46 protein-coding genes (1 of these 46 only partly in view) are annotated in these 57,671 nt (G+C 50.4%); 14 read left to right on the top strand and 32 right to left on the bottom strand.

All coding sequences use genetic code 11. From position 1 onward, the window contains the following. Positions 1-51 precede the first annotated feature (51 nt). Positions 52-1,524: a methyl-accepting chemotaxis protein gene (locus ACE41H_RS06900; protein ID WP_375354258.1), complete on the top strand. Its 1,473-nt coding sequence runs from the start codon at positions 52-54 to the stop codon at positions 1,522-1,524. A gap of 92 nt (positions 1,525-1,616) precedes the next feature. On the opposite strand, the gene ACE41H_RS06895 is transcribed toward ACE41H_RS06900, so the two are convergent. Then, entirely contained in the window at positions 1,617-2,330 is a 714-nt protein-coding gene (locus ACE41H_RS06895) for a TraX family protein (protein ID WP_375354257.1), read from the bottom strand. A gap of 162 nt (positions 2,331-2,492) precedes the next feature. On the opposite strand from ACE41H_RS06895, the gene fsa reads away from it, so the two are divergent. Then, positions 2,493-3,143 (top strand): fructose-6-phosphate aldolase, encoded by a 651-nt coding sequence (gene fsa, locus ACE41H_RS06890; protein ID WP_375354255.1) that lies wholly within the window; start codon positions 2,493-2,495, stop codon positions 3,141-3,143. A gap of 122 nt (positions 3,144-3,265) precedes the next feature. On the opposite strand, the gene ACE41H_RS06885 is transcribed toward fsa, so the two are convergent. Next, complete coding sequence (locus ACE41H_RS06885) at positions 3,266-4,111, bottom strand: helix-turn-helix transcriptional regulator (protein ID WP_375354253.1); 846 nt, start codon at positions 4,109-4,111, stop codon at positions 3,266-3,268. Positions 4,112-4,309: 198 nt separating this feature from the next. Between ACE41H_RS06885 and ACE41H_RS06880 the strand changes: the two genes are divergently transcribed. After that, on the top strand, positions 4,310-5,053 hold the full coding sequence (locus ACE41H_RS06880) for an SDR family oxidoreductase (RefSeq protein ID WP_375354251.1): 744 nt from the start codon (positions 4,310-4,312) through the stop codon (positions 5,051-5,053). 206 nt (positions 5,054-5,259) lie between these two features. Continuing rightward, positions 5,260-5,787 carry a TetR/AcrR family transcriptional regulator gene (locus tag ACE41H_RS06875; RefSeq protein ID WP_375354249.1) on the top strand — a complete coding sequence of 176 codons (528 nt, stop codon included), beginning with the start codon at positions 5,260-5,262 and terminating at the stop codon, positions 5,785-5,787. A 75-nt stretch (positions 5,788-5,862) separates the two neighbouring features. Here ACE41H_RS06875 and yicI read toward each other — a convergent pair whose 3' ends face one another. Then, positions 5,863-8,181 (bottom strand): alpha-xylosidase, encoded by a 2,319-nt coding sequence (gene yicI, locus ACE41H_RS06870; RefSeq protein WP_375354247.1) that lies wholly within the window; start codon positions 8,179-8,181, stop codon positions 5,863-5,865. Positions 8,182-8,369: 188 nt separating this feature from the next. Between yicI and ACE41H_RS06865 the strand changes: the two genes are divergently transcribed. Continuing rightward, a complete protein-coding gene (locus ACE41H_RS06865) occupies positions 8,370-9,287 on the top strand; it encodes a helix-turn-helix transcriptional regulator (protein WP_375354245.1) in 918 nt (305 codons plus the stop codon). A gap of 81 nt (positions 9,288-9,368) precedes the next feature. On the opposite strand, the gene ade is transcribed toward ACE41H_RS06865, so the two are convergent. The 3 genes from ade to ACE41H_RS06850 all read right to left on the bottom strand — a co-directional run bounded on the left by ade (position 9,369) and on the right by ACE41H_RS06850 (position 15,168). Further along, positions 9,369-11,201 (bottom strand): adenine deaminase, encoded by a 1,833-nt coding sequence (ade, locus tag ACE41H_RS06860; RefSeq protein WP_375354243.1) that lies wholly within the window; start codon positions 11,199-11,201, stop codon positions 9,369-9,371. 376 nt (positions 11,202-11,577) lie between these two features. Further along, a complete protein-coding gene (helD, locus tag ACE41H_RS06855) occupies positions 11,578-13,935 on the bottom strand; it encodes an RNA polymerase recycling motor HelD (RefSeq protein WP_375354241.1) in 2,358 nt (785 codons plus the stop codon). Positions 13,936-14,103: 168 nt separating this feature from the next. Continuing rightward, on the bottom strand, positions 14,104-15,168 hold the full coding sequence (locus ACE41H_RS06850; RefSeq protein ID WP_375354239.1) for an FUSC family protein: 1,065 nt from the start codon (positions 15,166-15,168) through the stop codon (positions 14,104-14,106). A gap of 206 nt (positions 15,169-15,374) precedes the next feature. On the opposite strand from ACE41H_RS06850, the gene ACE41H_RS06845 reads away from it, so the two are divergent. Together ACE41H_RS06845 and ACE41H_RS06840 are read left to right on the top strand one after the other, a co-directional pair. Continuing rightward, complete coding sequence (locus tag ACE41H_RS06845; RefSeq protein WP_375354237.1) at positions 15,375-16,628, top strand: MFS transporter; 1,254 nt, start codon at positions 15,375-15,377, stop codon at positions 16,626-16,628. A 161-nt stretch (positions 16,629-16,789) separates the two neighbouring features. Continuing rightward, on the top strand, positions 16,790-17,956 hold the full coding sequence (locus ACE41H_RS06840) for a glycosyltransferase family 4 protein (RefSeq protein WP_375354235.1): 1,167 nt from the start codon (positions 16,790-16,792) through the stop codon (positions 17,954-17,956). Positions 17,957-17,976: 20 nt separating this feature from the next. Here the strand turns inward: ACE41H_RS06840 and ACE41H_RS06835 are convergent, their stop codons facing one another. Both ACE41H_RS06835 and ACE41H_RS06830 read right to left on the bottom strand, forming a co-directional pair. Further along, positions 17,977-18,177, bottom strand: coding sequence for a YwbE family protein (locus ACE41H_RS06835; RefSeq protein WP_375354233.1), 201 nt, complete (start codon positions 18,175-18,177; stop codon positions 17,977-17,979). Positions 18,178-18,238: 61 nt separating this feature from the next. Beyond that, a complete protein-coding gene (locus ACE41H_RS06830; RefSeq protein ID WP_375354231.1) occupies positions 18,239-18,967 on the bottom strand; it encodes a DUF1361 domain-containing protein in 729 nt (242 codons plus the stop codon). A 204-nt stretch (positions 18,968-19,171) separates the two neighbouring features. Between ACE41H_RS06830 and ACE41H_RS06825 the strand changes: the two genes are divergently transcribed. Further along, complete coding sequence (locus ACE41H_RS06825) at positions 19,172-20,212, top strand: chymotrypsin family serine protease (protein ID WP_375354229.1); 1,041 nt, start codon at positions 19,172-19,174, stop codon at positions 20,210-20,212. Between the two features lie 127 nt (positions 20,213-20,339). Here the strand turns inward: ACE41H_RS06825 and ACE41H_RS06820 are convergent, their stop codons facing one another. From ACE41H_RS06820 to ACE41H_RS06810, 3 genes are all read right to left on the bottom strand, one after another. Continuing rightward, on the bottom strand, positions 20,340-21,371 hold the full coding sequence (locus tag ACE41H_RS06820) for an ROK family transcriptional regulator (protein WP_375354227.1): 1,032 nt from the start codon (positions 21,369-21,371) through the stop codon (positions 20,340-20,342). A gap of 264 nt (positions 21,372-21,635) precedes the next feature. Next, positions 21,636-24,197: a beta-mannosidase gene (locus tag ACE41H_RS06815; protein WP_375354226.1), complete on the bottom strand. Its 2,562-nt coding sequence runs from the start codon at positions 24,195-24,197 to the stop codon at positions 21,636-21,638. A 168-nt stretch (positions 24,198-24,365) separates the two neighbouring features. Then, positions 24,366-25,400: a LacI family DNA-binding transcriptional regulator gene (locus ACE41H_RS06810; RefSeq protein WP_375354225.1), complete on the bottom strand. Its 1,035-nt coding sequence runs from the start codon at positions 25,398-25,400 to the stop codon at positions 24,366-24,368. A 179-nt stretch (positions 25,401-25,579) separates the two neighbouring features. Here ACE41H_RS06810 and ACE41H_RS06805 point away from each other — a divergent pair, with 179 nt between their 5' ends. Continuing rightward, positions 25,580-27,274 carry an ABC transporter substrate-binding protein gene (locus ACE41H_RS06805; RefSeq protein ID WP_375354224.1) on the top strand — a complete coding sequence of 565 codons (1,695 nt, stop codon included), beginning with the start codon at positions 25,580-25,582 and terminating at the stop codon, positions 27,272-27,274. A 73-nt stretch (positions 27,275-27,347) separates the two neighbouring features. Here the strand turns inward: ACE41H_RS06805 and ACE41H_RS06800 are convergent, their stop codons facing one another. From ACE41H_RS06800 to ACE41H_RS06790, 3 genes are all read right to left on the bottom strand, one after another. Next, positions 27,348-28,229, bottom strand: a complete 882-nt coding sequence (locus ACE41H_RS06800) for a nucleoside 2-deoxyribosyltransferase (protein WP_375354222.1) — start codon at positions 28,227-28,229, stop codon at positions 27,348-27,350. Positions 28,230-28,425: 196 nt separating this feature from the next. Continuing rightward, complete coding sequence (locus tag ACE41H_RS06795; RefSeq protein WP_375354221.1) at positions 28,426-28,908, bottom strand: NUDIX hydrolase; 483 nt, start codon at positions 28,906-28,908, stop codon at positions 28,426-28,428. An 85-nt stretch (positions 28,909-28,993) separates the two neighbouring features. Beyond that, positions 28,994-29,362 (bottom strand): YunG family protein, encoded by a 369-nt coding sequence (locus ACE41H_RS06790; RefSeq protein ID WP_375354220.1) that lies wholly within the window; start codon positions 29,360-29,362, stop codon positions 28,994-28,996. Between the two features lie 217 nt (positions 29,363-29,579). Between ACE41H_RS06790 and ACE41H_RS06785 the strand changes: the two genes are divergently transcribed. Then, on the top strand, positions 29,580-32,036 hold the full coding sequence (locus ACE41H_RS06785) for a glycoside hydrolase family 94 protein (protein WP_375354219.1): 2,457 nt from the start codon (positions 29,580-29,582) through the stop codon (positions 32,034-32,036). Positions 32,037-32,139: 103 nt separating this feature from the next. On the opposite strand, the gene ACE41H_RS06780 is transcribed toward ACE41H_RS06785, so the two are convergent. Both ACE41H_RS06780 and ACE41H_RS06775 read right to left on the bottom strand, forming a co-directional pair. Beyond that, positions 32,140-32,673, bottom strand: coding sequence for a DUF3600 domain-containing protein (locus ACE41H_RS06780; RefSeq protein ID WP_375354218.1), 534 nt, complete (start codon positions 32,671-32,673; stop codon positions 32,140-32,142). Next, positions 32,663-33,247 carry a sigma-70 family RNA polymerase sigma factor gene (locus tag ACE41H_RS06775; RefSeq protein WP_375354217.1) on the bottom strand — a complete coding sequence of 195 codons (585 nt, stop codon included), beginning with the start codon at positions 33,245-33,247 and terminating at the stop codon, positions 32,663-32,665. Before ACE41H_RS06775 ends, ACE41H_RS06780 begins: the two co-directional genes overlap by 11 nt. Positions 33,248-33,398: 151 nt before the next feature. On the opposite strand from ACE41H_RS06775, the gene ACE41H_RS06770 reads away from it, so the two are divergent. Continuing rightward, positions 33,399-34,121, top strand: coding sequence for a class I SAM-dependent methyltransferase (locus ACE41H_RS06770; RefSeq protein WP_375354215.1), 723 nt, complete (start codon positions 33,399-33,401; stop codon positions 34,119-34,121). Positions 34,122-34,190: 69 nt separating this feature from the next. Here the strand turns inward: ACE41H_RS06770 and ACE41H_RS06765 are convergent, their stop codons facing one another. The 7 genes from ACE41H_RS06765 to uxaC form a co-directional block, all read right to left on the bottom strand. After that, positions 34,191-35,297 carry a Gfo/Idh/MocA family protein gene (locus tag ACE41H_RS06765; protein ID WP_375354214.1) on the bottom strand — a complete coding sequence of 369 codons (1,107 nt, stop codon included), beginning with the start codon at positions 35,295-35,297 and terminating at the stop codon, positions 34,191-34,193. A 22-nt stretch (positions 35,298-35,319) separates the two neighbouring features. Then, the gene (locus ACE41H_RS06760) at positions 35,320-36,042 is read right to left on the bottom strand and encodes a ThuA domain-containing protein (RefSeq protein ID WP_375354212.1); all 723 of its coding nucleotides are present in this window, start codon (positions 36,040-36,042) and stop codon (positions 35,320-35,322) included. 39 nt (positions 36,043-36,081) lie between these two features. Beyond that, positions 36,082-37,248: a Gfo/Idh/MocA family protein gene (locus tag ACE41H_RS06755; protein WP_375354211.1), complete on the bottom strand. Its 1,167-nt coding sequence runs from the start codon at positions 37,246-37,248 to the stop codon at positions 36,082-36,084. A 22-nt stretch (positions 37,249-37,270) separates the two neighbouring features. Next, positions 37,271-38,320, bottom strand: a complete 1,050-nt coding sequence (locus tag ACE41H_RS06750; protein ID WP_375354500.1) for a LacI family DNA-binding transcriptional regulator — start codon at positions 38,318-38,320, stop codon at positions 37,271-37,273. Positions 38,321-38,665: 345 nt separating this feature from the next. Beyond that, positions 38,666-40,075: an MFS transporter gene (locus ACE41H_RS06745; RefSeq protein WP_375354210.1), complete on the bottom strand. Its 1,410-nt coding sequence runs from the start codon at positions 40,073-40,075 to the stop codon at positions 38,666-38,668. Between the two features lie 69 nt (positions 40,076-40,144). Next, complete coding sequence (uidA, locus tag ACE41H_RS06740) at positions 40,145-41,947, bottom strand: beta-glucuronidase (RefSeq protein WP_375354209.1); 1,803 nt, start codon at positions 41,945-41,947, stop codon at positions 40,145-40,147. A gap of 28 nt (positions 41,948-41,975) precedes the next feature. Beyond that, positions 41,976-43,382: a glucuronate isomerase gene (gene uxaC / locus ACE41H_RS06735; protein ID WP_375354208.1), complete on the bottom strand. Its 1,407-nt coding sequence runs from the start codon at positions 43,380-43,382 to the stop codon at positions 41,976-41,978. A 206-nt stretch (positions 43,383-43,588) separates the two neighbouring features. Here uxaC and ACE41H_RS06730 point away from each other — a divergent pair, with 206 nt between their 5' ends. Then, positions 43,589-44,764, top strand: a complete 1,176-nt coding sequence (locus ACE41H_RS06730; RefSeq protein ID WP_375354207.1) for an ROK family protein — start codon at positions 43,589-43,591, stop codon at positions 44,762-44,764. A 56-nt stretch (positions 44,765-44,820) separates the two neighbouring features. On the opposite strand, the gene dctA is transcribed toward ACE41H_RS06730, so the two are convergent. Both dctA and ACE41H_RS06720 read right to left on the bottom strand, forming a co-directional pair. Further along, positions 44,821-46,113, bottom strand: a complete 1,293-nt coding sequence (dctA, locus tag ACE41H_RS06725; RefSeq protein ID WP_375354206.1) for a C4-dicarboxylate transporter DctA — start codon at positions 46,111-46,113, stop codon at positions 44,821-44,823. A gap of 291 nt (positions 46,114-46,404) precedes the next feature. After that, a complete protein-coding gene (locus tag ACE41H_RS06720) occupies positions 46,405-47,307 on the bottom strand; it encodes a LysR family transcriptional regulator (protein WP_375354205.1) in 903 nt (300 codons plus the stop codon). 136 nt (positions 47,308-47,443) lie between these two features. Between ACE41H_RS06720 and ACE41H_RS06715 the strand changes: the two genes are divergently transcribed. Beyond that, a complete protein-coding gene (locus ACE41H_RS06715) occupies positions 47,444-47,650 on the top strand; it encodes a hypothetical protein (RefSeq protein WP_375354204.1) in 207 nt (68 codons plus the stop codon). 82 nt (positions 47,651-47,732) lie between these two features. Here ACE41H_RS06715 and ACE41H_RS06710 read toward each other — a convergent pair whose 3' ends face one another. Together ACE41H_RS06710 and ACE41H_RS06705 are read right to left on the bottom strand one after the other, a co-directional pair. After that, positions 47,733-48,449: a response regulator gene (locus ACE41H_RS06710; protein WP_375354499.1), complete on the bottom strand. Its 717-nt coding sequence runs from the start codon at positions 48,447-48,449 to the stop codon at positions 47,733-47,735. Next, the gene (locus ACE41H_RS06705) at positions 48,412-50,040 is read right to left on the bottom strand and encodes an ATP-binding protein (protein WP_375354203.1); all 1,629 of its coding nucleotides are present in this window, start codon (positions 50,038-50,040) and stop codon (positions 48,412-48,414) included. The genes ACE41H_RS06710 and ACE41H_RS06705 overlap by 38 nt, the downstream gene beginning before the upstream one ends. 112 nt (positions 50,041-50,152) lie before the next feature. Here ACE41H_RS06705 and ACE41H_RS06700 point away from each other — a divergent pair, with 112 nt between their 5' ends. Then, positions 50,153-51,301 carry a DctP family TRAP transporter solute-binding subunit gene (locus ACE41H_RS06700; protein WP_375354201.1) on the top strand — a complete coding sequence of 383 codons (1,149 nt, stop codon included), beginning with the start codon at positions 50,153-50,155 and terminating at the stop codon, positions 51,299-51,301. Here the strand turns inward: ACE41H_RS06700 and ACE41H_RS06695 are convergent. From ACE41H_RS06695 to ACE41H_RS06675, 5 genes are all read right to left on the bottom strand, one after another. After that, positions 51,251-51,658, bottom strand: a complete 408-nt coding sequence (locus ACE41H_RS06695; protein WP_375354200.1) for a GNAT family N-acetyltransferase — start codon at positions 51,656-51,658, stop codon at positions 51,251-51,253. The genes ACE41H_RS06700 and ACE41H_RS06695 overlap by 51 nt on opposite strands. 132 nt (positions 51,659-51,790) lie before the next feature. Next, positions 51,791-54,928, bottom strand: a complete 3,138-nt coding sequence (locus ACE41H_RS06690) for a hybrid sensor histidine kinase/response regulator (RefSeq protein ID WP_375354198.1) — start codon at positions 54,926-54,928, stop codon at positions 51,791-51,793. A gap of 101 nt (positions 54,929-55,029) precedes the next feature. After that, complete coding sequence (locus tag ACE41H_RS06685) at positions 55,030-55,182, bottom strand: hypothetical protein (RefSeq protein ID WP_375354197.1); 153 nt, start codon at positions 55,180-55,182, stop codon at positions 55,030-55,032. 159 nt (positions 55,183-55,341) lie between these two features. Continuing rightward, a complete protein-coding gene (locus ACE41H_RS06680; protein WP_375354196.1) occupies positions 55,342-56,496 on the bottom strand; it encodes a response regulator in 1,155 nt (384 codons plus the stop codon). Between the two features lie 398 nt (positions 56,497-56,894). After that, positions 56,895-57,671: the final stretch of a response regulator gene (locus ACE41H_RS06675; RefSeq protein ID WP_375354195.1), read on the bottom strand. The gene runs 828 nt beyond the window's last position; 777 of the gene's 1,605 nt are visible here — the last part of the coding sequence; the start codon falls outside the window, past its right edge — the gene reads right to left on this strand; its stop codon occupies positions 56,895-56,897.

Here is a 57,671-nt window from a genome sequence, read left to right as displayed (position 1 = left end):
TGATGAATTTGTCGGCCATTGTCGAATTATCGCAATATAGGAGTGGATGTTTTGTTGAATTGGCGCACACTATCTTTTTTTCATAAAAATCTGTTATTGTCGTTCATGAATATTACCCTGATTGGCACGGCACTCATTTGTTCAAGCTATTTTAACCAGCGAAGCATCCTCACAGATCAGTTGCGCAATCAGATTGAAAGGACCACGGCGGAGTGGTATGCAGGACTGGATTCCGGTCTTGTCCGCATAGCCATGAAGGAACAGAGCTACAATGGGCCGGCCCAGACAAAGCTGCGGACCTATCTGGATGCCGTGTCCGGACACAATCCCAATATCGAGTATGCTTATATTTTCGGTACAGAGCTTGGTGGGAAAAACCGTCTCGGTACGTCCATCGTAGCCATGCCGACCCCTCTGAAACAAGAAATGAAGCAGAAATGGAAGCTGGATGTAGGTGATATGTACCAGCAACCGACCGAAGTGGCGCAAGCCTTGGGCAAAATGCTGGATACAGGCAAGCCGGTTTTTACCGACATTTATCAGGACAGCTTCGGCGAATTCACCACCATTATCTATCCCATCATGGACGAAACCAACAAAAAATTCGCCTATTTTGCCGTAGATGCCGATGCCAGCGTGATACGTGACGGTCTGGAGAGGCTGGTTGTTCATAATCTCCTCATTCTTGCCGGCTTTCTTATCATTTGTCTGCTGCTGCAGTATCTTGTCGTCAAAGGAACCCTTGCTCCCGTCAAGGCTCTGATCAACGGTATTGAGGAAGTCAGCCGGGGCAGACTGGACATCCGCATCCAGACCGGAAAGGACGACCTTGGTCAGGTGAATGAAAGATTCAACCATATGATCAGCAGAATGAACGACATTATGGCCAAAGTGAAGCAAACGACGGACGAAGTGAGTGAATCCTCCAAGGAGCTGCTTGCCATCTGTGAGCAAAACGGCAGCAATGCCAATGTCATCAATCGGAATGTTAATGAAATTGCCGGGAATATAGGCGTTCAGGCCAAAGCCACCGCTGACAGCGCGCTAGCCATGTCCGACATGGCGAACGTACTGCAGAACGTAACCGAATATTCCACCAAATTGGTAAGAGAAACGGAGCTGCTGCGGCAGCGCTCTGATGAAGGAATGGAAATCGTTCATCGTTTGACGGAGAGTAGCCATTCGGCTGGCGATACATCACAAATGGTTAAAATGGCCTCAGACGTATTTATGAACATGCAGCAAGCCATCGCCCAGGTGACAGAGCAGGTACAATACATGTGTGCAGCAACTGTCGAAATTTCGGCCGGTATTCAGGAAATGAAGGCTGCTTCCGATCACCTGTCTGCCATGATCAGCAAAACAGCGGCCAGCAGCGGCGAAATTTCCCGGACCGTAAAGGATCAGTGGGCATCGATAGAGACCATCACCGCTTCGTCCAATAAGCTAAGCATTATGGCTGAAGAGCTGCAGGAGCTTACCTCTTATTTCATGGTTGCCGAGGAGCAGCCGCCAAAAACATAGACCACTTGCAGGAAATAACGAAGCATTCCTCCAAAGTTGAACGCTGACGCTTTTCCGGAATAGCTTCGTTCTCTGCTGCTCCGTGCAGCTTTTTACCTGTGCTTGCTATAGAAATCGTCAACAATTTTATCCAAAACCGCTTCAAAGCCGACCTGATGGATAATAATGAGCGCGATGACTGCCAGATGAACCGGGTAAAAGCTGATCCACAACCAACGCGGAGCCGTCCTGCGGAACACCCCTGGACTTGACTGAAACAGACTGATCACAACAGTGGAGATCAAGCTGTAATGCTGAACCATCGTAAATGGTTGATAATATATGTAACCGATATAACGATAATTCCATAGCTCATACAGAAGATTCAGTACAAAATGGGCGAGGACCATCCACATCCCCCGCGTATAGCGAAAGATCAGTACAAGTCCAAGACCATATGCGCCGTAATCCATATGGGACCATTCCATAAATGCCCCGATAATAATATAAAAGGGAATCATCAGACCCGGCCTTCTCAGCCTGTCTGCGCCCGCCAGCGCCAGCAGAGACGACAGCAGCGTAAAAATAACGTTCAGGCCGGTTGTGCCAAATGCAAACATAAAGGGCAGCTGTGACAGCAAAGCCAGCACAAATAAACGTATCATGTAGCGTTTCATATTCCTGGTGTGCAGATACCCCAGATACAGGGCAAAGGTGTAAAGCGGGAAGGCAATCCTTCCTATAATCCGCCATGGAGCGAGTTCATTCGGATGAAACACCGCTCCAATATGGTCGATCAGCATCGTGATCATCGCAATCCAGTGCAATAGTCATTGCCTCCCGCATTCTTATTCGGCCGAATTCACATACTAATTATACTTTTTAAGCCAGTATAATGCTATCATCAACAATTTTTTGCAGATTGAGGGTTGTTTTCCGTTCATTTTGCAGAATCTAAAATGAGCACAAAAACTAAGGAGGAGTTCTTTATGAAGTTTTTCTTGGATACCGGCAATATTGAGGAAATCAAACGGATTGAACGTCTCGGCCTTGTTGACGGTGTAACCACCAACCCTTCCCTGATCGCCAAGGAAGGAAGAGTGTTCAAGGAAGTCATTCAGGAAATCTGCGGCATCGTCAAAGGCCCTGTAAGTGCTGAAGTGATCGGCCTTAAGGCAGAAGAAATGCTGAAGGAAGCTTACGAAATCGCAAAATGGGCTTCCAATGTTGTCATCAAGCTGCCGATGACCGAGGACGGTCTGTATGCCTGCCATGAGTTGTCCAAGAACGGCATCAAGACCAATGTCACACTTATCTTTTCCGCCGCTCAGGGCCTGATGGCCGCCAAAGCCGGCGCTACCTTCATCAGCCCGTTTGTCGGTCGTCTGGATGACATTGCCGTGGACGGTTTGCAGCTGATTCGTGACTTGCGGCAAATTCTCGACTTCCATGATCTCAAGTCGGAAATTATTGCCGCCTCCATCCGCAATATTAAGCATGTGGAGGACGCTGCCCTGGCGGGATCTCATATTGCGACCATCCCTGGCTCCCTTCTTCCCGCCTTGTGGAAGCACCCGCTTACAGACATCGGTATTGAGCGCTTCCTGAAGGATTGGGAGAAAGTACCCCAAACAAAATAAAAGTTAATCAACAGGCTGCATTCCGGTGCAGCCTGTTTTGCATTTGTAATCCTTTTTTTCTTTGACAAAATCATAAACACGGCGTATTTGTTGGCCATGCTTCCGTCTATTTTACCGGAGTTTCAGGCAAAATTCCCTGTTGCCAAAAGTCGCCGCACCTTCTCTGTCGTATCTGTTCCCTCAAAGGGCATATTAATGACAACCTGCAATTCGGGTGATTCATTCGCTGTAAACGATAAATTATGAAAAGTCAGTTCACCTGCAACCGGATGATACAACTGCTTTAGTCCTTCTGATGCATAGATCACTTCCTGACGCTGCCACATTGCTTTGAATTCTTCACTGATGGCGGACAATTCCGCAATTTGCTGGGACCACCACGGATCCTCTACAAACCGACCGTACCCGGCACGAAATTGGGCCAGACAGCGCAGTGCAGCTTCCTCCCAATGCTCTCCCTTGATCTGGCGGAAATAATCAGAGGTAAACGTAATCCATACCAAGTTCCGTTCCCGCTCAGAGAGTTCATCGTAATTGCCGTAAACGGAGCGGAAGGCATTATTCCATCCGACAATATTTAATCTGGCATCAATTACGCTGGCCGGATGGACCTCCATTTGGTCGAGAAAATGCTGGAGTGTGGCGCTTATTCGTACTTCAGAAGATTTTTCTTCTACCGGAAAATGTCTATGGGCAAGCAAAAACAAGTGCTTTCGCTCGTTGGCATTTAATTGAAGAACACGGGCCAAGCTTTCCAAAACTTCGGAGGATACTTGAATATCCCTGCCCTGCTCCAGATAGGTATACCAATCCTGGCTCATTCCGGCCAGCATCGCGACTTCCGAACGCCGCAGACCCGGGGTACGCCGCCTCCCTCCCTCCATAATTCCCGCATGCTGTGGTGAAATACGTTCCCGGCGGCTCCGCAGAAACTGCGCCAATTCTTGACGGCGGTCTACTTTTAACAAATCCTTCAGCCCTCTCTATAGCTTATCTAAAAGATTATGGGAGTTTTTCTCCTAGGATAAACGTGCCCCTCGTTAACAATTACTAACTATTATACCTTATAGATGTGCCTATAACAGCAAATCAAAAATTTCAATGCGCTGGGGCCTCTGCCTTAGCTATATGTAAGCACAACTCACATCAATTTATTGGGAGGAATCATGATGTCAGTACAAGAACAGAAAGTTATCCTGATTACAGGAGCAAATAAGGGGATTGGATTCGAAACGGCACGTCAGCTCGGTTTACAAGGCCATACGATATTCGTCGGAGCAAGAAATATGGAAAGAGGCACTGAGGCGGAAGCAAAACTGCGCGCCGAAGGAATTAACGCCTCTTTTATTGAAGTGGATGTTACGGATCAGGCAACCATAGATGCAGCAGCCCAAAAAATTGACGAGTTGTATGGCAAACTTGACGTTCTGATCAACAATGCTGGTGGTGTCGGGAAGCTTGAAGGGATATCACTTCCTTCCACAACCCCAATGGAGGCGCTAAAAGGGACATTTGAACTCAACGTCTTCGGGGTATTTGCCATGATGAAAACGATGCTGCCTCTGCTGCGCAAATCTGAAGCCGGACGGATTGTGAACCTGTCCAGCGGACTGGGGTCGCTTACCTTGCAGAGTGATCCAGCCTTCGAATATAAAGATTACAAAACATTGGTGTACAATGCTTCGAAAACAGCAGTTAATGCGCTTACTGTCCATTTCGCTTTTGAATTGAAGGACAGCAAAATAAAAGTAAACTCTGCCGACCCGGGCTTTACAGCTACTGATCTGAACGGTTTTACAGGTATTCGCACGGTTGAGCAAGCAACCAATGTCGTGGTGAAGCTGGCAACACTTCCTGAAGATGGTCCAACAGGCGGATTCTTTGACGAAAACGGAACACTCCCTTGGTGAAAAATGAATGTGAACCACATACAGCAATATAGCTGAACATTGAAAATGCAACAGCCCTGAATCTCTCAGGCCTGCTGCATTTTTTGTTTATTACCGTTATGGTAATGATTTCAGCATCGCTATTGCATTCTGTCTTAAAGGCATGTATAGTTTGTTTAGTGATTGATTAATCACAAATGCTCAAAAAGAGAAGGATGATGCTACCTATGGCAAAAAATTCATCGGTTTCCGCCAGTCGGCAGAGCGATATTATTTCCGCCGCTATTGAAGTTTTTGCGGAATTGGGATTTTACAGGGCAACCACGGCCAAAGTAGCAGAGCGGGCGAATATTTCGCAGCCGTATATTTTCAAGTTTTTTTCCACAAAAGAGGAACTGCTGCTGGAAGCGCTGAAGGTTTCCTGGGCACGCATTGCGGATTCCTTCAGCCATGTCGTAAGCACGGTTCCGCCAGAGCGTCTGGAGGAAGAATTGATATCCGCCTACGTGCGGATCATGTATGAACACCGCAATGAAGTGCTGCTGCAAATGCAGGCCCAGACCATTATGGATGCCCCAATCGTCGAAGTGATGCGGGAAGGCTTCAGCAACATCAGACAGATGGTGCTTGATGCTTTTGTTGCAGCCGGCATTGCCAATCCTGCTGAAAGAACCTTGCTTTTTCTCGCCAGAGGTATGCTGTGCAACATTTCCATGTCATTGAACTTGCCGGAATTAATGAAGCTGGACGAATGAGTATAATGAAGAAATGGCCGTCCCAGTTATCGATGATAACGGAACGGCCATTGTACTATTTCAATGCCATGCGTATTACAGAGTTACAGTTACAGCTCCCGCTGAAGCGGTCGGTGTGATGACGATACCTTGACTGCCCTGCTCACTGCTTCCTCCGTCAATGCCTGACACCTCGCTGATTCCACGCAGCACAAGACTCCAAGGCTTGCCAGCTCCTTCAGACAAGATCGACAGCTTCCCGCCTTCACGCTTGACGGATACAGTCAGCTCAACTTCTCCGGTTGTATTGCTCACGATACTCTTCGCGTCAGCGCCGTCTTCCAGCTCGAACAAGTGAAGCTGCACGCCATCGGCATAATCGTAATCCGGACGGCTGTCCTCACTTCCAAATGCGATCAGGCTGTTCGGCTTCACCAGCACCGGCAAGGTCATGAAGCTGTGGTTTTCCTTGCGCCAGCGGCCACCTTCCACTACATCGCCCGTAAGCAGATTCGTCCAGCGTCCTTCCGGCACATAATACTGCACGCTGCCTTCTTCGTTGAAGATCGGAGCGACCAGCAGCGATTCACCAAACATGTACTGGCGGTCAAGCGCATGTGTTGTCGGATCGTCCGGGAACTCCAGCAGCATCGCCCGCATCATCGGCAATCCGCGCACGGATGATTCCACGGCCGAGTTGTACAAATATGGCATCAGGGAGCATTTCAGCTTCGTAAATACGCGCACCACATCCACCGCTTCCTCGTCAAACAGCCATGGCACACGATAAGATGAGCTGCCGTGCAGTCTGCTGTGGGAGGACAGTAAGCCAAATTGTACCCACCGTTTGTATACATCCGGTGTTGCCGTATTTTCAAAACCACTGATATCATGGCTCCAGAAGCCAAATCCGCTCAAGCCGAGCGACAGTCCTCCACGCAAGGACTCTGCCATCGATTCATAAGTGGAGGAGCAATCGCCGCCCCAGTGAATCGGGAATTGCTGGCCGCCAGCCGTAGCGGAACGGGCAAACAGGGCTGCTTCATTTTTACCAAGTCTCTGCTCCAGCAATTCAAAAACAGCTTTATTGTATAAATGAGTATAATAGTTATGCATTTTATAAGGATCGGAGCCGTCATAATATACAACATCGGTCGGTATGCGCTCGCCAAAATCGGTTTTGAAGCAATCCACGCCCTGATCGATTAGTGTCGCCAGCTTGCTTTGGTACCATGCCACCGCATCCGGATTGGTGAAGTCAACAAGGGCCATGCCAGCCTGCCACATATCCCACTGCCATACACTGCCGTCCGCTCTTTTCACCAGATACCCGTTTTCCATGCCTTCATCGAACAGGATTGATTTCTCTGCGATATACGGGTTGATCCAGGCACAGATTTTAAGGCCCTTTTCTTTCAGACGGCGCAGCATGCCCTCCGGATCAGGGAACATATCTTTATCCCATTCAAAATCGCACCATTGGTATTCCTTCATCCAGAAGCAGTCAAAATGGAAGACAGACAGCGGAAGATCACGCTCAGCCATGCCGTCCACAAAATGGTTAACCGTCGCTTCATCGTAATCGGTTGTAAAGGAGGTCGTCAGCCACAGGCCAAACGTCCATGCCGGAGGAAGCGCAGGCTTGCCGGTTAGCTTGGTGTAGTTATCCAGCACCTCTTTCGGATCTTTGCCGCCGATAATGAAGTATTCCAGAGTTTCGCCTTCCACGCTGAACTGTACCTTGGATACGTTCTCGGATGCGATCTCATAGGAGACACGCTCCGGATGGTTGACGAACACGCCGTAACCTTTGCTTGACAGGTAAAAAGGAACATTTTTATATGCCTGCTCGCTGCTTGTCCCCCCGTCTTCATTCCAGATATCCACAATCTGCCCGTTTTTGACAAACGGTGTAAAGCGTTCACCCAAGCCATAGACGTATTCGCCAACGCCAAGCTCAAGCTGTTCCCTGAAATAAGGTTTCTCCACAGGGTCCTTGATATATCCTGGGCCGCGGTGGCCGCTGCCGGTCAGCCGGGTGCCGTCATAGTGAAAACCAACATCCCAGCCCTTGCCCCGTCCAACACGGACACTGAGCTTGCCGCTCTGCAGCACAACCGCTTCCTCCTGCTCGGAAATCTGCACTTCCGTCGGCTGTGTCCCAATTTCAAATTCAGGACCTTTTTTTACCTGTCCTTTGTGATGATTAAGCGTAACACGGATGACATCCGGCATCGGCGAGCTGTATGTCGCTTTCAGGAGCGTACCGTTCAGCGTGTCCCCTTTTCTCTCGATTCTTTTGGTGGCGGCAAATACCGTCATGGAAGAACCATCTGTCACAATATCCCGAACATCCGCCGGATTCTGAACTTCATAACCCTTGCGGATCATCCAATAGCCGTCTGTAAATTTCATTGCTTGCTTCCTCCCTGCATCTTCTGCATCGGTATGCACTACTATAGTATTGGAATTTGCTGAATTCTTAATTATAATAATATTGATTTAAGAAAGGGTTTTCTTTTGATATTTTGATGAATAGTAACACAATATTGATGGATTTGAGATTAGATGTGGCTTTTCAGCCTCAGATAGGAGTGTGCCAGATGAGACGCGAAACGCTCCGCGAAAACCGGGTGCATGGCCTTCCGTCCTTTCCTGTAAGCGTATATCCCGATGTCGAGCAGTTGAACGGCAACTGTATACTGGACTGCCACTGGCATGACGAAATGGAGCTGATCCTGGTACGCAGCGGAAGCGCCCTTTTTCAGACGGATATGCAGCATACGGAGGTCAGGGCGGGTGAAGCGCTGTTTGTGAACAGCGGAGTGCTGCATGCCGGCTATTTGCATCACGATGACCACTGTGTTTTCTCTGCCGTTGTCTTTGACCCGAAAATGCTGCTCAGCCATGGCCCCGATGTAATCCAGCAGCGCTTTATCGAACCGGTTCTTCACAAAACATTACTGCCGCCGGTCCATATGAAAGGAACGGAAACCTGGGGCCGGGAAATACTGGATTCATTGAATAAAATTTTGCGGGATCACAATACGCGGCATCCGGCGAAGGAAATTTCCACCAAAGCACAATTGTATGCCATCTTCGCCAGCATGTATCCGCAGATGATACCGGCCGCAGGAGAACCGCTGGAAGCGAACACCGGTCTTTCCAAGGTGGAACGTATCAAAGTTGCGCTCGGTTACATCCATGAGCACTATCAGGAGCCTGTCCGGCTGAAAGACATTGCCGACAAGGTGGGTATGAGCGAGGGCCATTTTTGCCGGTTCTTCAAGCAGATGGTGCAGAAAAGCCCGATTGAATATATTAACCATTACCGAATCCAGAAGGCCAGTCTGCTGCTGGAGCAGAGCGACCGTAAAGTGGTGGATATCGCGCTGGAGGTGGGCTTCGATAACTTAAGCTATTTTATTGCCACGTTCAAAAAATGGAATGGCATGACTCCCTCCTGCTACCGCAAGGAGCATGGCTCGCAGCAGATTGCGTTCATGCCGCTTCCGCTTTGACCCATCGCAGGCGTAAAGCACAATAAAGCGGCTCCCGACCGGAAGCCGCTTACTGCTTGTTCTCCCAAACAAATGTCTTTGCTATACTCTCTCTGTCTCATCAGCTGTAAACAGCGAAACCATGTGAATGCCGTCCGCCCCGATGGCTACGAGTCCCTTGTCGGACAGCCGGATTTCCGGAATGACAACGAGCGCCAGCAGCGACAGCGTCATAAACGCGTTATTGAGCGTGCAGCCCGCATGCTGCAGAGCTGTGCTGATGCCTTCGGACTGCTTCGCAACCTCGGCAAACGGAGCGGGAGACATCAGACCTGCGATCGGAAGCGGCATTAAAGCCTCCCTTGAAGCCGAAATCACCGCAGACCCGCCCTTCATGGAAATGACCTGATTGGCAGCGCGGGCCATCATTTCGTCATCGTTGCCGATCACGAGCAGGTTATGGCTATCATGCGCCACGGTCATGGCTATGGCAGCAGGCTCCGTAAATCCGATGCCGGTAACCAGAGCGACAGCGCTGTTGCCTGTTCCTTTATGGCGCTCAAAGACGGCGATTTTGCACAAATCCTTGCCGGGATCTGTAACAGCCTTCCCCTCTTCTACCGGAATCATCATTTTAACTTCTTTCGTTTCCACATGGTTTTCCGTTACCTTAATAACCCGTGCCTCCGTCTCGCCTGCGCGAACCGGTGCCGGAAGAGCGAAATCGGTGACACGGATCGTCCGGTCAATGCGCATCGTATTCAAAACCTCCCCGGGATACGTAAAGCTGTCCCAGTCTGCAACCATTTTCCCGTTCTTGGCCACAATACGCCCGGCGGCAATGGTTGCTGACACTTGTACATCCGCAAGCCTGCCTTCCAGCAAAATGATATCCGCAATGGAGCCAGGGATAATCGAGCCGATATCTCTCGCAACCCCAAAACGCTCCGCCGTATTAATCGTCGCCATCTGGAAGGCGGTGACCGGCTTCACCCCTTGGGCGATAGCATGCCGCACAACAAAGTTCATATGCCCTTCCTTGAGCAGCGACTCCGAGCTGCGGTCATCCGTCACCAGCATCATGCGGCGGGTATCCAGCCCCATCTCCGTGCAGGCTTTGATCGTTTCAGCCACATCATGCCAGGCAGAGCCCTGCCGCATCTTGGCGTACATGCCCAGCCGAATCCGCTCGGCGACATCCTCGGGGGTCACGCACTCATGGTCTCCCGTAATTCCGCTGGCCGCATACACAGGCAGCCTCCAGTCGTCCGACGCCCACGTAAAATGTCCATCCGCGACCTTGCCTGCACGCAGCGTTGCTTGTATTTCGCCAATCATCGTTTCCTCGCCATACACAACACCGGGAAAATTCATTACTTCCCCGAGGCCGATCATATCCGGCCCCCAGCTTAACGCCTCAGCCACCTCCTCCGGGCCGAAGGAAGCGCCGGTTGTCTCCAGTTCCGCATTCGTGGAGGGCACACAGGAAGCGACCTGCATATAAGCGGCCATCGGTGTTGTCCGCGCTTCATCAAGCATGAGGCGAAGGCCTTTCAGGCCGAGCACGTTGGAAATTTCATGGGCATCGAAAAATCCCCCGGTAGTGCCCAGCGGAAGCACCGCCTTCGCGAATTCGGTCACGGTCAGTTGGGTGCTCTCGATATGACAGTGTCCATCCAGCAGGCCAGGCGCGATATAACGTCCTTCTGCTTCAATAATAACCGTGTCCGGTCCGATCGTATGGCTGACATCCTTGCCGACATAGGCGATCCGGGAGCCCTGTACGGCCACGGACATTCCCGGAATGATCTCCCCCGAAACGACATTAACGAGCCTGCCGCCGAGAATGACAAGCGAAGCCGGACGGTCCCCTCTTGCAGTGGCCACAAGCTCAGGAACACAATCCGCAAGCGCAGGACGTTTAAATAGACTCATATGGACTTCCTCCATTTTCTCAAAATTGCTAATCCGGTGAAAAATATATGACTCGTATTATAATCCCGCAGGTAAGGATTTGTAAAATCAGATGACATATTGCTGTTGCAATAACTAAAAATCAGCGCGTCCCTTTGTGCATCTATACGATAGTCTTCCCAGCGATGGAATAAATTGTGACAGCGATTGCTTGAGACGCTCCGAGAACGAACCATTCCTACAATCACTGTTGCCCCCCAATTTTTGATCATATTTTTTAGAGGTCCTACACCAAGTATGTAAGAGAAAACGAGTATCGGTGGAAGGCCAGGCCATCGTTAACCGATACTCGCTCTTTTAAATCCAAAATGGTCTTTTCGAGATATCCCATGAAGGGTTATTTATTAGTTAGCACGCTATAAATGAACGTATCAGGGGATTGCTCTGTCACAAATGGTGTTGTTTCGCCAAGGGAATAGATATGAAGCAAGTGCATCGCCCGGGTGCATGCCGTGTAGAACAGCTTGCGCTCGCTTTCCCGTGCGTACTGCCCGCTTGAACCGTCATAAATCAGGACGGCGTCGAACTCAACGCCTTTTGCCAGGTAAGCGGGGATGATGTGAATCCCTTTTTCAAAGGCAGGCGTCGTTTTTTTGATCAGCCGCGGCTTGACAGACAGCAGCTTCTTCAGCGCTTCATGAGCTGCGGAGCTTTCTCCGGCCGTTTTACAAATGACGGCTATGGATTCATAACCCTCTTCCAGCAAAGCTTCGACATCCCTTGCTAACCTTTGATGCAGCTCTTCGCGCGTGCCAATCTCGGTCACCTCCGGCATGCCGCCACTGCGGTTGAACGGAATGATATGCTCTCCGCCGGCGACCATTCCTCTTGTAAACTCCACAATTTCCTTGGTGGAACGGTAGCTCCTGGTCAGGGAAATCAGTTCCGTCTGATCGGGGCCGTACAATTCCGCCAGAGGGCCTGCGTTCTGAAGCACCGAAGCATGGGCGTAGATAGCCTGGTTGAAATCGCCGAGAGCCGTCATTTTCGCTCTTGGGAAGAGGCGCTTCAGGAAAGACAGCTGGAACGGCGAATAGTCCTGGGCCTCATCGATAAACACATGATGAATTCCGCTGTTGGAGCGAAATCCGAGCGTGATCTCGCGCAGATACAAATACGGTGTCGCATCCTCATAGGCCAGCCCGCCTTCGCTGATCCGCTCCAGCGTCAGCCTGCTCATCTCCTCCCAGCTAGCGGGAAGCTCCGTACCGCCGGACAGATGCTCTGCAAGCCCCCTGTTGCGGAACAGTTCACTGTATAATCGCGTGATGTCAACAAAGCGCAGCGCTTTAATCCATTTGCGCAAGGGCTTGAGGCGGTCGCTGACCACCATTTTGGCCAGAATGCTCCGCTCACGGTCATAATCGTCGAATGTCTCGCCGAGTCCCTTGTTCTTGCGGCGGAGCCGATTGTAGGCGCGCTGATAGTCTTCACTGGACAGCATCTCGATCTGCTGGTCGACCCATGGGGCCGAAATCTCCGCTTTCCCGAATGCTGCCAATTCCTTCAGCAGCCATTCGCGCAGCAGCTCCAGACGGTTGGCCAATCGGATGGAAGGATCCAAACCATAAAATTTCCGGACCATTTCAGCGGCGGATACGACCTCGCGGCCTTGAAAGCGGACCGGCTTGAACATCATGCCTTCCCGCTCCAGCCGCTGCTTGTAGCCCTCAATCATGCCCTGAAAGATTTGGGACGACTTGAAGCGGATGCCTTCCATCCGCGCCTCATATTCCGGCTGGCCGGACGCGGACAGCACGTATTCAAGCTGCTCGAACGGATCCTCAAGCTGAAACTCCCTGCCAAGACGGCGCTCCAGGTATTCCTGGAACGTGGTCTGGTTCATGTTCTCTTCGCCAAGCTCGGGCAGAACGGTGGACACATAGCTGTTAAACATCGGGTTTGGCGAGAAGAGCACGACCTGATCCGCACTCAGGCGGTCGCGGTACTTATAGAGCAGATACGCTACACGCTGGAGAGCGGCAGACGTTTTACCGCTTCCGGCCGCACCCTGTACAATAAGCATCCGGCTGCGGTCATCGCGGATGATCCGGTTTTGCTCCTTCTGGATGGTGGCCACAATGCTTTTCATCTGGGCATCGGAGCTGCGGCTCAGAACCGCCTGCAGCAGTTCATCCCCGATCGTTACCCCTGTATCGAACATGAAACGGATGCGCCCGTCGCGGATCACAAACTGCCGTTTCAGGGTGAGCTCTCCTTCTATGGCACCTGACGGGGTCTCATAGGAAGCAGGCCCTGGTGTGCTGTCATAATACAAATTGGATATCGGAGCGCGCCAGTCATAGACAAGAAAGTCCACCTCATCATCATCCATCAGGGATGCAATGCCAAGATAAATTTTCTCCTCTGTGCCTTCTGCCTCCGCAAAATCAATTCTTCCGAAGTAGGGCGACTGCAGCAGACGGTTTAACCGGTTCAACATAGCCGCCGACTGCTTGTGCCGCTGTTCACGGTCCGACAACACCTGGGACTGCTGACGAAGGCTTGTGGACGTTTCGCCCACATCATCGGATTCGCTGAAGTTCATCGTCACTTCATCCCAGAAATCCTTTCTCATGGAGACGACATCCTCCCGGACACGGCCGACCTCGGCCTCCAGTTTGCGGATGCGGCCGCGGATATCGGAAGTAACTTCGTCTACCCTTTGTTGCTCCTTTGTCCATTCCTGATCCATTTTTGGCATCTCTCCTCTTTCTCATCCACACCCGGACTACACTTTAGTATAAACTCCCGGCAGCAACTCAAGTCCTGAAGGGAGGGTATTGACATCCTCAATTGCATTTGCTACATAATAACGCAGCTGAAAAAGGACGCCAGTTGGCGTCCTTTTTCAGCTGCGCTGCTAGGATCTGCGCAGCCACGCCTTCAGTCCCTCGGACTGATCCTTGCCGTCATCCCCACGGTGAATATGATCGGCAAGCCTGCTCAAACGGCTGAGCTGATGGCCGTAGTCATACATGGCCGCCGCCACGATGGCCAGCCTCAGCACCCCCTCCTGCGTCTGGTCATAACGGGCAATGGCTGATTCCATAAAAATGCGATTTTCTTCTTCAAAAATATGCGATTCATCGTCGTTAGGTTTCAGCTTATCCTCAAATTTCAAAAGTGCGTGCTCATGGAAGCGGATAAGCTGCTCCAGATGATTATCGAAAAATTTGTCCGTCCCGTCAGGACGCTCAGCCTGAAAATAGTGCCGCTCCACCGCATCCAGCACCTCAAACCCTTTTTCAAGGCTGAGCAGCATTTGCTTGTAAACGACCATCTCGCGGGTCTGGCTGTACCGCGCTCTCCTGAGTTTCTTCTGCTCTTCCTCGAACAGGTTGTACTTGTCAGACAGGCCTTTTACGGCGCCTTCCAGATTGTTTTTTTCTTCACGAAACACCGTTTCTTTGATTTCATCTGATATGGCCGTCCGCAGCAGCAGCGACATTTTTGCGAACACGCTTTGAATATGGCCGACAAACTGCTTCTTCGGTTTGGGCGGGAAGACCAATATATTAATGAGAAAAGCCGAAACGATGCCGATCAGGGTGAGCGCAAAGCGCGAAACCGCAAACTGCCAGTCACCGGCTGTCTCAATAACGGAAACGACGGTGACCAGCGTCAGACCGATGGTATCGGCCATTTTAAGCTGAAGACAAATGATAATGACCAGACTGCAGATAAGTCCGACTGCAATAGGCTGATTGCCAAGCACCATCCCCCCCGCCAGAGCCACAATCGCACCCAATGTGCTGGTCTGAAGCTGATCCAGAAAATAGCGCCAGGAACGGTAAATGGAAGGCTGCATGGCAAAAATGGCTGCGATAGCGGCGCCCACGGGCGATTGGGTATTGAGTAATGAGCTTAAAAAGAGGGCCAGTGTCACGGCAATGCCCGTCTTTAACACCCGTGCTCCAAATGCCAAAAAAATCCCTCCTGCGGTAAAACTGCTTCTCCAAAATAATTCATACCGAAATAATATAAACAAATTAAGGGAAACTGTCCATTGATTATTATTACCCATATTAATTCAATTGGTGCTCTGACGGAAGGCCCCTCTTTCTTCTTCCGCAAATTGCTTAACCCTGCTAGAATAGAAAGATCGCTTTAACAACAGGGTGGGGAGCATTCATGCAATCATTTCAACAGTGGCCGCGGAATATCAGGCTTTTTTTCATCGCTAACATTTTGTACCAGATCGGCACAGGCATGTTCTCCGTGCTGTATAACCTATATATCGAAAGCCTCGGCTATAACGAATCGATGACCGGCAGCGTCGTCAGCCTCCAGTCCTTGGCAACCGCTCTTATGTTCATCCCGGTCGGCCTGCTCGGCGACAGGCTCAGCCGCAAGCGGATGCTGATGGCCGGAGCATGGGTCAGCGGGGCCGTCTTTGCCGGCCGCTCGCTGCTGGAAGCAGAGCCAGGCATGCTGCTGTTCGCCGTGCTTAGCGGCATTTTTGCCGCTTTTTTTCAGGTGCTGGCCATTCCCTTTTTAACTGAAAATGTAAAACCGTCCGATCGGCTGCGCATGTTCAGTTACTACTCGTCGCTCGTGCTTGCCGCACAGGTTATCGGCAGCCTTGGCGGCGGCGTCATTGCAGATCTGCTGCAATCCTGGGGCTTTGGCCGGACGGCCAGCCTGCAGGCCGTGCTGATGGCCGGTGGCATTTCCACATTTGCCTCCTTCCTGCCTCTGATCCGCATATCCGAAACCCCGGAGGCTGCTGTCCCTGTGGACAGCAAACCGGCTGCGGCTGACAGCAGCACGGACGCAGCGCAGCCGAGACGTGAGCGCGTGCTTATCGCGCAATTTGTGATTACACAGCTTCTGATCGGCTTTGGCTCGGGTCTGGTGATTCCTTACCTTAATCTATACTTTACGAACCGTTTCGACGTTTCATGGAGCGGTATGAGCCTGCTGATTGCCCTTGGGCAGATCATGACGATTGTCTCCATGCTGATCGGCCCGTTCCTTGCCGCAAGGCTCGGTTCCGTCAAGGCGGTCGTCTGCTTTCAAATGCTGTCACTTCCGTTTCTGCTGGTCACAGGTTTTACCCATCTGCTGTGGGCCGCATCCGTCAGCTTTCTGTTCCGGCAGGCGCTCATGAATGCGGCAAATCCCATTCAGTCGGCCGTGATGATGGACAAAATATCAGCGAAACGGCGCGGCACAGCCAACTCCCTGATGCAAACCGCCTTCATGCTCGGGTGGGCCACTATGGGACCGGTGCAGTCGTACCTCGTAACGACCTACGGGAACTATTGGGGATATGCCATCACCTTCAGCATCACCGGCCTGTTGTATGTCGTTTCATCCCTTCTATACTACATCATGTTCCGGGAACGCCGGACCATTGTGGCCAAAGTCAACGTACATGGTTGAACTGGTTGTCTGCTTGCATCTGTGACGCTGCCTTTACATTAAGCTGAATTTCAGCATACAAAGCCCTGTCATAATGAAGAAAACGTCTTCGACGTACTTGCAAAGCAGACAGACCGCTTTTAGGTCTTTCATCGGTTTGTTATGATGAGGGAGGAAATTGTATGCTTCGGGTGGCGCTTTTTACGGATACCTTTGCGCCGGATGTTAACGGTGCGGCACTGACTTTGGCGAGATGGACGGAATACTTGCGCGAGCACAGAGTGCCTTGTATCGTGTTCGCGCCGGAGGGCGACAGGGCTCAGCCTGCGGGCCCGGACGTAGAGCGTTTTCGCAGCATCCCCTTTTTTCTGTACAAGGAATGTCAACTGGCGATCCCCAACGCCAAACAGATCAACAACCGGCTTAGCTCCTTCTCCCCCACGCTCATTCATGTCGCCACGCCCTTCAACCTCGGATTGTTCGGCGCTTCGTACGCGACAAAGCATCATATACCTCTTGTCGCATCCTATCATACCCATTTCGATAAATACCTCGACTACTATAGGCTGCGCTGGCTGGAACCCGCGCTCTGGAAGTATATACTGTGGTTTCACAGAAACTGTGAGCGAGTCTATGTGCCTTCGCAATCCACTTTTTCCGAATTGAAAAACAAGGGCTTCCGCAATCTGGAAATATGGAGCAGAGGCATTGATGCAAACCTTTTCTCCCCTGCCGGACAAAGGGAGCAGTTATGGTCAAAATGGAACATCAGACCTCGTAAACACATCATTTTATATGTAGGCCGGCTGGCGCCCGAAAAAGGCATCGATATCCTCTTGGAATCGTTCAGACGTCTCCCGGAGCGGCTGCGCTCCGAGACAGTTCTCGTTGTTGCCGGGGACGGTCCACTTAGCCGCAGCCTGGATGCCGCCGCGCACGGGCTGCCTGCGGACGCGGTGCAACGGCTCGGCTTTGTCACCGGTAAGGATCTGGCCGAGTGGTATGGGGCAGCTGACCTGTTCCTGTTTCCGTCGGCTACCGAGACGTTCGGCAACGTTGTGCTGGAAGCGATGGCAAGCGGAACTGCGGTGATCGGAGCCGGAGAAGGAGGCGTCAAGGACCTGATCAGCCACGGTAACAATGGCTGGCTGTGTCCTGCCCATGATGCCGCTGCTTTCGCGGAGGCGGCAGCCCTGCTGCTGGATAACGGCGCTTTGCGCCGCCGGCTTGCTGACGCCGGACGGGAAAGCAGCAGGGCCCATTCCTGGGACAGTATTTTCAGACGTTTGCTTGCAAGCTACCGGAGCGCAGCAGCTTCTCCGAAAATGAAGCCGGCGGCGCGCATGTAGCAACAAGCTCTCCGCGGCTTCTATTGCTGCCCGATAATATGCTGCACCCGCCCAACCTGCCCGTCCGTCAAGCGCACCTTAATGCCGTGCGGATGGGCGGGTGAGTTGGTCAGAATGTCCTTGACCGTTCCCCGCGTCAGCTTACCTGTACGCTGGTCCTGCTTTAAAACAATATCAACGAGCAGCCCTGGCCGGATATCCGCTCTCTTTTGTCCATTCATGCTGTACACCTCATTTCCTGTTGTCAATCAATCTTCCGAGCTCTTCATCGTGTATGCTTGATCACTTTCCCTTGGCAGGCTTCCCGTTCAAGGACGCGGCCAAGGTCAGCATATAAGCTGCCGCAAGAACGGCAAAAATCATCCCGCAAAAATGCAGCATATGCTCCTGTCCGGAAGGCGCAGACCAAATCTCGGCCAATTGCTTGTACAGTGAGACCGGGTCTTTGACGATATCCCAGGAGTTGCCGCGGATAAAACGTCCGATATAAATGGCGAAGCTGCTGAGCAGCAGCACCATGACAGCGAACAGCACACCCGCCATCCACCCGAATGACCTGCGCACCAATTGCCTCACGGAATCCAACAGCATACTCCCCATCATCAAACCTGTCAAGCTTACAAGCAGCATGGCAAACGTATGGTTCCAAAAGTCAGTATCCGCCCAGAAGCGTTCACCAGGTTGAAATGGATATCTTGCAAACACATGCAGCATGTCCGTAATCAAATAAGGCGTATTCGGATAAAAAACCAGCCACACAATGCCCGCACCCGTCAGCAGCAGATTCCTGATCCCGCGGCGCTTCATGGCATAACAAACATCCAATATGATGGTAAGCACAGCGGGTATCCATGCCAGCAGCATATTCCACCAAATAAAGGTGTAGGAGGCTCTGCCCGACGGCAGCTTTACATTCAAAATCCACAGGGTGCTGACAAGGGACACCAAGGCGAGCAATCCAAATATCATTAACTTGCGAGGATAGTTCAGTGATTTCAATCCTGTATGCATGCAGCCTCCTTTTCATCGATAAACCCGATCAGCGTCTGATAGAAAAGCTCCTTCTCCATGAAGCGGATATCGTGGCGCTCTGTACCCGAAAGTGTACAACAAATTGATTTATTCCACAATGTTCCAAAGAATAAGAAAAACTTAAACAAAAAGCCCTCCTTCCCCATAAACTGCTTGTGTAAATACAAAGGAGGACTGATCAGGTTGGCAACTTTCGCAGCAGCACTGAAAATGAAAAATAAACATGCAAAAAAATGGCTTGCCGCCAAAGGCGTTTTTGGAGTAGGGGTCGGATACAAAGACCCGAAGAATCACAAAAAAGGGGCAGCCGTCATCATTTACACGGAATCATTATCTGCAGCCAGATCCGCTCTTTCTACTGTAGCGGCCCATTCAACCGGGACAAGTGCGCCGGTCCGCATCGTGCGTTCACAGCCCTTCAGGACGAATGCCAGCTACAAGCAGCGAATTCGTCCCGTACGTGCCGGCTACAGCATCGGAACGACAGAGTATTCCGGTACCTTGGGTCTCATCGTTGCCAAGCCGAAGCAGTCGGGCGTAACCTATATGCTCAGTAATAATCATGTCCTGAACCCGGACAATAAAGGTGGACTGATCCCCACGCTTCAGCCTGGCGGAGCAGACGGCGGAACCCTTTCTTCCGACCGAGTAGGAACGCTGTACCGCTACGTGAAGCTGCGCAAATCCGGGCAAAATTTAATGGATGCCGCCATATCCGCCCCGCGCTTCAGTAATCTTGTTACTCCCCGCTACGCCACTGTCGGGGCGGTACCAGGATATGTTACGTCTTACAAGGTTGGAGAAAAGATGAAAAAAGTCGGCCGCACGACAGGGCGGGTGTCCGGAAGGGTAGAATCGATCCATACGGATGTACAGGTAGAATACGGTGAACATTTAGGTACACTAAGCTTCCACAACCAAAGCGTCATACGTGGTGCAAAGCCTGTCTCACTACCGGGAGACTCTGGCTCCGTATGGCTGCGGAGCAGCGACAATTACGCGACGGCCGTCAATTTTGCAGGCTCGCAGGATGGACGCATCTCCCTTGCTTTTCCTGTGGAAAGAGCGATGCGGGCCTTCGGTCTGCAGGTGGCGCAGCCATCAGGCAAAGCCGCAGCAATAAAGCGCCGCGCCGCTTCTTCATGCTCCTGCACCCGTCCGCTTACAGCCAAAGAGCTGACCCGCTGCAAGCCTAAAACCGCAAAGGGAAAGGTACAGAGATGACTTCAATATAGGGGGATATCAATATAAAGAAGATCTTGCCCCGCCGTCATCCTTCGTTTGGCTGATGCTGAAAAAGGCATTCAACTTTTCCGAGGAGAACAACATGGCCGCTAGCCATGTTGTTCTCCTATTCCTCGTTTTTATCCGCCTCGGCAAGCATCAGCTCCAGTCCCAGGCCCTGCAAGCCGTTGAGATAGTCCTTTCTCCAGTTGCTGACCGCCATCTCTGGCAGGTGCTCGGCCGGAATATATGCCGTGCAGCCTGTCGCAATTTGCGCCAGCATAACCGATGTGACTTCATCATGGCAAAAGATAACCCTGTGCGGATTCAGAATCGCGGCCAGCGAAGCAATCAATCTGCTCACCGGATCGAAATCTGCCCCTGCGCTTAACGCTTTCTCCTTCACAAAATGCATGGCCTGCAGGAAGTTGCGGTTATCGTATTGCGGAACGAACGAAATTTCCCCTGAAAAAGAGGTGCTGCCCCGCACCAGCTGGCCATTGACCATCACACCGGCACCGGGGCCGTTCTGGCCAAAGTACAGATATACGAGCGAAGAGGCATCCTTATGCTTGCAATGCAAATGATAGCCGAGCACCGCGGCGTTCATATCATTTTCCACAACCACCGGTATGGAAAAGCGCTGTTCACAAAAGCCCTTTAAATTCAATTCCTGAAATTGCTCATAGCCTGGTATGTAAATGATACGTCCGTTGCTGACGGCTGCGGGAACGCCGATCGAGAGCGCGCTGATCTTCGGATATTTTGCAATCAGGGGCTCGACATGCTCGGCAAAACTCTCGATATCTTTGGTGAGCACATCTGCAACCTCCTTCCGCTCCTTCACTTCGCCGCGGCAGTTGAAGACAACATATCCTGTTGCATTACGTTCTGAAAATACGGCCAAGCCAAGTCGATAATCCGCATTGTATTCGTATCTGGCCGCCCTTCTTCCACCCCCGGAATGATCCAGTCCGCGCGAAAGCACCTCCCCGCTCTTCTCCATCTGATTCATGAACTTGCTTACTGTCGGAAAGCTGATGCCGAGCTTGCGGCTGAGCTCAACCTTCGTTGCACTCCCATGCTTCAACAATTCGGTACGGATGCCGCGCAGAATAATTTTTCTCAAAGACTTTGGACTTGATGTTAATTCGTTCACTTCATCCACCTCAATGCATACTTATTAAATGTGTTTAATAAGCTGCGATTAGCATATCATACCAATTAATAGGCGTAAAGACAATTCAATGGATCACCGTCTACTGTACAGCTTTCGAGCCATTGCACAAAAAAATCCGGTGCATCAGCATCGGATAAACTTGCTCATTCCTCCTCCATGCGATTCACGCTTTCGATCAGCAATACAAAATCAGCTTGGAGGAGGAATACTTTCTGTAGCAATATTAAAATCTAAAGCTCAAGCTCACGGTTGAGCAGCTGTTTGTTTAATATAATCCATAATCGAACGAACCGTGACCTGCCTAGGCGCGTGTGGCCGGAAATAAGGGCTGTCTCCGCCGGCAGTCAGAAAACCGATGGTCTTGGGAATTCCCGGTATAAGATCGAAGTCATTATCTGTAAAAATGCCTTCCTGCTCTGCGGACAGCCATACATGTCTGGCTAAAACATCCGATGTCAATGTAATTGTCCACCGCCCGCCTTCTCCGCTTTCCCGGCATTCGATACGCGGAACTGGCAGCGCCATATCCTTGATGCCCGCAAAATAATGCTCGCGCACAGCCTTCGTTTCACCCTGCTCATCCTCCAGGCTGACCACCAGCATATGCTCTCCCGGATTTTTGCCCGCAAGCAGCTCCTCGACACCAAGAGTTAACACCATTTCGCTTCCATTTGGATCAACCTGTACGTCCTGTTCGACTTGCTTGACCGTACCTCCGAGAATATGCAGTACACTCACATTCAGCTTGCCCTTAACGGTCTGAAGGCTGTCATTCACCACATGAAATGATACAATGCCCTTGGTATGCCCGGCCACCGACAGCAGCACATCACTCATGCTGCGCTTGACTCTGTACTGCAGCGCTTTCCAGCGTCCGAAATAATCTATCCCGGCCCATGATGCAACTGGCCAGCAATCATTCATTTGCCAATACAGGGAGCCCATACAGTAAGGCTTGCTGCGGCGATGGGCTTCGATCGCCATCTCCATCGCATCCGCTTGCAGGATCTGGCTCATATGCAAAAAGGCTTTGAAATCCTTCGGCTCCTGCAAATACATATCCATATACTGCTTGATCAGCTGATTGCCTGCCCCGTTCTTCTGATGAGCCAGCATCGTTTCCGACTCCAGCTCCAGCTCATGCTCCTCAGCATAGGAGCGAACGGACCGGTATTCCGGGAAGGACTGAAAGCCATACTCACTCATAAAACGGCCTACGTATACGTTATAATTTTCAAAAGGTTCAACCGCATGCCATACACCCCAATAGTGGATATCCCCTTCTGCGGATGAAGAATGCGCATGCTGCCCCGCATCGCCGGTCAGGGCAATCAGGGGAGACGATGGCCAGTAGTCGCTGCCGGGCGCAAAACGCTCGACCGCTTCAGGCAGAACACGGTGAAAAATCGCTTCGTAATCCGCCCATATCCGTTCACGCTGCTCAGGTGTATAATCCTTCTTCCAGCCCCAGCCCCCCTGCTCATTATACTGCGCCCATGCCGCGTCAATCTCATTGTTGCCGCACCAGAGGGCAATGCTGGGATGATTCCGCAGACGCCGCACATTGTCCTCCGCCTCCAGACGCACGCTGTTCAGAAACGCCTCATCCCCCGGATACATGCTGCAGGCAAACATGAAATCCTGCCATACCAGAATCCCGTATTCGTCGCACAGCTCGTAAAACACATCCTCCTCATAAATACCGCCTCCCCATACGCGCAGCATATTCATGCCGGATTCAGCCGCGCTGGCCACCTCGTGCCGATACCGCTCTGCCGTAACCTCCGTAATAAAGCTGTCGTTAGGGATGTGATTGGCTCCCTTGGCGAATACCGGAACACCGTTGAGCTCAAAATAAAAGCTTGCGCCTTTGTCATCCTTCTCACGCACAAGCCGAATTGAGCGCAGCCCGGTCCGCACGGAGCGCTCTGCAATCGCTTGCCCTTCAAGAAGCAGCTCGGCACGGAAGTCATATAGATGCTGCTCCCCGAGCCCCCGGCTCCACCACAGCTTCGGATCAGCTATCGTCAGCGGAATTTCAACCGTCTGGACACCCTTTTTCAATTCCGCCTGGCTGCTCCATTCCTGTCCGTCCGCCGTCAGCCGCAGCTGGGCAAAACCGGCTTCAGGCGCCTCGATCTCCACCAGGGCTGTAAGCTTGGCTTCCTTGGCCTGAACTTCATCCTGGCGGATGAACAGATCCGGAATGCGGCAGACCGACCAGCCCTCCAGCCTGATCTCGCGCCAGATGCCGCTCGTAACAAAACGCGGCCCCCAATCCCAGCCATAATGATACGGAGCCTTGCGGGCAAATACGCTCAGCTTGCGGTCCCCCAGCCCCCCAAGCTCGGATTGGTCGTTGGATGCAGGCAGCCCGTATCCGAGCTTTTCCAGCTTCGACAGATCCTCCTGAATGGGTGAGCGGAAGCGGATATGGATCACATTATCGCCAGCATGAACAAAAGGCTGGATATTATACCTCCAGGTACGGAACATATTGTCTCCCGAAAACACCAATACACCGTTAACGCTTACATCCGCATAAGTATCCAGACCGTCACACACCAGCTCCAGCTGCTGCAAAGCCATTGCCGCAGACGGGATCGCAAAATTGGCCTCATACTCCCAATCCTGTTTGTCGATCCATTGCAGTTCCCGTTCATTCGTTCCATAGAACGGATCGGGAATCTTGCCGCAGCGCAGCAAATCAGTATGTACGCAGCCAGGAACCTGTGCTGGCAGCCATTCCTGATCAGCGCTTGCCTTGAACCTCCATCCGTCCAACCGTTGTGTCCACTTCTCCATCATCAGCCCTCCGCTCGTCGTTCCCTAACCTAACAATTAGGTTTATTACATAACAAAAATAACATCAGACTTCATGAAGGTCAACCAATTACCGAAAAAATACTATTGCCGAAAACGGGTACTGAAACGCAACAAACCGCCCGGTTTCCCGGACGGCTGTACATCATGCTATTTCGCCATTTTTTCCCTGCTCGCATTTGGAAGATGCTGGATTTTTACCACTAGCTCGGCACCCATCGCTATCTTCTCACAAGGAGAGGCTGGATTCAGGATCCTCCAGAGCAATTGGTCCACCGAACGCCTGCCCAGAAGCTCCTTGTCCATCTTGACGGTGGCCGCAATCGGGTGCTGCTCGTGCGTATAATCAAAACCCGTGACGCCGCAATCTGCAGGAACACGGACTCCGCAGCCATCAAGGGCGTCAATCACCAGTTGGGCGGTGATATCATTGACACATACAAACAGCTCCGGCAAACCCTGAGCCGCGATGTCCGTGAGACAAGCAGACAAATCGGCGGTTTTCGCGGCGAACAGCCTTTCGTCCTGCTGCACTTCGATTCCGTTTCTTTCAAGCGTTGAGCGGTATGCGAACCAGCGTTCATGAAAGCTGAAGGCGTCATGAATGTTGCCCACGAACTGCATGTGTCTGTATCCTTTGGCGATTAAGGAGTGAAGCATCTCCTCCATGCACGCCCAATTATCTATAAAAAGAGTGTCCGTACGAACAGCCGGATCTCTGTGATCGACCATGACAAACGGTATGCCAAGACGCCGGATATTCAGCAGAATTCCTGTTGATATCGAACCCACCGTAATAATGCCGCGGATGGCTTCAGGGTTAAGCAGTGAAAATATGTCGTCCGAGGAGGGCTCTGTCAATGTAAGCACATCCAACCCTTTTGCATTCAGCTGATCCGCTATGCCTTCAAAAACAGGCCCCCAATACTTGGATTCCCTGTTCTGGCTGCGTATATTGGGAAACAGCACCGCAACCGTACCTTTCCAAGTGGTCTGCTCCGCAGGCTGTCCAGGTACAAATCCTCGCTGCTCCTGCCTGAAATAACCGAGCTTTCCGGCCAATTCCACAATTGCTGCTCTCGTGTCTTCACTTACGCCCGGTTTACCCGCCAGCGCACGGGAGACGGCAAACTTGGATACGCCTGCTGCATCTGCGATCTCCTGTAAGGTTACTTTCCCACGCATATCCATCACCCGTTGATTTATTTGTTCTATCGTAGCACAAATATTTAACAATAACAAAACCTAACAAATATTATAACATTGTTGAATATTTCTCTTGACTGTTAGCTCTTGTTTTTTTAGAATTCACTTATGAAAGCACTTTCATTGGTATGTCATCTTCTTAGTAAGGGGGATTCTTAATGACCAAAGTGAAGGCAATGCGCCGGTTCTCCGCCGTGCTTCTCTCCTCGCTTCTGCTGGCTGCTGCAGGCTGTGGCAGTCCGGAAGCCGCTTCGAACACACAGGACGATCCGAACGATACCAGTCCGCTGACATTGACCTATTTTAGCGGCGAGGGCAGCGCGAACTGGAACAACATGCAGGACGACATCGGCAAGGAAATTACGAAGAAAACAGGTGTTACCGTAGACGCGGAATTTGCCGTGAACGGCAGCGGTCAGGATAAATTCGCCCTGATGATCGCCAGCGGGGATTATCCGGATATGGTCTACCCCAAGGACAGTGTAGGCAAGCTGGTGGATGCGGGCGCCCTCATTGACCTGACCGATTTGATCGATCAATATGGGCCTAATATTAAAAAGGTGTATGGCGAGTATTTTAACCGGATTAAATACAGCCTGGACGATCCTGCCATTTATACGATTCCGACCAATTTGGGTGTGGATCACATCGCCTTTGAAACCGTAGGCGGCTTTGAACTCCAGCACCAGGCCTTGGAGAAGCTGGGTTACCCGGAGATACGCACAGTCAAAGATTTTGAGGATGCGCTTCGCACTTATAAAGAAAAATACCCGACGACCAACGGGCAGCCTACCATCCCCCTCTCCCTCGACGCTGATGATTGGAAAATTATGATTACGGTGACTAACCCTGCTGTTCAAGCTACGGGCGCTCCTAATGATGGGGAATATTACATCGATCCTGAAACCCACGAGGCGATCTTACATTACCGCCGCCCGGAGGAGCGTGAATACTTCCGCTGGCTGAACCGTATGTACAATGAAGGCTTGCTGGACCCGGAAACTTTTGTACAGAAGAGCGACCAGTATAAAGCGAAGATCGCCAGCGGTCGTGTCATCGGGCTTATCGATCAAAAGTGGAATTACGAGGATGCGGAGAACGCTTTGAAGGCGGCAGGCAAAGACGAGCATACCTACGCGCATTTCCCGGTAACGATGAGTGAAGAATACGATGATCCTTCCTTCCAATCGATCGGCTTTGACACTGCATATGGCATCGGCATTACAGTGGATAACAAAAATCCGGTCCGCACGATCAAGTTTCTGGATTATCTGGCCTCCGAAGAGGGACAAATTCTGCGCAACTGGGGCATAGAAGGCAAGCATTACAATATGGAAAACGGAAAAAGAGTTGTTCCGCCTGATGTGCAGGAACGCAAAAATAACGATAACCTCAATTTTCAAAAGGAAGTCGGAGTCGGGCTATACTGGAGCTGGGGACCTCATTACGGGGATGGCGTCAAGGATTCCACCGGCAACTATTTCACTACCCTTTATCCCGAAATGATCACAGCCAACTATAGTGAGGCAGAGAAAAAATCGCTGAAAGCGTATAATATTACGATGTGGAAGGACCTCTTCAAGTCCGAGGAAGACTTCCCGGTGAAGGAGTGGGGCGCAGCTTACAATATGCCTGTGCCGACAGACACCGATTACAATGTTATCTACCAGAAGTCGCAGGATATCGTGCGCAAACGAATACCCGAAGCCATTCTTGCTCCCAAAGACCAGTTTGACACGATCTATGATACGATGCTGAAGGAATTCGACGAAGCAGGCGTCCCGGAAGCGGAGAAAACATATACCCAGCTGATCAAGAACCGCCTGCAGCTTTGGAACGGAGACAGCAAATAAAACAAAGAAGAGAGGGTGCCATGAGGTATCCTCTCAATTTATTTACCTAATTTTTCCCATATGATAATCTATGTCACCTAACACTGTTTTCCTCCTGATTTAGATATGACTTCACGACCGGCCCCAGCTGCTCCTGCAAATGCCGGTCATCTGCATAAATAATGATACGGTTAGCTACTCCCCATACCGTAAGAGATATATCGGAGCCCAATTTGGCAATAATGATGACCGGCTTTTTACGGGCATGCGCATACCCGGCTTCGATGCCGAGGCCTACTCCTTTTTCCGACAGCTCAATCAGCACCAGATCACACCGGTCTATTTGCTTCAGGCTTTCCTCCATAAGTAAAGCTGGAGGCACATGGTTTCTCCCCCAGGCTTCCATATCTCTGACCGTACAATAAGTCCGCGCCCCCGCGGCCTCAAGAAAAGCGCTCATTCGTTCAATATCAGCCTGGTTGGACATGTCCTCCTTATATTTTATTCCTATGTAAATATTAAGAAATGGCGCTCTCTCCTTTTGAGGCTGGAGCATGTTTTGCAGTTCAACACTGCGGTATTTACGTTCAGGCACCAGCCGGAAATAATCGTCGCCCTCTGTGATGATGACATCCAATTCGTTGCTGTCTTCTATCGGTTTGATATGAATGATGTCTTTTTTCGGCACGAATTTCAAAGCTAGTGCGAGGCCATTTGGGCCGTACTCAAAGCGATTAAGCCAAGGAATCAGGAGCGCAATCGCGATAGCCGGAAGGAAGCCTCTGCCGCCGCCGTTTTCTTCCGAGATCACAAAATAAATAATACCCACAATCAAATCCGCCCATAAAATCCAGTGCATTTTCTCCGTCCTGCCGCGAAACAGAATCTCGCCTGCACGCTTCCGCACCTGTAGCCTGCGCACAATCAACGCCAGATTCAACACAACGAGGACCGTCAGCATAATCGGCAAAACCAACCTATCACTCCTTACTCAAAAAGAAATATGTATTCAATTTAGTTCCTCATCATCCCAGAACAATTCATCCAGCATTGGTCCCCGGCAAATGAAAAGGGTAGTCCGCCGTCGAATGAATTCTGTCCCTGAGCAGCTCCACACTTTTGAGATACAAACCTGCCACCTGCTTTCCTGCTGATCAATAATTTGAAGGGACTCACCTTTCTTCCCTCAGCAGTTCTGTGATCAATTTTTTCTGATCCTCTGGCAATCCCTCCGGCCACTCCCCCGGTCTGCACAGCAGCATATCCGATATTTCACTGTTGGACTTGAAGCCTTTCCCGCTGATTTCTCCTCTGTAAATAAGATCCACCCTGGCGGGCTTCTCCCCGTATATGGCTTTAGCAAGTCTTAACCGCTTGACACTCAGTCCTGTTTCTTCCCGGATTTCTCTTGCCATGGCCTCCTCCGGCTTCTCCTCTTCCATCCAGCCCCCTGGAATGCCCCACGGCTGCTCGCGGTACGTATGCTTAAGCAGCATGACTCTACCGGTGCTGTCCGTTATGACACCTAGCACAGACATCAAAAATTTTGCCTGGGTTCGGTGTACAGCGTAGTCTTTGAGTCTCTTGAAAGGTACTGCTTTATACATCCAGACAAGCCAGTCTCTGGGCAGTGCCCGAATCAGCCTCGATAGCATTCACACAGCTCCTTTTCACGACAATTCCTTCTTCACTCTGTACCAATAGGTGTCCACCCTTTGCATAAGAGATTTCGAGGGCCGCTTATTTCTGCCCGTTCAATAGCTCCGCCATTTTGCAGCTTAACGCCTCATACTGCTCCTGATTGGTATCGCTGAACGCGTCGGCTCTGGAAGAGAGCACATGCAAATATTCAATGTCTCCGGCAAATTGCGTTGCGGTGAAGTCATAGACGTCATTGTTGATGCGGTTGTAGTAATGCCAGCCACGTTCCGTCATCGTCTTCAGGATGTCCCCTCCGAGGTGGTCCTGCACGACCAATGCGGTTACACCGCACTGGCCCAGCGCCGGATTGTCCGCTTTCCACTTTGAACTGGTCTGCAGCGACCATGACTCCAGCAGGACTGCGGTGATATGATCATATAAAGTGCCTGTAAATGAGCGTGTGTTCATAGTGATTCCCTGCCCTCCGATATGAGTTAACTAAATCTTACCTTTTTCACCATACGAGTAGCAACCCGAAGAGCAAGCGGCGGCGCTGAATTGGGTATGTAATTTTAGGAACTTGGTTAAGGAAATTCAGATCGTGAGCGGATGCGGAAGGAATTAACCGGGGCAGAAAGAAGATATTCAAGAGAACGATTTCACAAAATGAAAGGGGCTGTGACCAGTGCAGTACGGTTTTTTTGACGACAAAAATAGAGAATATGTCATTACCACCCCGCAAACGCCTTATCCCTGGATTAACTATCTTGGCAATGAACAATTTTTCGGACTGATGTCCAACACCTCCGGCGGTTATGCTTTTTACCGGGACGCACGTCTGCGGAGACTGACCCGTTACCGTTATAACAATATTCCTGTAGACAACGGCGGACGTTATTTCTACCTTTATGATCAGGGCGATTTCTGGACACCGGGCTGGATGCCGGTCAAGAAGGAGCTTGACCATTACGAATGCAGGCATGGTCTCGGTTATACGTCCATTACCGGCGAGCGCGGCGGAATCCGCGTCAACCAGTTGGCGCTGGTGCCGCTTGGCTTTAACGGCGAGGTGCATCAGGTAACGGTCAGCAATACTTCCGATGCTGTAAAGCAGGTGAAGCTGTTCTCTTTCGTTGAATTTTGTCTTTGGAACGCGTATGACGATATGACCAACTTCCAGCGCAATCTCAGCACCGGGGAAGTGGAAGTAAAGGACTCGGTCATCTACCATAAAACAGAGTACCGCGAGCGGCGAAATCATTATGCCTTCTTCTCGGTGAACGCACCGATGGCCGGATTTGATACGGACCGCGAATCATTTCTCGGTTTGTATAACGGGCTTGAAGCCCCGCAAACTGTGACTGCCGGACAGCCTTCCAACTCTCTCGCCAGCGGCTGGTCCCCGGTCGGATCGCACTGCCTGGAGATTTCGCTGCGGCCTGGCGAGTCAGCCAGTTACAATTTCATTCTCGGTTATGTGGAGAATGCCGAAAATGATAAATGGGAATCTCCCGGCGTTATTAACAAGGCACCGGCTGTGGCTATGATCAAACGCTTCAGCGATGAGAGCGATGTCGAACAGGCACTGGCCGAGCTTGCCGCTTACTGGGACGGTCTTCTTTCCAAGTACACCCTGCAGAGCCATGAAGAGAAGTTGAACCGTATGGTCAACATTTGGAACCCGTATCAATGCATGGTGACATTTAACATGTCACGTTCGGCCTCCTATTTCGAATCCGGCATCGGACGTGGCATGGGCTTTCGGGATTCCAATCAGGACCTGCTAGGCTTCGTGCACCAGATCCCCGAACGGGCACGCGAGCGCATTCTGGACATCGCTTCGACCCAGTTCGAAAACGGCGGAGCCTACCACCAGTACCAGCCGCTTACGAAGAAGGGGAATCATGAGGTCGGCGGCGGCTTTAATGATGATCCACTGTGGCTCATCCTCGGTACGGCCGCTTATATCAAGGAGACGGGCGATTTTGGTATTCTGGATGAGCAGGTTCCTTTCGACTGCAACCCAGATAATACAGCTACACTGTTTGAGCATTTGAAACGCTCATTCTACCATGTTGTGGAAAATCTCGGACCGCATGGCCTTCCTCTGATCGGACGGGCGGACTGGAATGATTGTCTGAATTTGAACTGCTTTTCCACCATACCCGATGAGTCATACCAGACGACGCAAAACATTGAAGGTCGTGTAGCTGAATCCGTATTTATCGCAGGTCTGTTCGTTTACACCGGACCGGATTTTATCGAGCTGTGCCAACGCCGGGGACTTGTGGAAGAAGCGGAGGCTGTGCAGACCCATATTGACCGGATGCGTGCGGTTACGCTGGAGCACGGTTTTGACGGAGAGTGGTTTCTGCGGGCTTACGATCATTATGGGAACAAGGTGGGCAGCAAGGAGAACGAGGAAGGACAAATTTTTATCGAACCCCAGGGCTTCTGCGTAATGGCCGGAATCGGCGTGGAGGAAGGTCTTGCTGTCAAAGCGCTGGATGCGGTCGCCGACAGGCTGGAAACCAAATACGGCATTGTACTGCAAAACCCGCCCTACTCCAAGTATTACCTGAATCTGGGCGAGATTTCTTCTTATCCGCCAGGATACAAGGAAAATGCGGGTATCTTCTGCCATAACAACCCGTGGATCATGATGGCGGAGACGATGATCGGACGCGGCGACCGTGCTTTCGAGCTGTACAGCAAGATCGCTCCTGCATATCTGGAGGAAATCAGCGATATCCATCGCACGGAGCCGTATGTATATTCCCAGATAATTGCCGGCAAGGATGCCGTCCGGGAAGGAGAGGCCAAAAACAGCTGGTTGACAGGAACCGCAGCCTGGAATTTTGTAGCCATCACCCAGTCGATTCTTGGCATTCAACCCCAATTCGACGGGTTGAAGATCGATCCATGCATTCCGTCGTCTTGGGAGGAATTTACCATTACCCGAGTGTACCGGGGCGATACTTTCGTGATTCATGTCTCCAATCCGGATAAGGTCAGCAAAGGAATCGCATCGGTTATGCTGGACGACAAGGTCCTTGACGGGGATGTTATTCCTCCGGTGGGCGATGGCGGTGTGCACCAAGTGAAGGTGGTTATGGGGCATGCTGTAGCAGTGGAAGCATAGTCCAGCAGTCTTCTGAATGCTCATAAGGTATGCCCTCAATGTTCTGGGGGCATATCTATTTATTTTAAATGATAAATTACTTTACGCGGCAGCCTTCATCGGCTTAATCCATGATCAAATCACCCGCTTCGGCGGATATCCCAACTTCCTTCGTCCCATTCAGCTTTTCAAAATAAGGCTCAAGCTTTTTCAGCAGCTGATCATAATTTTGCTGTTCTTCCTTCGTGAGCCGTTCCGGATGCACAGTTCCTTGTGCGTCGGCAATTCGAAGGTTATAATCCGCCAATTGCTTATTAAGGGACATAAACTCCGTGAACTCCCGTTCGTTTAATACTTGTTTGGCTCTCTCCAGCTTGGTTTCAAGCTTTTCGTATTGCTGCTCCGTTCCTCCGGCTTTAACGAGGGCTTCCTTGGAACCGTAGATGCCGTCCACTAGATAAGAATATCCGGCAAATACCCCTGCAGGAATCAATAACGCAGCTGCCAAAATACTGCTCATTACTATTTTTTTCTTCATTTGACTTCCTGCTGTTTGCTTATAAATGTTGTTCAATACTTTTCGTTTCAGTTGCGGCGATGCATTCAAATCCTCGGATTCTTCAATAAAAGCCTTTTTTAACTTCTGATTAAGATCCATGAAATTCCTCCACCTTTCCCGGAATAAGCATACGTCGCTCGTACCGCTGCCGAAGCTTCTGCAGTGCCGCATGAATGCGAGACTTCACCGTCCCGACCGGAATATCCAGGATTTCAGCGATTTCCTCCTGCGAGTACTCGTTCAAATAATGCAAAACTACGGCCTGCTTTTGCTTAAAGGGCAGTTGGTTCACAGCCGCCAGCAATGAGCGATTCGAAATTTTCTCGACGATCTGTGATGAAAAATCTTCTTCCTTCTCCGACGTATAATTCAGTGCTTTGATGCCAATCCTGAGTCGCATCCATCTCTTTTTGCGGTATGCGTGGATCTGCCGTATGGCGAGGCCTGTTAGCCAGGGTCTGAAAGGCTTGGACGCATCGTACCTTTTCAGCGACTTGTGTACCTGGATATAGATCTCCTGCACGATATCGTCAACATCTGTTTTTTCCTCCGTCAAATAATGAACGGTCTTGTACACATCCTGAATAGTTGCTTCATAAAGCGCACTGAATGCCTCCCTACTGCCCTCAAGACTAAGCTGAACCAGCCTGCCGTATTCCTCCGGGTGACTCATCCCCATCCTCCTTTTGTGACTTACACTATATATTGGCAGGATGTTTGATTTTCGTTCGATTTTTTCAAAAAAAATTCTTTTTTCCTTCAGCACTCAGTAAAATGTATACTAACTTTGATTCCAGTAACAGGAAGAGAATGGGGGGAACGGTTTGAAAGAAAGATTAAGAGAGGCCTATGGCAGGCTTGCTGCCGACTATGAAAAACATCTGGATACTGACAGCCCGTTTAACGCCTATTACGAGCGGCCAGCCATGATAAATCTGTTGCCCGAAGATTTAAAAGGACGCACCGTGCTGGATGCGGGCTGCGCCGCCGGCTGGTATACGGACCAGCTGCTCAAGCGGGGCGCAGATGTTACAGCGGTTGATATGAGTCCAGAAATGTGCGCTGCCGTCATACGCAGAACCGTAGGCCGAGCAGAGGTGCGGAATCTGGATTTGAGCGAACCTCTTCCTTTTGAGAGTGAATACTTCGACCTGATTCTCAGCTCACTTACGCTTCATTATATAGAAGACTGGGAAGAGACCTTTAAAGAATTGCAGCGGGTGTTAAAGCCGGGAGGAAGGCTGATCTACTCGGTTCATCACCCATTTATGGATTTCACAAAGTTTCAGAGACCGGATTATTTCGCGCGTGAGCTATTGGCGGATACCTGGGACAAAACAGAGGCAGGCAATGTTGAAGTGCCCTTCTTCCGCCGTCCGCTGCAGGAAATTATCAATACCACCACCTCCTTCTTCATGCTGGAGCAGTTGCTTGAACCGCAGCCGGTGCCGGAGTTCAAGAACAGGACAGAGTGGGTTCCGTCGTATGAAAAGCTGATGACGGAGCCCTGGTTTTTAATTGTGGAAGCTTCCAAGCCAGCCAGATAAATAAATGCAAGTACACCAAAAAGCCCCCTTGCGGGGGCTTGGCCAGACGGAATCAGCGTGTGAAATTTATTAATGATCTAAAGTATAAGGAGCCAGGCCTTGCGGGAGGGCGGAAGGACGTGTGCAGGTGCTTTGCATTTCGTAGAAGCTCCCCTGCTCCGCCGAATCGTGGAACGCCCACATGGCTTCAAGCACATGATAGGCAAGCTCACCACTCGCCCTGTGCGGGCGGCCGCTGTTGATCGCATACGCCATGTCGGCTGGACCAATACCGCGCGTATTCTGGTCATAACCAGGCAGAAGCGGCTGCTCTGTCCAATCCTGATCCCCTTTTCTGCGGAACGTGACCGGCCCGCCGAACGTGTTCGGATCAGGAACCAGCATCGTTCCTTCCGTGCCGTAAATCTCCATCCTTGGCAGGGTACTGCCTCCGGAAATATCAAAGCTTGTGATCAGCGTCCCGATCGCCCCTTCTTCAAATTCCAGCAGACCGGCTACATGTGTGGGAATATCCACGCGGATCTTTTGACCGTATTTTTTCTCGCTTGTAATCGTGCGTTCATCCCAGGCCCTTCCGGTCATGCCGGAAATTTTGCGGATCGGGCCGAGCAGTTGTACCAATGCGGTCAGATAATACGGGCCCATATCGAACATCGGGCCGCCGCCGGCCGCATAATAAAATTCAGGGTCCGGATGCCAGGATTCATGTCCTCCCGACATCATAAACGCAGTTGCTGCCACCGGCTTCCCGATCACTCCATCCTCCAGCAGTTTCAGCGCTGTCTGGATGCCTGCCCCCATAAAGGTCTCAGGGGCGCAGCCAACCAGCAGGCCTTTGGCCGCGGCCGTCTCCAGCACCCGGCGCCCGTCCTCGCGGCTGATCACCAGCGGTTTCTCCACATAGACATGCTTGCCCGCCTCCAGTGCTCGCAGGCTGATGTCCGCATGTACCGCCGGAATCGTCAGATTGATGACCAGTTCAACATCCGGATCAGCCAGCAGCTCGTCAGTGGTATATACACGCGGGATATCATATCTGGCAGCCTGCTCCTTCGCCCGTTCCTGATCAAGATCCGCACAGGCAATCAATTCGAGTACCTCGAATTTGTGGCAATTCTCCATGTAAATGCTGCTGATTTTCCCGCAGCCGATGACTCCAACCTTCACTTTATGCATATTGTTTCCCCTTTCCTGCCTATTAGCTGTCTCCCATCCCCGTATAGATGCCGCTGTTCCCGGCGGCGGCAAAAACGGCCGACTGCTCTTTGCCTGCCGCCGTCCACAGAAAGCCCCGGCGTATCATTTCCTTCACCTGCGGCATTTCAACAATATTGGCCTGATGGCCAAGCGAGTTGTAATAGACGCGGCCTGCTCCCCAATATTTCGTCCACGCGACAGGCATATCCACCGCCTTGTTCGTGCGGTGCGGGCCATCGGCTACCGGAAAGCGGGTCGTAGCCAGCACTTCGACCGCCGGATCCACATGCAGATAATACTGCTCCGACCGGACGGTAAAATTCTGGAGTCCCGCCACAAGCGGACTGGAGCCCGGCTTGATCTCGACGGTGTACTCCACACCGTCATTCCCGGGATGAGCCACCCACTGTCCACCGGTCATGAACTGCCAATCCACATTTTTGCGGAAGGCGTCGCACATGCCCCCATGGCAGCCTGCGAGACCCGTTCCGTTTTGAACCGCAGCCGAAACGTTATTCACCAGTTCCTGTTCGATCTCTCCCATCGTCCAGACCGGAACGATCAGGTCCAGTCCCAGCAATTTTTCCGCATCCGCATAAGCCTGTAGCGTATCAGCAACTTCCACCTCAAACTGCTCCTGCCGCAGCATGTCTGCGAATATAGCAGCAACCTGCTCTGGCTGATGCCCATCCCATCCGCCCCATACGATTAACGCCTTTTTCATCCTAAACCCTCCAGAGTTCAAATTGTTTACGGATAACGCTTACATTTCGCTGATTTTAACCCACCGCCGCTCGCCGATGGAACGCTCCACCGCTTCCAGCACCGCCTGACAGCGCACCCCATCATGGAAGCTTGGCTCAGGCTGGCGGCCCTCGGCAATCGCGGATGACAGCTCCAGTACTTCATGGATGAACGTATGCTCAAAGCCGATCGTATGGCCCGGCGGCCACCAGGCCTCGGCATAGTCATGGGCCGGATCGGTGGCCAGCACTCTGCGGAAGCCCTGAACGTCCTCATCGTCTGAAGAGAAATAAACCTCCAGCTCATTCATGCGCTCGAAATCAAATTTCACGCTGCCAAGGCTGCCGTTGATCTCAAATGCATTCGTGGACCGATGGCCAGCAGCAAAACGGGTCGCCTCAAAGCTGCCGAGCGCGCCGTTTTCAAACCGGGCCAGAAAAAGAGTCGCATCATCCACAGTGACTTTCCCTCTTGGAGCATCGGATGCCGTGTTTCCCTTGGCGCTCAAGCCCGTCATTTCGGCGGCCAGCGGACGCTCCTTGATAAAGGTCTCGCTCATGCCGATCACTTCGTCCATACCGCCGACGAGGAAATGCGCCAGATCGATCAGATGCGCGCCCAGGTCGCCATGGGAGCCGGAGCCTGCTACGTCCTTTTGCAGCCGCCATACGAGCGGAAAATCAGGGTTCATGATCCAGTCCTGCAGGAACCAGGCGCGGAAATGATAGATTTTGCCGAGACGGCCGCTGTCGATCAGCCTCTTCGCCAACCGGACCGCAGGGGAGAAGCGGTAGTTAAAGCCGACCATATGCTTGACCCCCGCCTCTTCAGCCGCATCAAGCATTTCACGGGCATCCTTCAGCGAGAGCGCAAGCGGCTTTTCACAGAAAATATGCTTGCCCGCCTGCGCCGCCATGATCGCAATTTCCTTATGAGCGTCACTTGGCGCATTGATATCGATCAGATCGATGTCCTCACGCGCAACAAGCTCTTTCCAGTCCGTGCTGCTCGACAGCCATCCCAGCTGCTGCGCCGCCTGCTTGACCGCCTCTTCATTGCGGCCGCAAATCACTGACATTTCCGGTTTCACCGCCTGCGGAAAAAACATGGGCAGACTGCGGTAAGCATTGCTGTGGGCTTTGCCCATAAACTTGTAGCCGATCATTCCGATACGGAGTTGTTGCATGAAAGTCCTCCTTTTCATCTACTTAGTCTTTCGGCAGCTTTTTGGTGGAAGAAGCACGGACTACCAGCTCCACGGGGAGCTTGACTTTAAAAGGACTGTTCCCCTCAGCCTTCTCCGGCTCCTCCAGCAGACGAAGCACTCGTGCCGCCGCCCTTTCCCCAAGCTCATAAAATGGAACTCTTACGCTGCTTAGTCCCGGGGAAGTCATTTCCGCCGCATCCGAGTCGTCATAGCCCACGATGGCAGGCATATGCTCCGGCAAAACCCCGGCCAACCGCAAGCCCTGCTGAATGCCGATGGCCATACGGTCATTGGCCGCAAAGATGCTGTCGATGCTATCCAGGCAGCCCGCGAGCTCCTCCGCGACCCTCAATCCGCTGGTTCTGCTGAAATTGCCCGCAAACAGCAAATCCGGCTCAACCAACATGTCCGCTTCCCGCAGCGCACGCTCGTAGCCTGCCCTGCGGTCACGGCTGTTCGAGTAGGCCTCCGGGCCGTTCACAAAAGCGATGCGCCGGAAGCCCTGTTCCAGCAAATGGCGGACTGCCTGATAGCTGCCCTCCGTATGATCCGCATCCACCTCGTTAAAGGATTCGCCCGCAAAATGCTGGTTGATCAGGCAGAACGGATATCCCTTCTCCTGCATGCGGTGCAGCGTTTCCCGCTCCCCTGCTTCCTCTTTTGCTCCCAGAATGAGGCAAGCATCGATCTTCTGCATGCGGAACAGCCCTTCGACATCGGTTGCACCATCCGGGTCACGAAATATGATCAGGAGATCATAGCCCTCCTCCCTCGCCCTGCTTCCAATCCCGCTCAAAATTTCGGAAAAATAATGGGTGGAAAACAGACGTGCCTTGGGCAAATACGGCATCACTACCCCCAGGTTACCACTCCGTCTGCGAGCCAGGCTGCGGGCCATGGCGTTCGGTGTATAGCCCAGCCTTTCTGCCGCCTCAAGAACACGCTGCCTTGTCTCCTCCTTGATGGGGCCAACTCCGTTAAGGACGCGGGATACCGTAGCCTCCGAGACACCGGCCAGCTCAGCCACTTCGATTCTTCTTACGATGTTCATCAATCCTTTAAGTTTGAATGTACGCGCGTACATTTTCTCATGAAGCGCCCCTCCCGTCAAGCGCTTACATTCTATTTTTGCAAAAAAAGCAGGCGAAAGCCTGCCTTGCTCCCTTCAACCCGCCAACTCATCCCATTCATCGAATAGCGGCAGCAACCTCTCCGGCGTACTGCGCGGCTCCTTCGTCGGGTCCGCGCGTTTTAGAAAATTATAACAAACCCTATCAATACAAATTATGATTTGGAAAAATAAAAAAGATCTTAGGCGGTATGACTACTGCGCTAAGATCTGCAAACTACTGTGCCCCCACTAAATATAGAAGCTTTGTAGCCATTCTCTCATAACTTAACCGTTTCTTTTTCTCTTCAAATCCTCGGCAAGCTGAAGAGTTCGATTTTTGCTTAACGGATAAATGAGAGCAATAATTAAAAATACAACCAGTACAATAATCGCTGGCGCCAGTGTACCCAGCATATGGATTCCATCCAGTGTTTTCTGATCCTGGACTTCAAGATTAACATTGTAGCCTACAAGACCGATGGCGAAGCCGCCAACTCCGCCGGCAACCGCTTGACCAACCTTGCGGGAAAATGAGTAAACAGAATAGATGGTCCCGTCTTCCCTCAAACCTGTTAAAGACTCATGATAATCAATAATGTCCGTTACAAAAGCCCAGATCATCAAATTAAAGAAAGCGTATCCAAACATGCCGATAGCTGAGACACTCACAAATTGAGTTGCTGTAAGATCCGGTAAAAAGTACAGGATGCCGTATACCATGACAGTCAGAAGCAAACCGGCAGAGGTAACCTCTTTCTTGCCAAATCTCGCAACAAGAGGCTTTGCTAACGGAATGGCTATGAGTACGGTCGCCACCTGCATAACGCCCACCAGACTTAATGCTGAAGCGCTACCAAAATAGTCTTTGAACAAATATACGTTGGCAGTTGAAATTAAGATCAGAAATACCATGAATATTAACGAAGCAACCAAAATTGAAATCAAAGGCTTGTTTTTCACCAATCCTTTTAGCGTTGCAGACATAGAGGACTGTGTCTTGATACTTGAATTGTTGGACGTAATCCGCTCTGTAGATAATCGGAAACATCCGATATAAGAAGTCAAGGACAAAATGGCGAAAAGAATGGCAGCAAGTAATATCCGGTTTGCATCTAACTTGTTGTCTACAAAGACAATTAAAGGGGCAATTGCGTTGATAAACAATTGAGCGATGGTCGCTCCCAGCGTACGGAACGTAGATAAGGTCGTACGTTCAACAGGATTGCCAGTGATGACGGATGCCATGGATCCGTACGGAATATTGACAGTGCTGTACAAAGTGCCCCATACAATATACGTGACATAGGCATAAGCAAGATAAAAGCCGTCTGACATTCCGGGAATATGAATAAACATTAATACCCCGCTTATGACCAGCGGAAATGACATTCTGAAAATCCAGGGCCGGAACTTCCCGTGTTTGCCCGGTTTTCTTGTATCAATAAATCTGCCCCATGAAATGTCGGCGAGTGCATCCCACAGCCTTGCAACCATAAACAGAACCCCTACAGCAACCGGGCTGATTCCCATAATGTCCGTATAGAATACCATCAAATACGATCCTACGAGCATAAAGAAAAAGTCGTTGCCTAAATCTCCTAAGAGATACCCGATTTTGTCTCTGAGCCCAAACTTTCTGATCTTTGCACCAGATTGCTCAATATTCAAGTTTTCGAGGCTTTTCTCAGTACTCATGTTTGTCCCCCCGGAAAAATAAGTGTAGACATCTCACTGTATATTTAATAAGTTCAATAATCTAAAATTTTACTCACTCTTTTTATAGCCGAAATCAGGGATTTGGGTCCATCGTTTCCTTAATTCATGGGCAGCCGCTTTCGGTTTGCGATCCCGGGTAAAGATCCCTTTTTTATTCCCCTGCACACGAATGATTCCCTGGCTTGTAGCAAAATCAGCAAAATTCCATACCTGTTCCCCTACGAAATGATCAATTTCATCAAACACTTCATGGTTTGTTCTGTAAAACTCCACTTGGTATTCTTCTGTGAACATGATTGGCTCCACATCATGGAGTCCTGCTACCGTATCGGCTCCGTATTCAGTCATCATGATTGGCTTGCCAGGACAACGCTGCAACCAGCTGTTAAGTTCCTCGCGCAATTTAACCTGCGCTGATTCCAGATCTCCTCCGTCAATATACCAGCCGTAATAACGATTGAACGCAAGCACATCCACCAAATCTGCAATTTTATCCGCCTTCGGCGAAGCCTCAACATGAGTGACCAGGGTAACCGGACGTTTTTGCGGATCCGCTTCCCTCATCAGTTCAATAAGCGGTTTGAAGTATTCATAGGCGCCTTCTTCATAAGAAGCCGGCTCATTGGCTACATTCCACATCACTACACAAGGATGATTTTTGTCACGTCTGACTAATTCCTTAATAACCTGCTTATGATGCTCAAAAGTCTGCACTTCTTGCCAAGTATTTTTCTTCTCACCACCGGCTAACATGACCAGAAAATTCAGGTCCAGACCTACAGCGGAAGTTTCGTCGATGACTACAAACCCTTCCCGATCGGCGAGACGCATGGTCTCTTCCGCATAGGGATAATGAGCGGTACGGAAGGAATTAGCTCCCGTCCATTTCATCAGGTTAAAGTCCATGATATTGGAAGCTTCATCCATCCCCCTGCCGTGAATAGGCGTGTCTTCATGCTTGCCGAATCCTTTAAAATAGAACGGTTTATTATTAATGAGGAACTGGCCGTTCTTAACTTCCACAGTTCTTACGCCAAAGGGTTGTTCATACACGTCGATCAAGCTGTTATCCTGAACAAGCTCGATTTTCAGTGTATATAAATAAGCGTTCAAAGGCTGCCATAACCGTACATCGGAGATCCTTATAGTACCTTTCGCGCCATCGGCTGCAGCAACCGCCTGACCATCTTCATCAACCACGGTTACACGAACGTGTGCAGAGCCTGCAACATCTACAATATAATTCACAACACCTGAATTACCGTCTATATCCGTGACAATTGTGACATCTTGAATAAATGTTTGAGGTGTAGTGTAAATCTTCACTGGGCGCTGAATTCCTGCATAATTGAAGAAATCGAAATTGGGCCGGTTTTTTAGCTTTTTGCCGCCTCCTGAAAGCTCAATTTCCGTATAAAGCCCTACAGGCAGTGTCGAATAATCAACAATGTTATTAACGGCCACAGTCAATCTGTTTGGCCCGGCTTGAATATAATCATTAAGAACAGCTTCGAAGGGCAGGAATCCCCCTTTGTGCTCGACAACCAATTCACCGTTTACATATACCTTGGCCGTATGCGTAGCTGATCCAAATCTTAATACGATCCGTTCGTTCAGCATGACACCGGGCAATGTAAATTCTCTTTCGTACCATACCCAGCCTACATGATCCCGAATGACAGCGGTTACACCAATGTCATTAAATGAGGAAGGAACCGCCATAGGAATCGTATCTTTTAACCTGGACTTATACCATTTTTCTGTAAAACCTGTGCCTTGATCCAGCTTGAAGCTCCACACTCCATTCAGATCAAGCAAGCTGCGCGTTTCAGTCATAATCGGATACAGCATATACAGCACCCCTTGTTCAATAATTGCGTTATCTTTGGAGGAAAAATTGACGGGCATTATAATAACTAACGTTTTGCGCCAATCGCCCAATTTGGTCCATGTCGTTTGGAACCAGTCCCTGTTCTACCCACTCACCCAGCAGATTGCACAGGATACGGCGGAAATATTCATGACGGGCATATGAGAGAAAACTCCGGGAATCCGTAAGCATACCTATGAAATGGCTCAGCAGACCCGTATTCGCCAAATCCTTCATTTGTTTTTCCATTCCGTCAATGTGGTCATTAAACCACCATCCGGAACCAAACTGTATTTTTCCGGGAACCCCTTCCTCATAATAGTTCCCCATCATGCCGGCCAGAATGGCATTATCTTTGGGATTCAGGTTAAATAGAACGGTTCTCGGGAGAGCATCCTCCCGGTCAAGGGCATCCAGGTAACGGGAAAGCCCCTCTGCAAAGTTAGACTCGCCAATGGAATCAAAGCCTGCATCCGCACCGAGAAGCGTTTTCATTTTTGTATTATTGTTTCTCATGGCCCCCATGTGAAGCTGCATGACCCATTTTTTCTCAGCGTACAATTTACCCAACTCTTTGAGAAGACAGGAACGGTAAATCGATATTTCCTCCTCATCGAGCGGTTGATGACCACTCAACCTTTTTGTGAAAACTCTCTCCGCTGCTTCCAATGGCACGTCGATAAAATGAAGCTTCTGGATATCATGGTCCGATGCGCGCGCCCCATGTTCATGAAAATAATCAATCCGTTGCTTCAAGGCGGCTACCAGATCCCTTACATGTTCAATTGGATACCCGGTGACGAAATGCAAACGATCTATCCATGACTCGAATGCCGGATCATCAATATGAAGCGCTTTATCCGGGCGGAAGGTAGGAGCGATAACGGGCTCGAAAGATGCATCTTCGTTCAAAAGTTTGTGGAATTCAAGCTGGGACAGCGGATCATCCGTTGTGCCAATGAACTTTACATTCGCTTTTTCAATGAAGGCTCTTGGTGTAAATCCCGCCTGCTGCAGCTTGTCGTTGCATTCCTCCCAAATTTCGCGAGCGGTAGCTGGGCCTAACACCTTCTCAATCCCGAAAAATCTTCTAAGCTCCAGATGCGTCCAGTGATACAGCGGGTTGCCAACCAAATGGGGAACGGTCTCCGCCCAGGCCTGGAATTTCTCCCAGTCTTCTGCTTCTCCGGAAATAAACCTTTCACCGATTCCATTCATTCTCATAGCCCGCCACTTATAATGATCTCCCCCTAGCCATAACTGAGTGAGATTAGAGTATGGTTTGTTTTCCCAAATTTCTTTAGGATCCAGATGACAATGAAAATCGAAAATCGGCAGCTGCCTCACTTTATTTTCAAACAGTTCAAAAGCGGTTGCTGTATTCAAAAGAAAATCAGGCTCCATAAATGACTTCAAATTCCACCCCTCCTTCTCTGAATTTTTACTTGATGTAATCCCTTACATAATTAATTAGTTCAATAAACAAATTAATGATTAAGATAACATTAGCAAGTTATTTTTGTCGTGTCAATCGTTTATTTTATAAGGCAAGTTTTTCAATAGTTTAAGTGTTATACTGGAAGATGGAATATGTATAACTGTTTACAAACTGGAGGAATTAGATGATTACAGGCGATGCTTCTTATATAAAAAAAATTAACCGATCACTTATAATTAAAGAAATTGCTAAGGAAGGAATGATCTCAAGGGCGGATCTTTCAAAACTGACAGCCTTGACACGTGCCACTATTTCCGTGCAGGTTGCCGATCTGTTAGACGAAGAACTTATCGTAGAGCAGCAGCTGGAGCATAACTCCGTCGGGCGCAGACCTATTATGCTCTCTATTAATGCTAAGACAGGTTATGCACTGGCAATCGATCTCGATGCAGGGCATATTTCATTCCTTGTTACTGATTTGTTAGGTAATTCGCTATCTTTTACTACCATCCATGTTGACACTACCGAATATCATGAAATTCTGCCGCTTCTAACCCAGCATATTTCTAAATACGTTCAAGATTATTCTGATAGCAGGTATGGCATCGTAGGTATAGTAGTAGCAGTTCACGGCCTGGTCTCTTCGAATGAAGAAATTCATTATATTCCCCGTCTGGGCTGGAGCAGCGTAACGTTGAAAAACGATTTGGAAAAGGCCGTTGGCATTGATGTCCATCTTGAAAACAATGCAAACCTGAGTTCTTTTGCCGAAAGTGTATTTTGTCATCATGAAGCGGACAGTCTCCTATCCCTCACACTCTATTCGGGCATCGGTCTCGGGATGATCATAAACAACAAATTTTATCGTGGCCATGATGGATTTGCTGGTGAAATCGGCCATATGATCGTTATGCCGGACGGCAGACCCTGTGAATGCGGAAATAAAGGCTGCTGGGAAAAGTACGCCTCTGAAGCATCTGTCCTGGCCGCTTTGGCGCAGCAAAAGCAGCTGCCTCAAGTTACGTACGAGCAGGTCAGCAACTGGGTTATCAGCGAGGACCCGGAGGTTCTGGATACGATGGAACAATTTATTTATTTTCTCTCTATCGGCATTAACAATATCATTAATATTTTTAATCCCGAGACGATCATTGTTGATAGCGAGCTTTTGCGCATTTATCCGGATTCAATCCATAAAATTAAACAGAAACTGACTTCAAAAACGGGTCATTATAAAAATCTGCTCATTTCCTCTATCGGAGAAAAATCCCCCATTCTGGGAGCATGCGCACTGGCTATTCAATATTTTCTTGATGTGCCTGCATTGAACTTGCCTCATTCGACAGATGTGGAAAAATAAAGACAGGGAACAGCCAATAGGCTCCCTGTCTTTTCATAGGATATGGTCGATTAAACTTATACAGCCGGATCGGTGCTTTCCCCTTGCAGGGAACGGACGGTCCCGAGCTCCAGCCCCTGCTCCTCCGGCGGGGTAAATTCCTTCTCGCTCTTCGCAATGACGACCGTTGCCACACTGTTGCCCACGATATTCGTAATCGCACGCGCTTCAGACATAAAGCGGTCCACCCCCAGCAGCAGCGCCATGCCTTCGACCGGAATGACGTTGTTCGGTATGGCCGCGAGCGTCGCAGCCAGCGTTACAAACCCGGAGCCGGTAACACCCGCTGCTCCCTTCGAGGTCAGCATCAGGACACCAAGCAGCACCAGCACCTGCGTAATGGTCAGCTCTACGCCATAGGCCTGGGCAATGAACATCGCCGCCATGGACAAGTAAATGGAGGTGCCGTCCAGATTAAAGGAGTATCCTGTCGGCACCACCAAACCTACCACCGGTTTGGAGCAGCCGAACTTCTCCAGCTTGTTCATGACACGTGGCAGAGCCGATTCGGAGGATGATGTTCCCAGTACAAGCAGCAGCTCTTCCCGGATAAATCGCAGCAGCTTGAACAGGCTGAACCCGTTCATCCGCGCAATCAGACCGAGCACGATCACGATGAACAAAAACATCGTGATGTAGACCGAACCCATCATTTTGCCGATCGAGAACAGGGAGCCTACACCAAATTTGCCGATAGTATAAGCCATCGCGCCAAAGGCTGCGAATGGAGATACCTTCATAATCATGGCGACAATGCGGAAGAAGATTTCGTTAGCGCTTTCAAGAAAATGGGTAACCGGCTTTGCTTTCTCACCCAAGCCTGCCATGGCGAGACCAAACAGGACGGAGAAGAACAACACGGGCAGCATGTCCCCTCCTGTAAAAGCGCCTATCGCATTGTCCGGAACGATGCCAACGATAAAATCAAGAAATCCGTGGCTTGATTCCGCTGCCTGCTCCTGAAACTTGGCTACCGCTTCTGCCTGCACGCCCTGGGTGCTCATACCCTCGCCGGGCCGTACAAGATACATGACGGCAACACCGATCGCCATGGCCAGCGTCGTCACAATCTCAAAATACAGCAAGGCCTTGCCGCCAATCCGGCCGATTTTTTTCATGTCACCCATGTTGGCGAAGCCGATTACGATCGTCATAAACACAATCGGGGCGATGACCATTTTGATCATTTTAATGAAAATGTCACTGATAATCTTCATCTGGTCAGCAAATTGCGGGTACAGAATGCCAAAGATAATCCCCAGAACAATCGCTGTCAGAACCTGAACAGACAGGTTTTTCCATAGCCTCATGAAATGCACACCCCCTTTTGTGATCTATATCATAGACAAAATGATACCGCTTACATTGGTTGGTGTGAATAATTTGGCCGTTTTGTTCTTTTTGTTCATTTAGGTCTCATGGCAGGCGATATGATGAATTTTAGAGGTTTTGAGACGCTTTTGAGACGCTCCGAGAACGAAGCATTCCTACAATCGCTGTTGACCCTTCGGGCCAAAGGCGACCGCTCCGCTTTTCCGGAATTGCTTCGTCCTCTCCGCTGCTGCGTGCGTTCCCCTACCTAAAAAATTCAAAATAAATCGCTACTCCTGTGATTTCAGATTGGGTAAAAAAAGCATCGACCCCAAAAGCTGCAATTTCAGCTCATCTATAAATTTCTGGAAGGCGCTCGTCATATACAGATCATGCCGTCTGATAAAAACAGTCGGGACTTCTCCGTATCGTTCCGGAAATGGATAACAGCGGATGCCGTCCTTCACGTTCATCTTCTCAAAATAGGATATAGGCAAAATGGAAAATCCAATGCCCGCTTTCACACATCCCAGCAGCCCTTCCATCGTCCCGAACTGCATAACCTTTGCCAATCGGAACCCTTCGTCCCGCAGCCATTCTTTCAGCCGGTGACTGTAGATACAATCCTCGTTCAAGACCAGCAAAGTCATGTCCTGAATCGAGGTTAGCCCGCGAAATTCCATCGCCTCCGGGATGATGAGGCCCAAGCTCTCGTGAATAACGAGCTCCTGCACGATTTCCGGATGACCGACCGGTCCATCCACAAAGGCCCCGTTAACGGCATACTGCAGAACAGCAGTGATGAGCTGCTCGTTTCGTCCGATTTCCAGATGGACCTCGACTTCAGGAAATTTGCCGCGATAAGCAGACAAAATGGCGGGCAGGCGCACGGCAGCCGTCGTATCCGAACCTATCGTTATCGAGCCTTTCGGAACAGGGGTATCCTGAACCGCTTTTTCCGCCTCCTCCAGCAGATTCAAAATTTTTTCCGTGTACTCCAGGAGGGTTTGACCTGCAGAGGTCAACGTAATACCACGGCTGTGCCGGTAGACGAGCGGGGTCTTCAGTTCCTGCTCCAACTGCTGAATTCTGGCCGTCACATTCGATTGCACATAATTGAGCCGATGAGCCGCTTTTGAAATACTCCCTTCCTCGGCAACCGTCCGAAACACCTTCAGAACACCAATATCCATGTCCGGCACTTCCCCCTCTCTTCGCTCGCCATCACTTATGATGATGGATCCCTATCAGATAGCTTCATTATACATGATCCTCTACCCCGATTATGATGGAATTACACAAAGAAATGAACACAAAGGAGTGGGATCAATGGAAGAAAAAACTTGGCGTTTTAAGGTGCAAGGGGAGCATGGGGAAGAAGTAGTCGTCCGTCCGGATGAAATCAGAACCGTTTACGATTTATTAGGAAAAATAAGAAATAACGGACGCACAGTTTCACGTATGGAACCTCCCCTCGAGGAGAACATCCAGCTAAAAACCGTCGAGGAACCCTTTTGGAACACTTGCACCTCTTAATTGCACAGAAAAAAAACTATAAGTGCGTGTTCAAAAAGTCAGGTTTTCAGCACCGAAGCGTATGCTTCTTATCGACATGTATTCACCTTGTCTTGTCACCCAGTTTATAACGGTTAACAGGCCTGCCGACTCCGCCGTATTGGACATCCAGCAAAAGGACGCCTTTTTTCTGCAAATACTCCAGATAGCGGCGGGCCGTTACTCGTGCCAGGCCTGTCCCCTCCGCGACCTCCTCCGCGGAACGGGAGCCATTCTGCTCCCCCATAAAAGCGATGATCTGACGCAGCGTCATCACCTGCAGTCCCTTTGGCAGCCCCTGTTCCTCCTGAGCCGCCCCAGTAGGCTCTGGCCGTTCCCGGCCATGAAGCAATCGGTCCAGCTCAGGCTGCGACAGGGAAGCACCGCCCGCAAGCCTGCTTCGCTTGGCCGTGTATTGCACCAAAGCCTGCTTGACCCGCTCGAATTGAAAAGGCTTCATAATATAATCCACGGCCCCGAGCTGCAGCACCCGGCGAACCGTCTCCGGGTCGCTCGCCGCCGTGATCGCAATCACATCGATATTCAACTGCTCCTGACGCAGCTGGCGGAGTGTCGTCAATCCATCCTGCACAGGCATGTACATATCGAGAATCGCCAGCTCAGGCTTCAGCCTGCGCAGCAATTCCATACCGTCTAATCCGTTTGTGGCCGTGCCCATGACTCTATACGGTCCTGCTTTCTCAATAAACTGCCTGTGAATTTCGAGGACCATCGAATCATCTTCAATCAGGACGACGCTCATCGGCTCGTTTTTCCCCATCATTGCCCTCCTCCCGCTGCATCGGCAGTGTAATCATAATGCTCGTACCTTCTCCTTCATCCGAGTCCATGGCTATCGTCCCGCCAGCCGCATCAACGATGCTGTGCACAAGGTGCATGCCGATCCCCCGATGCTCACCCTGTTTCGTCGTATACCCCATCTCAAACCATCTGGCGCGGGTCTCCTGGCTCATGCCGGGGCCGTTATCCTCAATCAGCACAGAGCAGACCTCCGCATTCTGTTCTATGCTCAGAAACACCTCTGTGGGGCCCTGCTTATCCTGCAGAGCATCAAACGCATTTTCCACCAGATTGCCCAGCACAACTACCATGTCATGATGGTCAAGACCTGCCGGCAGTTCTTCAAGCCAGCTGTGACTGTCCAGCCTCACTCCGATCCCGAGCTCCTTGCCGCGGCTGATCTTCCCGAGCAGAAGACCGGCGATGCTGTCGACGTGAATGCGCTGGTTCACGAAACGCAGCAGCCCCTCCTGCTGCTCGACCACCTCATACAAATAGGTAAGCGCACGCTGTTCATCCCCAAGCTGAAGCAACCCACCCACAGTATGAAGCTTGTTCATATATTCATGGCTCTGTACCCGCAGCGCTTCTACAAACGCTTTGACACCGGTCAGTTCCTCCGCCATTCGTGTCACTTCCGTCCGGTCCTGGAAGATCGATACCGCACCGACCACCCTGCCTTTGACCGTGATCGGAACGCGGGTGCTTACAATATGGGCCGGACCGATAAAATCGGTGTGATTATACAGAGGCCGGTTCGTCTGCAATGTGGCCGGAAGCCTGGAATCCGGCAGCACCTCCCGGACCGGACGTCCGATCACATCCCCCTGGACACGCAGCATTTCCCTGGCCTTTTCGTTAAATATGGTGATCTTCTCCTCACTGTCAATCGCCACAATCCCTTCATGCATCGCCTGAAAGGTGGCTGTCCGCTCCACGAGCAGCCTTGCAATCTCTTCCGGTTCGAGCTCGAACATCCGTTTCTTGATATGACTCGCAAGCAGCCAGGAGCCCCATATGCCAAACAACAGCGTCAGCAGCGAAATTACATAAATTTCACCAAGCATGCTTTCAATTAAGGTACCCAGTGTCGGCAGCAGCTTGCCAGCAAGGACGACCCCCACTTGCTCGCGCTCTTCGTTCATCACGGGCGCAAACGCGCGCAGCGCGGTGCCTTCTTCCCCTTTGGCCTTTGACAAATACGTATGCTCTGCAAAAGCGGCCCGTTCATCGGCGCCGCCGGATTTGGTGCCGATCAGCCGGTTTGCCGGATGCGTCCAGCGGATTGCATTCATGTCCATAATAACAATATAGTCTGTGTTATTGACAATCCGGATTCGTTCGGCAACATCCTGGAGGACTGGACGCTTGCCTTTCTCCGTGAGACCCTCCACCACTGCAGGCATTTCCGCCACCGTCCGGGCTGTGACAAGCAGACGCTGCCCCAGCTCCTCCTCCTTGAGCAAGGCGATATGACCTGTCAGAATAATGCCGCCGATGCTGAGGGCAAACAGAACGATGCAAAATGACAGGATCGTAATTTTCCCTTTAATCCGGAGTCCTTTGCGCACATTATCCCCCCAATGCCTCAAAGCTGAAAAGTAATTGGTACCGTTTGCAACAAAACCCTTAGCGTATGATAAACTATAAGCATTCTGTTGAGCAACCGGGGGAATGAAGATCATGAAATCATTTTGGGGCATTGGCCTTTTTGTCATGTTTGGACTGCTGACAGCCGCTGCCATCGGCTTTTATTCCTATTTGCCCGCCGATCCGCTCGTTTATGACGATGAACAGACCGGGCTGCACGAAGATATTGTCATTAAATTCAGCTATTCCGTTGCAGAGAATACGCCGAAAGGGCAGGCTGCGGAAAAATTCAAACATCTCGTCGAGAATAAAACCGGGAATCGGGTGCATGTGGAGCTGTTCCCCAATGCGTCCCTCTATAACGAAAGCGATGAAATGGAAGCACTGCACAACGGCAATGTGCAAATGATCGCGCCCAGCTTCTCGAATATTGCCGAGGCCATTCCGGAGTGGATGGTGATGGACCTGCCATTCGCTTATCCGAATGAAGAGGCGGTGATGGCCGCTTTTCAGGGAAGGATTGGAGAGGAGATGAAAAAGTCGGCAGAACAGCAAGGAATGATCGCCATGGCATTCTGGGGCAACGGGTTCCGCCAGATCACCTCCAGCAATGCGGCCATCGTGCATCCGCAGGATGTGCGCAATCGGAAGATGCGCATTCAGCCAAGCCTTGTCATTCAGGAGCAATACCGCTCGCTGGGTGCCACAACCTATCCGCTGCCCTTCAATCAAATCTACAGAAATGTGGAGAATGGCACTGTGGATGCCGAGGAGAACACGATTTCCAACATCTATTCCAAACGGCTTTACGAGGTACAACAGTATTTAACGGTTACGAACCACAGTTATCTGGGGTACGGTGTATTAATGAACAGGCAGTTCTGGGAAGAGCTCCCACCGGACCTGCAGCGGCAAATTCAGAGCGCTATGGAGGAAACAGAAAGATGGGCCAACCGCAATGCAACGGATATTAACCGTAAGCAGTGGAGCAGCATTCAGGAATCCTCCGGCATGGAGATCATATATCCCGATGAAAGGACTTTACAGGAATGGCGAACCGCGTGGACGCCCTTGTATGAACAGTTCAATGCAGCAATCGGTCCAGAGCTGATTGATGAAGTCAAGCACCTGCAGCGCGAATATGACAGTCAGACCCCTGCATGGGTAAGTACAGATGACACGGACAATCCTTCAAAGTTTTTTGGTCAGAATGATCTCCATCGGTTCATTTTCGAGTATTAAACATCCAGCGTTCCGGTATCCCAGCTTCCTGTAATAATGCTGTGCCTCTTCATTGGCCTGAGTAGATGTCATCATCAATTTATAGCCGTTGTTTTTCATTTCATGTTCCCAAAAGTGGACAACCATCCTGCCGGCTCCCTTGCCCCGGTGCTGCTCATCGATCCAGAGCATGTTCATGAAAGGGGTGTTATCCCAAAAATATCCGAATCTCATCCAGCCGATATTAATTTCATTCTCGTCACGCACAATATATATTTCTTTTGCTCTTATTTTCACCTGTATCAAACTCCCTGAAATATGGCGGTCATGCCCTCGTATATACCCACAGTCCGAATCAGCAGCAACAACAATCTTCATCTTATCCCCCCTTAGCATTAAATCGTCTGCCTTTTAACTCCTGCTCATTTGCCGTTTTCAAATTACTTGTAACGATTTTCTCACCAAAGATACAACTGCCCGTTGCACGAGAAAAAACCGCTTATCGCGGCTCTAGCTCTCTTCTGGTGTCTTAGGGACCGCGAAAGAAACCATTGTCCCCTTTCCCGGACTGCTGTTGATTTGCAGTCCTCTGCCGTATAGCTGCCGCAGGCGTCTATCGGTGTTCTTCAGCCCAACTCCTTCGGTTGAATCGGGGCTTGGCTGAAAAATTTCCAGCAGCCGCTTGCCGTCCATGCCAACTCCATCGTCCTTAACCGTGATTTCAGTCCAGTTCGGCCAATCTGTTACGGCAATGATGACCGTTCCCCCGTTGTTCTTGGGCAGAATCCCATGCTTTAATGCGTTCTCAACCAGGGTCTGCACGGATAACGGCGGAATCTGCACAGAGCCGTGCACCCTCTTGGCAATATCCCACTGTACATTGATTCTGCTGCCAAAGCGTTCTTTTTCAATATACAGATATGATCGCAGCAGCTCCAGTTCATAGTCAAGCGGCAGCAACTGGTTCATATTGATCGGGTCGAAGCTTCGGCGCAGGTAATTTCCAAACTCATTGAGAAGAGCGACCATTCGATCCGTGTCCACCTCACTGAGGGAAGCGATCGTATTAAGCGCATTATGTAAAAAATGGGGCTGTATTTGCGCTTGCAGCCAAGCGGCCTCCATGCGCAGACGTTCGCCGACCGATTGCTTCAGATCGACCCATGCGCGGATGCGCAGCTTCAGCTCCATAGCTCCCACAGGCTTGGTTACATAGTCATTCGCTCCTGCGGCAAAAGCAGCCTGCACGTCTTCCGGCTGATTCCTTGCGGTCAGGAGAATGACCGGAAGCTCGGAAATTGAGAATTGGCGCCGGATTGACTTCGTCAATTCATACCCGGACATGTGCGGCATCATCACATCTGAGATCACCAGATCCCATTGCCCTTGATGAAGCCGGACCAGCGCTTCCTTGCCGCTTATTGCGGAGGTAATGTCATAGTGCTCCCAAATGAGCATATCGCCGAGGATTCCCAGATTAACCGGATCATCATCCACCACCAATATTTTGGGTCTGCACTTGTCCGAAGATGCTTGCAGGTCCGCCGGTGCAGAATCCGCTGCTTGCGGCAGTGGATAAGGCTTCCCGTCACGTCCGTCCTCCCGGAGCATACGAGACCCCCGTCCCGCCTCGATTTCGGCCACCGGCGCCGCTTCCAGCTCCGCAAGGCCGAATTGCACTTCAAGGGTAAACGCGAACTCCGATCCTTGTCCCGGGACAGAATGAATTTCCAAGGTCCCGCCATGAAGCTCAACCAGCTGCTTTGTAACGCTGAGACCAAGCCCGATACCACCGCCAGTCGCGGTCATCCCCGAATCGCCGCGTTCATAAGGCTTCAATATCCGCTGCTGTGTCTCTTCATCCATGCCGATCCCGGTATCCTTGATACGGATCACCGCTTTACCGTCCTTCAATTCGGAGCAAATGGCAATAAAACCCTCCTCTGTATACTTGATTGCGTTATGTACCAGATTAAACAGAATCTGCACCAGCCGATTTTCATCCGCGACCACACGCGGAAAATCCGCCGGTATATCAATGACAAGCTTAAGCCGCTTCCCTTCCGCCAAATAGCGCAGCATATCCGTTACACCGGATGCCAGCCCATGCAGGTTAACCTGTCCCTTATTCAAACGAAAGTTTTGTTCCTTCAGCAAGGTCACATCCAGCAAATCGTTCAGAAGCAGCGACATTCTCCGGCTGACATTGATCAGCAGCTCCAGTTGCCCCTCGCTTTTAGGCTCCAGCTTACCCCTGGCTTGGTCCAGAACCGACTGTGCCATGTTAATAATGCCGTGCAGAGGATTGCGGAGCTCATGGGACGTATTTGCCAAAAAGTCGTCCTTCAGCTTGTCCGCCTTTTGCAGATCATCAGCCAGCTTTTGCACCCGCAGCGTATTCTGGTAAAAACGATTGAACCAAAAAGCGGCAAAGCCGAGGAACGCAATAATCAGATCGAACGGATAATAGGGCATTTCCTGCCATAAATAAGCTTTGATGATTCCGCCGATCAGTTGGTTGATCGAGACGGCAGTTGCCGACAGCAGCAAAATGAAAGCATCCTTCTCTCCTCGCCGAATAGCACGAATCACAAAGTATGGAAGCATGACAATATTCATCAGTGCGAAAACCAATAGAAATTTGCGCTGATAAACTATAAAATCTATCGGAAGAATGATCGCAATCAGTATGGCTACCACACCGAAGACATTGACCCAGCGCATAAACCTTGTGTGTGTTCCCGAAGCAAACATCGCATGTCCGAACCAAATCAAGCTTAAACCAATTCCCATATAGCTTATTAGCCTGATTTTAACTTCCCACATTAAATCCATGGGGAACCATTCCACAAGCAGCCGGTCATCGTCCATCAGCATGCCTGTCAGTGCACAAACAAGCAGCACTGCGAAAAAAAGCACTGTTTTTTTTCGATATCCCATAATAAACAATATGGCGCTAAAAAATACAAACATCAGAATGACTATGGACACCATTAGCTGCATAACCTGCGTTAAAAGCGTTTGAAACGATACGGCTGTCGCCGTCCCCAGTTTGATTGCCTTGGTAATGCCTCCAGCATAGGGATAATCGAAATTGGACACATGAACGACAAGCTCGATTTCTCTTGCATCTGGCTGAAAAAATTCCGAGAACGGAATATTTCTCGCATGATTTTGCGAGCGGACCTCAGCCGGTTGGCCATTCTCCCTTGCTAAATTGCCGTCAATATATAATCTTGAAGCCGTCTGGATGCTCAATACCCGAATTCCATAAGTCACATGCGGGTCATCTATTAAAATCCGCAGCCGATATGTTCCTGTTCCAGTATTGGTTCCCGTATCGGTCGCCTGCTTCCAGGCGCCGGGAACCTGAATCCATCGCTTAATCTCCCTGCCCTCTTCTCTCTCAGCGGCTTGAGGTGTCAGGAATTTCCCGGGGTAAAATTCCCATTCTCCGTTTAACGTTACAACACGCTTCTCGTCAAAGGACAAGCCCCGCAGATCAAGAACGCCCTGCTTCGCTGAAGGTGTTGGCGGCTCTATGCAAAAAACGAGCCAAAGCAGCCTTAATCCTATCAAAACAGCAATAAACAGCAGCAGAAGCCCTATCATTTTTGGGGGAGTTAACGAATCAATAAGCTTTTGCAAAAACATCCAACCCTTTGACTATAAACTAACAATCCAATTGATCATACAATCGATTATAACAACTGATAGGGGAATTTGTTAGTGTCTCAGGTATAAACCAGCTACTCTTTCGATTGTCTTTTACGAAATTTCAACCAGATGCCCAGAGTCAAAATGACCAGTCCGGTCAATTGCACCGGCAGCACTCCGGCCACGGATATCATGTGAAGAACGAGCACCCAGGCCATGATCATGGCTAGAAATTTTCTGTTCATGTTTCTGAAATGAACCACCTTCCTCTGCAAAATGGAACAATGAACATTGTACGAACCAACTCTCTACATATCCTTTACAGAATTGTAAGACCTGCATCAACAAAAACGGCATAAAAAAACCAGCTCCTAATCTGGAAGACCCAGATTTAAAGGGGCTGGTTATATATATATTTTCATTTTCTTTTTCCATGCCTCATACCACTCGACAATATGAATACTAGGTTCTACCCCCAGTTCCTCCTGCATCACGCTTTCTAGCCTGCTGTACTGAAGCAGCACTTTATTGTTCATCTGCTGGCCGGCATAGATTTGCATTAATGCGAAATGGGATGTTTCTTCTTGAGGGAATATGTCGCAAATCTTTAGAAAACATTTTTCCGCTTCACCAGTCAGTCCCTGCTCTTCATACCATCCTGCGAGGGCAAATGACGTGTGCAGCCACAACGCTTTCAGACGTTCCCGCTCACTCTCCAACCACCAGTAGTCATATTCCCCGAGATAATCTCCAGTATAGGCTTCGATCACCCTCAGATAGTCTTTTACAGCTTCCATTGAAGGGGCAGTCAGCGCAGTTTGCAAGCTCTTCCATTCATCAACATCGACCAGAACGTTCTGCAATTGTAGAATATAGCCCTCTGCAACCGTTTCGAGCTTTACGTAATCCGTGAATGGACGCAGCGTTTGCCGTACATGATAAACCGTGTTATACAACTGCGCATACACTCTGTCTATTTCGTAGTCCGGCCACAGAACCTCAACGAGCATAGACTTGCGGACAGGCTGTCCACGGTACTGCAGCAAATACAGAAATAATTCCTGGGCCTTGTTAGTGCGCCACTGCAACAGCTTAAGCTCGCCTGGGGGCCGTTCGATCATCAGCTGCCGGAACAACTGGATGCGAATGGAGGACGGCAACGCAGGCTTCTCAGCGGCTTCCCCGATTACAAGCTGGTTATTGGTGCGTTTTTGAATTCTTTCAATCGTTTTGGCCAACCGCTGTACGCTTACCGGCTTCACAACATAATCAAGCGCTTCCAATTCAAATGCCTGCACTGCATAATCATGAAAAGCTGTAACAAACACAATGGAAACATCCGGCTTGCTTCTCACAATGTCCTCAGCCAACTCAATTCCGCTCATTTCAGGCATACTGATATCGAGGAAAATAACATCAACAGCTTTATGTAATATCTCTGCCCTTCCAGACTTCACATCAGAATATGTCCCTACGATTTCAATGTCCGGAAGCTTCATCAGTTGTCGCTCCAGGAACTCGATTGCAAGAAGTTCATCGTCGATAAGAATTACCTTCATGTTCACTCTGCTCCCTTGCTGCAAAAGCTGCTTGATTCAAACAAAAGGTGCTCAAAAAAATCCGGGTTCCTCAGAAGTTATATTTTCTTATATCTTAAAAAATTGGTGGAGAGTGAAGTATTCTATGAATATTTTCCTAAATATGATGTTTCCTTTCCTACAATATACTACCCGGTTGCCGTTTTGCCAATACATTTGAAAATCCCATTTGAAAATGGTTGAAAATGCAAGGAGAAAGTGATAACAGAAGAGTTGGAAGAAAGAAGCGGAAGCTGATAGGGCAATTGCACCAGCTAGCCGCATGCCTTTCGCTAGAATAAGATAAATGCACTTTAAGATTCCTATGTGCATATAATCCCATTTTTCTAGAGCATCCGCAAGCACCTTATTATCCATGCCTAACCAACTTCAGACGGACTTTTGCCGGTAAGCATCTTGAACACCTGGCTGAAATAGGTGGCGTTTCGAAATCCCGTCATCTCGCTCACCTCATACACCATGTAATGTCCCGATTGCAACAGCTCCATCGCCCTCTGAATCCGGTATCCATTGAGATAGCTTACGAAGTTCTCTCCCGTAACCCGCTTGAACAGCTGGCTCAAATATTTGGGATGAACATACAGTCCCCGTGCGATGGCCTCGAAGCTGATCTCTTCCGCATAGTGCTCCTCCACATACTGCTTCACCTGGGCTACGAGCTTGTTGCTCTTCTTCTCGGCCGTCTCTTTCCGTGTCTGCTCCAGCCAGCATTCGATAATGCCATCCAGCCAGCCAATCAGATCCGGCAGCGCATGTTTAAGCTGAATTCCCCTCAGGAATTCACTCATCGTCAGCGGAGGGTCAAGCCTCGGGTATCGCCGGTTCCAGCTATGGATCAGCGTGTTGAACAGACTCATAGCCACCACCTGCACATCCTGAATGCTGGAGCCGCCCCCTTCCTCCAACAGGGCACGAATACGCCGCCATGCCTCCTTCGCCAGATCAGGCCGCATTTCGGCCCATGCTTCATTCCACTGCTGCAGCTGTATGGAATAATCGGGAGCTTCCGGCTCCGTCCACCCGGATGCCTCATAGCAGTACACACGGCTTCCCCCCTGGAATTCCGCCGTTTCCAGGGCCTCCCGGCTCTCCAGATACGAATCCATCAGCTCGCATAGATGAGCCTTGCAGGTTCC

This window comes from Paenibacillus enshidis (assembly GCF_042136365.1).
In the GTDB taxonomy this organism is placed as follows: domain Bacteria; phylum Bacillota; class Bacilli; order Paenibacillales; family Paenibacillaceae; genus Paenibacillus; species Paenibacillus enshidis.
This window is presented reverse-complemented; position numbering and strand designations above follow the sequence as displayed.

What these genes read in the sequence shown, in the direction of transcription:
- fsa (WP_375354255.1), top strand. Translation starts at nt 2,493, where the DNA reads ATGAAGTTTTTCTTGGATACCGGCAATATTGAGGAAATCAAACGGATT.
- ACE41H_RS06880 (WP_375354251.1), top strand. Translation starts at nt 4,310, where the DNA reads ATGATGTCAGTACAAGAACAGAAAGTTATCCTGATTACAGGAGCAAAT.
- ACE41H_RS06875 (WP_375354249.1), top strand. Translation starts at nt 5,260, where the DNA reads ATGGCAAAAAATTCATCGGTTTCCGCCAGTCGGCAGAGCGATATTATT.
- yicI (WP_375354247.1), bottom strand. Translation starts at nt 8,181, where the DNA reads ATGAAATTTACAGACGGCTATTGGATGATCCGCAAGGGTTATGAAGTT.
- ACE41H_RS06865 (WP_375354245.1), top strand. Translation starts at nt 8,370, where the DNA reads ATGAGACGCGAAACGCTCCGCGAAAACCGGGTGCATGGCCTTCCGTCC.
- ade (WP_375354243.1), bottom strand. Translation starts at nt 11,201, where the DNA reads ATGAGTCTATTTAAACGTCCTGCGCTTGCGGATTGTGTTCCTGAGCTT.
- helD (WP_375354241.1), bottom strand. Translation starts at nt 13,935, where the DNA reads ATGGATCAGGAATGGACAAAGGAGCAACAAAGGGTAGACGAAGTTACT.
- ACE41H_RS06845 (WP_375354237.1), top strand. Translation starts at nt 15,375, where the DNA reads ATGCAATCATTTCAACAGTGGCCGCGGAATATCAGGCTTTTTTTCATC.
- ACE41H_RS06840 (WP_375354235.1), top strand. Translation starts at nt 16,790, where the DNA reads ATGCTTCGGGTGGCGCTTTTTACGGATACCTTTGCGCCGGATGTTAAC.
- ACE41H_RS06835 (WP_375354233.1), bottom strand. Translation starts at nt 18,177, where the DNA reads ATGAATGGACAAAAGAGAGCGGATATCCGGCCAGGGCTGCTCGTTGAT.
- ACE41H_RS06830 (WP_375354231.1), bottom strand. Translation starts at nt 18,967, where the DNA reads ATGCATACAGGATTGAAATCACTGAACTATCCTCGCAAGTTAATGATA.
- ACE41H_RS06815 (WP_375354226.1), bottom strand. Translation starts at nt 24,197, where the DNA reads ATGGAGAAGTGGACACAACGGTTGGACGGATGGAGGTTCAAGGCAAGC.
- ACE41H_RS06810 (WP_375354225.1), bottom strand. Translation starts at nt 25,400, where the DNA reads ATGCGTGGGAAAGTAACCTTACAGGAGATCGCAGATGCAGCAGGCGTA.
- ACE41H_RS06805 (WP_375354224.1), top strand. Translation starts at nt 25,580, where the DNA reads ATGACCAAAGTGAAGGCAATGCGCCGGTTCTCCGCCGTGCTTCTCTCC.
- ACE41H_RS06795 (WP_375354221.1), bottom strand. Translation starts at nt 28,908, where the DNA reads ATGCTATCGAGGCTGATTCGGGCACTGCCCAGAGACTGGCTTGTCTGG.
- ACE41H_RS06790 (WP_375354220.1), bottom strand. Translation starts at nt 29,362, where the DNA reads ATGAACACACGCTCATTTACAGGCACTTTATATGATCATATCACCGCA.
- ACE41H_RS06780 (WP_375354218.1), bottom strand. Translation starts at nt 32,673, where the DNA reads ATGGATCTTAATCAGAAGTTAAAAAAGGCTTTTATTGAAGAATCCGAG.
- ACE41H_RS06775 (WP_375354217.1), bottom strand. Translation starts at nt 33,247, where the DNA reads ATGAGTCACCCGGAGGAATACGGCAGGCTGGTTCAGCTTAGTCTTGAG.
- ACE41H_RS06765 (WP_375354214.1), bottom strand. Translation starts at nt 35,297, where the DNA reads ATGCATAAAGTGAAGGTTGGAGTCATCGGCTGCGGGAAAATCAGCAGC.
- ACE41H_RS06760 (WP_375354212.1), bottom strand. Translation starts at nt 36,042, where the DNA reads ATGAAAAAGGCGTTAATCGTATGGGGCGGATGGGATGGGCATCAGCCA.
- ACE41H_RS06755 (WP_375354211.1), bottom strand. Translation starts at nt 37,248, where the DNA reads ATGCAACAACTCCGTATCGGAATGATCGGCTACAAGTTTATGGGCAAA.
- ACE41H_RS06750 (WP_375354500.1), bottom strand. Translation starts at nt 38,320, where the DNA reads ATGAACATCGTAAGAAGAATCGAAGTGGCTGAGCTGGCCGGTGTCTCG.
- ACE41H_RS06745 (WP_375354210.1), bottom strand. Translation starts at nt 40,075, where the DNA reads ATGAGTACTGAGAAAAGCCTCGAAAACTTGAATATTGAGCAATCTGGT.
- uidA (WP_375354209.1), bottom strand. Translation starts at nt 41,947, where the DNA reads ATGCTGTATCCGATTATGACTGAAACGCGCAGCTTGCTTGATCTGAAT.
- ACE41H_RS06730 (WP_375354207.1), top strand. Translation starts at nt 43,589, where the DNA reads ATGATTACAGGCGATGCTTCTTATATAAAAAAAATTAACCGATCACTT.
- dctA (WP_375354206.1), bottom strand. Translation starts at nt 46,113, where the DNA reads ATGAGGCTATGGAAAAACCTGTCTGTTCAGGTTCTGACAGCGATTGTT.
- ACE41H_RS06720 (WP_375354205.1), bottom strand. Translation starts at nt 47,307, where the DNA reads ATGGATATTGGTGTTCTGAAGGTGTTTCGGACGGTTGCCGAGGAAGGG.
- ACE41H_RS06715 (WP_375354204.1), top strand. Translation starts at nt 47,444, where the DNA reads ATGGAAGAAAAAACTTGGCGTTTTAAGGTGCAAGGGGAGCATGGGGAA.
- ACE41H_RS06710 (WP_375354499.1), bottom strand. Translation starts at nt 48,449, where the DNA reads ATGGGGAAAAACGAGCCGATGAGCGTCGTCCTGATTGAAGATGATTCG.
- ACE41H_RS06700 (WP_375354201.1), top strand. Translation starts at nt 50,153, where the DNA reads ATGAAATCATTTTGGGGCATTGGCCTTTTTGTCATGTTTGGACTGCTG.
- ACE41H_RS06695 (WP_375354200.1), bottom strand. Translation starts at nt 51,658, where the DNA reads ATGAAGATTGTTGTTGCTGCTGATTCGGACTGTGGGTATATACGAGGG.
- ACE41H_RS06685 (WP_375354197.1), bottom strand. Translation starts at nt 55,182, where the DNA reads ATGAACAGAAAATTTCTAGCCATGATCATGGCCTGGGTGCTCGTTCTT.
- ACE41H_RS06680 (WP_375354196.1), bottom strand. Translation starts at nt 56,496, where the DNA reads ATGAAGGTAATTCTTATCGACGATGAACTTCTTGCAATCGAGTTCCTG.